Genomic DNA, 45,539 nt, shown 5'->3' with positions numbered 1-45,539 from the left:
GTCCGCCTCCACCAACGCCCACCAGGGCCCCCCGGCGAAGGACGTACTTCGCACCTGGTACTTCGTACTTCGTGGCGAAACCCTCACCGACACGACACCGATCGCCGGCCACTGCAACCGAGTCCACTACCGCTTCTCGACGCAGACCGCCTCAGGATCGAACCGGGGATCACGAATCCGCAACGCAGCGAACACGCCGAGCAGCATCAGCACGCCGCCCGACCAGAAGAGGGCCGCGTATGTCCACGCATCGGCGACCGCTCCCACGATCAACGGCAACAGCATCACCGGCGTCAGCAGCGTGTTCTGGAGCGCCACACAGGTCGGTCGCAACGACACCGACGCCATCTCGAGAATCATGTTGTTGAACCCAAGCCGTACCCCACTGATGGTGCTCCCCATCAGAGCGAACACGATGACGAACAGCCCGGGCGCCGAACCTGCCACGAGTGCCGAAATCGGGGTCAGCCCCCCGACGAGAACCACCCCGATGATCACGGCCCGGTTTCCAAACCGGTCGCCCATCCAACCCCAGAGAAGATTCGAAAGCGCCGCCCCGGCCATCTGAATGGCAAGAAACACACCGACCTGCCCCCTGGATACGTCACCACTGCCGAGAGCAAAGACCACGTAGAACGGTCCCAGCGACAGCACCGCCATCGTGAGCGCCTGTGTCGTGAGGAACCAGCGGAAATTGGCGTTGTCACCTGCAAGGCGCCAGGCGCGTCGAAGAAGATCCCCCAGCGAACTCGACCGGCGCTCGACCGGGTACACCGGCTCCCGGATCATCGCGAACCCGGTGAAGGCCACCAGGAGCGCCAGCGCGGAGAACGCGAAGATCAACGCGTAATTCGACGGGAATGCGATCCGCTCGTTCCCCAGCACCGCCTTGACCAGGTACCCCGCCGCGATGGCGAGACCGTATCCGAGCAGCTGGCGCCATCCGATGAACCTTCCCCGCCGTCGAGTCGGGATCGCCTTGGCGAATACATCGGCGTAGACGACCGTTCCCACACCACCTGCCAGCGAGAACATCCCGAACAGGACGAGGAACACCCCGAGGACCACACCCGGCCTGGTCGCTCCGAGTTGCCAGGTCAAGAAGGCAAGCAACCCGAAGGACACCCATCGCAGAGTGATCACCCACAACAGGATCGGCTTACGACGCGGCCGATCTTCGATCAGATACGCGGTGAAGAGCTGTGGAATCACCTGTCCCGCGCCCTGCACCGCAGCCATCGATCCGACGGCGAGCGCCGACGGCGTCAGCAGTGCGACGAACGACGGAAGCACCGTCTGTACGTTCGCAAGGGCCGACGATGCCTGAAAGAAGATCCCGTGGACGAGCCCGGCAGCGAAATTGCGTCGGTAATCGTCCGGTTCGACGTTGGAGCCCTCGGCCATCGAGCCGTCAGGCTACCCGGCGGGTTCCTCGTCGCCCCAAACCGAGTAGGGGTGTGCAATCAGGTTCGCGTTGAAGAACCGGGGATCACCGGTGACTTCCTCCCCGATCCACGGCGGGGTGTCGAACGATTCGTCCGGATCGGACAGTTCGATTTCTGCAACGACGAGGCCTTCATTCTCCAAGTGGAAATCGTCCACCTCCCACACATGCCCGCGGAAGGGGATGGCATAGCGGGTCTTGGAGATCAGGGGGCGTTCACAGAGCTCGTCGAGCATCTGGTCTGCATCCTCGCGAGGGATCTCGTACTCGAACTCGGCACGCACCGCACCAACCGAAATGCCCTTGACCGTGAGGTAGCCGCGCCCGCCGACGGTGCGAACCCGCACGGTCCGCTCCTTGACCGTACACAGGTATCCCTGTCGATAGTCGACACCGTCGGCGAGATCACGCCACTCGTCGCCCGTGACCAAGAACTTGCGTTCGATCTCTACGCCCATCGCAACCTCCGAAGCAGAGCCGGATAACTTTCGTTCGGACGACCGGCGATCCCCAGCAAGGTGATGGTTTCTTCCACCGCCGAGGGATCTGCGGACTCCACCGCGACCGTCAGATGCTCGCTGCCGTCGACCGTCACAAGGCCGGCCTCCACTCGGCAGGCCCCGATCGATACCAGGGAGCGTACCTTTTCCACCGGAACGGCCATCACCCCTTCGAGACGATCCGCCATGGACACGAACTCCTCCTCACTCAGCAGACCGCCCGCCGGCAACGATGCCTCGACCCCGAGCAGTGGAAACACGGACGTCGACACCACCTGGCTCTCGACAGGGAACGCGACCTTGGACACGGGCTTCCACCGCTCCAGGCAGTTCCACCGATCCAGGAGTCGCTTGATGTCCAGGATTCCCCACCTGATCTTCACATTCGTCTGCTCGGCGCGTGAGACGATATAGGTTTCGCTGGTCCGTCTACGTTTCAGCCCGGTCCCCAGTTCGAGAAGCTGCGCCTGTGCGGAGCCGAGGTCGTCGCCCCAGACACGGTATTCGTAGCGCGGGATGATCTTCATCACCGCGAACGTAGCACCGTCGAGACCTCAAGCGCGAACCTGGAATCTCCCGAATGGTGCGATCTGGGCAACGATGACATCGGCATCACCGACCAGCACCGGGACCAGACATGACGGTGCCAAGAACTCCCTGGCGACTGCCAGAACGTCATCGACGGAAACCTTCTCGAGGCGGTCCTGATGACTGCGAATATACGAGGCATCGAGGCCCCTGGAGAGCAGCGCGTCCAGCGTGTCCGCGAACCCCGCCTGCGTGTGCGTCCCGATGGCAAGCGTACCGATCCGGTAGCGACGAGCCTCCTCCAGCTCCGTCGCTTCGGGAGGTAACGACACGATACGGCCCAGCTCGTAGACGATCTCCACGAGCGCCGCCCCCGTCACCTCGGAACGCACATCGGCCGAGACCGTGACTGTCGACGCGGCGACGGCATGGCGGATCTGGGAGGCGGGGTTGTAGGTAAACCCCTTGTCCTCACGGAGGTTGGCGACCAACCGGGACGAGAAGTACCCGCCGAAGATCAGATTCGCCAGTTCGAACGCAGGGAACATCTCCGATCCTGACGCCGGTACCAAGCCGGCGAGACGGATGTTCGTCTGCCGAGACCCAGGCCGATGCACGACCAGCATGGGCCGAGAACGAGGCACCGACGGCTTCGGTACGGGAGCGGGGCGCCGCCTCCGTTTCCACCGCCGCATCACGCCGGCGACGCTCTCGGCGGCCGCAGCAGGACGAAGATCTCCCACAAGCACCAAAACGGCACCGCCGGGCCGAACGAGCTCGTCATAGAGTGTCCGCAGCCTGCCGGGGGTGATCCGCCGCAACCCTGATGGCGAAGGCAGCCCGATCCCATACGGATGCCTCCCGAAGAAGCGCTTGCGAAGCTCCTCGTCCGCAACGACCTCTGGCTGCGAGCGATCCAGAACAACCTCCTGCGCCAACCGCTCACGCTCCGTCCACACGGACGAATCGGGGAATGTGGCGTCGGTGAGGATCTCGACGATCAGATCGAGAAGATCACCCATCCGCCCGGAGAGCGCCGATCCCGACAGGTGGAGTCCGTCTTCGTCCGTGCCGACACCGAGCGACCCGCCGATCTCCTGGAGTCTCGCTGCGATGTCGACCTCGGAACGCCGACTCGTCCCACTCTTCAATGTTCGGGCCAGGAGATCACGCCTGGCCTCCTCCCCGGCCGTCGTCGCCGGCATCGGGATTCGCAGACGCATTTCAACCAAGGGGGCCCCGGCCCGCCGCACGATCACCATCCGCAGCCCGTTCGGGAGCATTTCATCGAGCACGCGCGGGAGTCGCATCCGCTTCAGCCGTCCGACCTCGGGAATCACTGCCCACCCCCCGGAACGACCTCGAGTTCCGCCCGGCGATCGGGACGGAGCCACACTCGGGCAGCCTCCGAGACTGCTCGTGCCGTCACCTTCGCGTAGAGCGCGGGAATCGAATCCAGCAAACCCGGCTCATCGTGAAGAAGCTCCAACCGAGCCGCGCCCAGGGATCGGTTGAGCACGTGATCCATCTTGCGCGCGTACTCGGCGGTCACACGACTGATCACCCGATCCACCTCGCCGGGCTCGAGGCCCCCGGCGACACCTTCGATCTCCCCGTCGATCGCTTCGATGATGCGGCTTCTGTCGGAGGCACGCGGATAGAACGTACTGATCTGGAACCGGGTCGGATCACGCATCTCGAACGGGCCGCCCCAGCCCGGAGCCTCTCCGATCCAGGCATCGACAGAGGTGACCAGCCCTTCTTTGCGAACGAGTCGCTGCTCGAGACGGGAAGCAGGCCCGTCGGCCAGCACTCGTGCCAGGACGTCGAGCGCCAGAACCTGATCGAGGTGAATGATCGGATCGGGGACCCGGTACCCAAGTGCCAGGGCGGGAGCGGGAGCAAACGCATCCCGGTATCGAGACCGCCGGACGCCGTCCCGGATCGGCTCCGCGAACGACTGCAGGCGAGGGCGCGGTCGCCCCCCGATGCCGGCGAAATGATGCTCGATCAGTTCAACGACATCATCCGGATGCAGGTCGCCACAAACCGCCAGAACGGCATTGGCAGGTGTGTAGAAACGGGCGAAGAACTCTCGTACGTCCTCGAGTCGCGCAGCCTCCAGATCTTCGAAACTCCCGTAGCCGTCGTGGACGTTCGGATAGGTGTCGAACAGCAAGGCGGGAAGCAGAATCCAGGGGAACTTCCCGTAGGCACGGTTGAGAACGTTGAGTCGAATCTCTTCTTGCACGACCGCCGTCTGATTGTCGAGGTTCTCCTGATCAACCACGAGCGAGCGCATCCGATCGGCTTCCAGAAAGAGCGCCATCTCCAAGGCCGCGGACGGAAGGACTTCGAAATAGGCGGTGAAGTCGGGGGTCGTCGTACCGTTGAGCACACCCCCGTTCCCCATGAGCAACCGGTCGAACTCTCCCTTTGGAACCTGCTCGGAGCCCTGAAACATCATATGCTCGAAGAGATGGGCGAAACCACTCCGCCCCTCGGGCTCCGAACGAAAGCCGACGTCGTAGAGCACGGAAACGGCAACGACGGGACTCGACCGGTCTGGAACCAAGACGATCCTGAGCCCGTTGTCGAGCTTCGATCGTTCCACAGGGATGTTGAGGCGAAGGGGTGACGTCATTCCGGGGCAGGCTACAGGAGAGTGCCGGCCGGCGAACATTTCGGACTGGAGTCAAGTGCCGGCGTGTGCCACCATGGAGCCGTGAACAACGGTCCGATCTCCGGCGATGCCGACGGCTTCCGGGTACTTCCCGGATGGCGTGTCGGCCATCTCGTCCAAGAGTCCACCACCCGCTCCGGGTTGCTTGTGCCGGCCGCGACCGTCGCAGAGAAGTCGACCGAGGCCCTCGCACTCGTCGACGTCGAGACCGGTGACCGGTTCTGGGCAGTTCCCACGGAGGCGTGGCGGTTCATTTGGCCGATCACCGGCCAGGTCGTGATCGCCGTACGGGAAGCACAGATCATCGCCGAGGAACGGCACGAAGATCAGTCTCCCGGAGGCCGCTACTTGTGACTCCGTCGGAAGGTCGTGCCGGACGCAGACTGACGGCCACGGTTACCGACCTCGAGATCACCCGACAGCGTGCGTACCTGGTCGGTTCCCTGTTTGACAGCGCCGCTTCGCTCGATGAGCTGGCTCGCTTGACCGATACCGCCGGGTCCGACCCTGTCGACCGAACATCCCTGCGGCGTAGGAAACCGGATCCTGCAACGTTCATCGGTTCAGGCCAGGCATCTCGGCTGGCCGAGCAGACCCGGCGTCTCGACATCGATGTCGTCATCTTCGACGACGACCTCACGCCGACCCAACAGCGGAATCTCCAGAAGATCTTCGGCTGCGACGTCGTCGACCGATCCGGACTGATCCTCGACATCTTCGCTCAGCACGCCACGAGCAGAGCCGGCATGCTCCAAGTCGAACTGGCGCTACTTCGCTACCACCTTCCACGGCTACGCGGACACGGCACGGCTTTGAGCAGACAGGCTGGAGGCATCGGGACTCGCGGGCCCGGCGAGACGAAACTGGAGACCGATCGACGTCGGATCGAGCAGCGGATCACCCGCCTCGAACGGGACCTTGCGAAGCTTCGCGGCACTCGGACGACCCAACGCAAGGCTCGCCGAAAAGGCAACGTCCCTTTGATTGCTCTTGTCGGCTACACGAATGCAGGAAAGTCGACACTGCTGAACCGCCTCACCGGAACCGACGTACTCGTGGAAGATCGTCTGTTCTCGACACTGGATGCCACGATCAGAAGATTCCAGATTCCCGACGGTCGGCAAGTCGTCTTCTCCGACACGGTCGGGTTCGTACGACGCATCCCCCACGGACTCATCGAAGCATTCCGATCCACACTCGACGAGGTCGCCGACGCCACCCTGATGATCCATGTGGTCGACGCTTCGGATCCCGATGCCGAATCCCACATTGCCACGGTGAGGAATGTGCTCGCCGATCTCGACGCCGCAGCGATTCCGGAGTTGCTGGCGCTCAACAAACAGGACTCGGCGAATCCCGTCCACCTCCGCCGCCTGCTCACTCTGCACCCGGAGGCTCTCGCGTTCTCGGCGGCCACCGGCGAAGGCATCGATGAGCTGTTGGAGCGAATCGGAGACGCCCTCAGTCCAGCGACGGTTATTACGACCTTGACGATCCCCTACACGCGTGGAGAAGTCCTCGCCGCCCTGTATCGGGAGGGCGAAGTGGTGGATGAACGGCATGGGGAGACCGCGATCACGGTCACCGTGCGGCTCGCCTCAGACCGTGTCGAGAGATTCGAGGCGGCGATCGCCTGAACGGTCGGTCAGGCTCATGGTCCCGTCCGTCGGCGCAGGTCCGGGATCTCCGAGAGAAAAGGTTCGGGGCATGCTGCCCCGAACCTTGTAGCTCCGATGCGAGTCCTCAGCCCCTGGCCAACCCAAGCATCGTCAGGCCGATGACGGTACCGGCGATCAACATCAGAATGAAGAGAATCGCCGCCGGGATCAACACGATGGCAACGGATGCACCGGTCGAGACCTCCTCCGACTCACGCACGGCGATGACAGCGCAGACAATCGACCAAATCCCTCCGACGATGCCGCCGATGAACGGGATGATCCCGAGAGCGTAAGGCGCATACGCGTAGCCGAGCGGACGGAACATCTCGATGAACTCCGCCTTGCCGCTGAACAGCTTTCCGACGAGCCACAACACACCCGTGCCGATTGCCAGGAAGAGCGTCGGAGCAAGAATCGCCATCAGGATCCAGCCACCGATTCTGAAGTGGCCAGGACCGATGATCGGGCCGAGTCCCCCGATGAGGACGGCAATGGCGACGACGATCATCGCTTCGGTCGTCTTGGTTCCGTCTTTGGACACCTCTCTGTACAAAGTCGGATCAAGCTTCACGGCACGAACGACTCGATTTATCATCGTTTCGCTCACAGTTCCTTCTGCACCATCGCTGGTCATAGAAATCCCTCCTCCGAGACTCGCTGCATCATCCCACACGCAGGCTCCATCGTGTCGCCAATACAACGAAAAAACTCACGGCCAGTGTTTGCCCGACAGAATGGCGTGAAGGCCGGTAGTCGGGGATCAGGAAGCAGCCAGCGCAGCCCCGATGATGCCCGCCTCATTCTGGAGAAGGGCCGGAACGACCTTGGTTCTCACTGAGAGCGCTTCGGAGAAACGCTCGAACCGGCGACTCACCCCGCCGCCCACGATGATGAGGTCGGGAGAGAACAGCAAGTCGAGATAATCGAGAAGACGATCGACTCTCCTCCCCCACTCGTGCCAACTCAGCTTCTCCTCCTTGCGAATCCGGGCTGCGGCGTAGTGTTCGGCATCGTCGCCCCGGAACTCCAGGTGTCCGAGTTCGGTGTTCGGCATCAGCCGACCGTCGATGAACATGCCGCTCCCGATACCGGTCCCGAACGTCAGCAACACGACGACGCCGTCGCATCCTTTGCCGGCGCCGAACCGCATCTCGGCAACTCCGGCCGCATCCGCATCATTGAGGAGCTTCACCGACAGCCCCGTCGCCCCTTTGAACAGCGCTTCGCCGTCCACACCGACCCACGACTGATCCACATTCGCGGCCGTGTAGATGACGCCGCGGCGCACAACGGCGGGAAACGTACAGCCGATCGGGCCTTGCCATTCGAAATGGGCCACGAGTTCCGCGACGACCCCGGCGACCGCCTCGGGAGTGGCGGGTCGAGGCGTCAGGATCTTGTATCGCTCACGGGTCAGTGCTCCCCGCGCGATGTCGACGGGAGCACCCTTGATGCCCGACCCGCCGATGTCGATGCCCAGGATTTCCACAAACACAAGGATATCGAGTTTCTCGTCAATGCTGGCGTCGAATGGCGACGGCGGCATTGACGAGAAACACAACCCCTTGTTCCTGTCAATGGCAGCGTCGAATAGCGACGGCGCCATTGACGAGAAAGAGATAGGCTCGGATCCATGTGCGACACGGTCGTCATCGTCCAACCGGACCGGGTGCTCTTCGCGAAGAACTCGGATCGGGACCCCAACGAGGCCCAGCTCCTCGATTGGCAGCCACGGCGAACCTACCCGGCCGGCGCAACGGTGCGCTGCACGCACATCGAGATCCCACAGGTGCCGGAAACCAACGCCGTGCTGCTCTCTCGACCCTTCTGGATGTGGGGCGCGGAGATCGGAGCGAACGAACACGGCGTGACGATCGGCAACGAGGCGGTCTTCACCGATCAGCCCTACGCGAAAACCGGCCTCACCGGCATGGACATGATCCGTCTTGCCCTGGAGCGGGCCGACTCCGCGAGGACCGCCGTCGACACCATCACCGATCTCCTCGAACGCCACGGTCAGGGCGGCGGTTGCGGATTCGAGCACCCGCGTTTCACGTACCACAACAGCTTTCTCGTCGCCGACCCCCGCGAAGCCTTCGTGCTCGAGACGGCCGGCAAGCTGTGGGAGGTCGAACGCGTCACCGATGGGGCGCGGAGCATCTCGAACGGTTTGACGATTCCCGGCTTCGCCGAGCAGCACTCCGACCGGCTCAAGACAAAGGTCTCTGCCTGCAGGGTTCGACAGCCGCTCACCCAGGCCAGGGCGGCCGCAGCGACCGGACCCGCGGACCTGATGGCCCTGCTCCGCGATCACGGCGGGGACGAACCCCGGTACGGGATCCTCAACGGTGCGATGGCCGCACCATGCATGCACGCAGGGGGGCTTGCAGCCGGATCGGAGTCCGTCGCCTCCTGGGTCGCGGAACTCACCTCCGTCGGATCTCACCACTGGGTGACCGGCACCTCTGCCCCCTGCACCGGCCTCTTCAAACCCGTGAACGTCCTGCAGCCACTCGACCTCGGCCCCGAGCCCACTGCCGCCTACGATCCCCGAACCCTCTGGTGGGCGCACGAGCCCCTCCACCGCAGAGTGCTGCGCGACCCGAGCCGACTCCTCCCGCTGTTCGACTCCGAACGAGACGACATCGAGCGCCGATGGCTCGAGGATCCCCCGAGTCCGGAGAATGCGTTCGCCCAAGCCCACGACCTGCTCGCCGCGTGGACCGAGCGGATTCCGGACACGCCGGATCGGCGTCCCCCCTATGTGCGCCACTACTGGCGTGTGAGAAACCGTCAGGCAGGCATCGTGCTCTGAGGCGCAATCTTCAACCGGACGAACAGCCACGGTGCCCCGAACGCCCCCCACAGTCCGACGAGGGCGTACCGGACGAAACGCAGCACCAAGGCCGGTTCGATGCCGGCGAACAGCGCCCTAAGGCCCGCCCAAAGCCCGATGATGACGACCAACCCGATGAGGAGCCGCAGGACACGGTGCATGGCCGGTCCGGCAGTCTCGAACCGAACCCAGTGCCGCTCCAACACGAAGCCGACCCCCATACCGACCATCGTGCCCACGCCGGTCATAACCGATTCGGAGACGTGCAGAGCGAGCAGCGCCAGGGGACCAAACGCGGTGATCGCCAGTTGCCACACGAGCGCGAGATCACAGAACCAGCGCTCGACCGGCTTCCAGAAGCGCAAGAACAACCACAGGACGACGGCACCGATGACATACCCTCCGAGCACGTCGGTGGGAAAATGCACACCGAGGTAGATGCGGGAAAGCGGCACTCCCACCATCAGCAGGCCTGCCAGAGCCCAGAACCACCCTGCCCGGACTCTCGATCCGAGGTATCCCCACACCGCGACCGTGTTCTGCGTATGCCCCGAAGGGAAGCCATATGAGGCCTCGTGGGTGATCGCCTTCACCCGGGCGTCGTAGGTAAAGGGCCTCGGCTGGGCTGCGAGCAGCTTCACCGCCATGTTGACCAGGTTGGAGAACAGCAGGAGCACGATCAGCCGCATCCCGATGACGCGGTCCACACTCCAATAGACCAACGGGAGCAGCACCAGGTAGAACTCCTCGCTCCCAAGAAACGTCAGCGCCTTGAAGAGTCCGTCCAACGACGGGCTCGCCTGCTGGAGCCACAGAACGACATCGACGCCCCATCGCAAGATCGCTTCCATCGGTCTCCTTCCGTCCGCCGAACCCTACCGGCCGGCAGCCCGTGAGCCGTCGCTACCATCGCCGGGCACGAGCGAGGAGCCTCACATGGATCCCTACCGCCTTCCCAAGATCGCGTTCCCAAGCCGCTACGACATCGCGTTGCGTCCGGACCTCGACGCGGCAACGTTCTCCGGAACCGAGACGATTCGTGTCACGGTCAACGAGCCGACCGATGAGATCATCCTCAACGCCGTCGAGATCGAGATCGAAGAAGCCACGCTTGGCGACCGCAGCCTCTCGACCTCCTATGAGTCCGAAACGGAACGGATCCGCCTGTCCGACGGTGCGCAGATCCCGCCGGGAGAACACACCCTGTCTCTCCGCTTTTCTGGAATCCTCAACGACAAGCTCCACGGTTTCTACCGGAGCACGTTCACGGATGCAGACGGTCGCGACCACGTCATCGCCACAACCCAGTTCGAAGCGACCGATGCCCGACGCGCGTTTCCCTGCTGGGACGAACCGGAATACAAAGCCGTGTTCGGCATCACTCTCGTTGTGCCCGAGGGTCTCCTCGCCGTATCCAACGGAGCCGAGATCGGTCGAACAAAGCTCGACGACGGCACGATCAGGGTCCTCTTCTCCGACACACCCAGAATGTCGACCTATCTGGTGGCCTTCGTCGTCGGACCGTTCACCGCAACCGAACCGGTCGACGCCGGTGGCGTTCCCCTGCGAGTGATCCATCAGGCCGGGCAGGAGCAGCTCGCCGAGTTCGCAGTCGAAGCCGGTGCCCACTACCTGCAGTGGCTGGCCGACTACTACGACATCCCATACCAGGGACACAAGATGGACCTCATCGCGATCCCCGACTTCGCATTCGGAGCGATGGAGAACCTCGGTGCCGTCACGTTCCGGGAAAGCACCCTCCTCGTCGACCTCGAGACCGCATCCCACGCCGAGATACGGCGCGTCTCGGAGGTCATCGCCCACGAACTCGCCCACATGTGGTTCGGTGACTACGTGACCATGAAGTGGTGGAACGGCGTCTGGCTCAACGAGGCATTCGCGACGTTCATGGAGATGATCGCCCAGGATGCGTGGAAACCCGAATGGAAGACCTGGCTTTCGTTCGCGCCGTTGCGCTCCCGATCCATGATCACCGACGCCCTCCAGGCGACCAGACCCGTCGAGTTTCCCGTCGTCGCTCCGCACGAGGCCGACGAGATGTTCGATGTGCTCACCTACATGAAGGGCTCTTCACTCGTTCGCATGCTTCAGCAGTTCCTCGGCGAAGAGGTCTTCCGAAAGGGCATCAAGGCGTACCTGGACACTCACGCGTTCGCGAACACCGAGACGAGCGACCTGTGGGCGGCTCTCGAACAGGCCTCGGGCCAACCGGTCGGATCGGTCATGAAGTCCTGGATCTTTGCCGGCGGCTACCCGCAGGTGGACATCGGCCTGGACGACGGGAGCATCGTCGCGCGACAGCATCGCTTCCGGTACCGGCCGTCCGGTGATGACGACCTGTGGCAGATCCCCCTCACCCTCGCCTACGGAGCCGGTGATGTGGTCCATCGGACCGACGTGGTGTTCGACACACCAGAGATTCGCATCGACGTCGAGCACCCCGTGGACTGGGTGCTCGCAAACGCCGGCGGGCACGGCTACTACCGGAGCCGCTACTCGCCGGATCTCCTCGAACGCCTCCTCGATCGCCTCGACCGCCTCTCCGCACTCGACCGATACGGCCTCGTCGATGACGCGTGGGCCTGTGTCATCGCCGGCCAGACCGACATCGCCACGTATCTGGATCTCCTCACCCGCTTCGGCAACGAGACCGAGTACGCAGTGTGGACGGCGATCGTCGGAAGCATCGACCAGATCCATCACACGTTCGATTCGAGCCCTGCCTTCGAGCGGTACGTTCGCGATCTGCTCACACCGGCACTCGAACGCCTCGGTTGGGACCCTCGACCGAATGAGGACAGTCAGACCAGCCGCCTGCGCGGCCTGCTCATCTCGGCCCTCGGCCGCTATGGACACGACAGCCGGGTTCGGGCCCGTGCCGTCGAACTACTGCCGGCCGTTCTCGATCATGCTCTCGACCCTGAGGTGACCCGGGCGGTCATCACCGTCACTGCGGATGCCGGACTTGCCGACTACGAGACGTTCCTCTCCGAATATGAACATGCACAAACGCCTCAGGACGAGAACCGCTACCTGCACGCATTGCCGTTGTTCCCGGATACGGACCTCGCCGAGCGCACCTTCGCGATGGCACTCGATGGCCGGATCAGAACTCAGGACGCTCCGTTCGTCGTGGAACAGTTGCTCGCAAACCGCACGGCGGGTCGGGTCGCATGGGATCTCTACACCCGCCACTGGGAGGAACAGGTCCGAGCCTTCCCGCCGTCGCTGCTCAAACGCACGCTGGGAACACTCTGGACGTTGAGCAATAGGGCGGACGAGGTCCATGCGTTCTTCGACCGGAGAACCGTTCACCATGCCGAGAAGGCCGTCGCTCAGGAGCTCGAACGGCTCGATGCGATGGCGGCGTTCCGTGACCGGGCGGGTGGGCGGCTGGCCGCCTACCTGGCCGAATAGGCGCGTCTCCCACAAGGCTATGCTCTCGACGTATCACGCTTCCCTGTGAGGAACTCATGAGCAAGAAGGCCGTCAAGAAGCCGCCCCCGCGGAAACGTCGTTCACGCAAGACGCCCATTCTCATCGGCGTCGCCGTCCTTGCCGTCGTGGCACTCGTCGCTCTCCTCACCACCGTATCCGGCTCCGGGGACGCGAACATCAAACAGACCAGGTCGGTCAAGATCACCGGCCAGGCTCTGCCCTTGTATCAGAGCGGAACGGCCGATCCCGCCGTCGGCATGCCGGCCCCCGAGATCACCGGCGCGACCTTCGACGGGACCCCCTTGTCGATCACGAACGACGGCACACCGAAAGCCATCATCCTGCTCGCCCACTGGTGCCCGCACTGCCAGACCGAGGTGGAAGAGCTGACCCCGTACATCAAGGCGAACGGCATTCCGGAAGGTGTCGAAGTCTTCTCCATCTCGACGAGCGTGAACGCCGCCAAGCCGAACTATCCGCCGTCGAAGTGGCTGGCCGACTGGCCGGTTCCCACGATCGCGGACAACTCGAACAGCTCCTCGGCACGAGCGTTCGGTCTCTCCGGATTCCCCTTCGTTGTTTTCGTCGGCGCAGACGGCAAGGTCGTGGGCAGGAACGAAGGCGACATGCCTCCCGAAACGCTCTACAAGATTCTCGAGCAGTTGGCCGGCCGGTAGGCCGACCCGTCGCCACTAATCTCCGACCCCATGAACCCTGCATTCGTGAACCGATTCTTCGGGCTCATCACGCTGCTCATCATCGTCGTCGACATCGGACTGGTGGTGCTGCTCCTTGGAAGACGGCGCTCGGCGCTGCTCCAGTCCGCCTCCGACCGGCTCGACGATCTGTTTGGAGGCTCGACACTCTGGATAGCTTCCGCCATTGCCCTCGGTGCGACCGTAGGAAGCCTCTTCTACTCGGAGGTGATCGGCTTCAATCCATGCCATCTCTGCTGGTACCAGCGCATCGTCTGGTACCCGTTGGTCGTCGTGCTGCCCATCGCCGCACACCGAAAGGACACGCGGATCAGCACCTATACGTTGCCGGTCGTCGCGATCGGTTGGGGTATCGCCGCCTACCAGTACACCCTTCAGAACTTCCCGTCGCTCGACACAGGCGTGTGCAACCCCGACGCCCCATGCACGCTCCGTTGGGTCTGGGAACTGGGATTCATCTCGATCCCTATGATGTCCCTTGCAGGGCTGACACTCGTTGGACTGCTCCTGCTGTGGGCCCGCACGTCGACGAGGCAGGAACATGAGTAAGAACGTTGAACAAGAACGCGCCGACACCACCGGATCGCGACGCACGGTCATCGTCGTCGCAATCGTGGCGGTTCTCGCCATCGCGGGAATTGCCGCCCTTTCGACCGGAGGTGGAAACGGCTCCCCGGGTGGCGGCGGCACCATCAGCGAGACCCAACCGGTCACCGTCTCCGGTGTGGCCCTGCCACGCTATCCCGAGAAGGGCGCCGACCCGGCCGTCGGGCAGCAGGCTCCGACGTTGTCCGGCTTCTCATTCGATGGCACCCCGATCTCCATCACCAACGATGGGAAACCCAAGATCATCATCTTCCTCACCCACTGGTGCCCGCACTGTCAGAACGACGTGAAAGAACTGAAACCGTACATCAAGGCGAACGGCCTGCCCGACGGGGTCGACTTCTACGCGGTCTCGACGGCATCAGATCCTACGGCACCCAACTACCCACCGTCGAAGTGGCTGGCCGACTGGCCGATCCCGACCATGGCGGATGACGCACAGAACTCTGCGGCCCAGGCGTTCGGGCTCAACGCATTCCCGTTCTTCGTCTTCGTGACCGCCGAAGGCAACGTCGACTTCCGTTTCCCGGGGGAGGTCCCTCCCGAGGCACTCGTCGAAGCAGCCAAGCAGCTCGCAACAGGACGGTAGACCGCCGACCCACCTATCCGTTCTCGTGACGGTTGGCTGGGATTATCCCCTCGAAGTGTCACGAGAACGGATGAGTGGGGGGTCTGGCTACACGGAGGCGTCCTTCATGGCCCAAGCCGGGTACTCCTCGCCTTCGATGAAGTGCGCCGCATAGAGTTCCGCCAGCTTGGCGTACCGGTCACCACCCGTATCGGCCAGGTCGTAGAGAAGACCGACCTGTGCCGCATCGGCGAATCTCACCAGTGCGCGCTTCGAATGCCATTGGGCCTCGTCGGCGCCCATACGGGCCAGATCCGAGAGAGTCCCCTGGATCGTCTTGAGGGCCATCTCCGCAGCGGGCGTACCCACGCTCTCCAACAGCGTTGTGAACTCGTCGACGAACTGCTCGTGCGCTCCCTTCTTCTGCATCGCTTCGAGCATGTCGATCGCCTGCACGTTGCTGGGACCTTCCCAGATCGGCGTAATGAGAGCCTCCCGGTGCCAGCGTGCGACCGCATACTCCTCCAGGAACCCCAGCCCCCCGAAGATCTCCATACCGAGGCGAGTGATCTCTGCCGCGTGGTTGGCGGTGCGGTTCTTGGCGAGGTGCGACAGGAAGCGGGCGTAGTGATACTCGGCGGTGTAGGGAGGCCGGTCATGCCAGGCATGATCGAACGCTTCGACGGCCCGGAATGCAATCGCCATGCCACCGGCCTGTCGGACCGCGAGGTCCACCATATCCCGGCGAATCAACGGAAGCTCTGCGAGCGGGTGTCCGAAGGCGGTGCGCCGTTGGACCCGGGTCAGCGTCTCGAGATGCGCCTTCTTGGCGATCCCCATCGCGGCGACCGCATTTGCCAGTCGCGAGATCGTGAGGTTCTCCAACGTGTAGTAGATCCCCTCTTCGGGTCGCCCGATGAGGTATGCCTCTGCGCCATCGAACTCGACCTCTCCGGAGGGAACGGCGCGGGTCGCAGACTTGTTCTTGAGTCTGCGCACCGTGAAGTTGAGCGTGCCGTCCCGGCGAAGACGGGGCACGAGGAACAAGGCAAGGCCTTTCGGGCCTTCCGGTGCTCCTTCCGGACGGGCGGTGGTGATCGCGACGTCGGTCAGGCCCGCCCCGCTCGCGAAGTACTTGTCACCCGCGGAGAGGTGCCAACCCTCCTCGTCGCGATGAGCAACGGTCTTGTTCGCACCAAGGTCGCTCCCACCCTGGATCTCGGTCATCCACGTCGCACCCCAAGCCTCCCCCGCCAGGAGCCGATCCTTCCACTCGCCCAGCTCGGGCGCATACTTGTGGATCGCGTACGCCGTCTGCTGGGTGATCGTCAGAATGCAGTACAAGCCCGGGTCGCCGAGGAGATACCCGATCGCGTAGTGGTGATGCCAGCTCCCCCCGTCGTAGATGGGACGCATCATCGGTGCGAGCTTCGCCAGCAACGCCTTCTGCGCCGGAGAGATCCGCGCACGATCGACCCGGTTGCCGTCCAGGTCATGCATCACCAGCTCCGGTACCGCCCCCTGGTCGATGTGGTAGCCGACCTCGTAGGCCTCGGATCCCATCAGCCGGCCCCACCGTGTCATCTCCTCGCGGTGGGCGTCGAAATCCTGCCAGTACCGGCTCAGCACCACGGAGAGGTCTGCGTCGATCGTGAAAAAGTTCTGGCCGTAGGCATAGGACTGGAACTCCACATTCACTCCTCTGGTCGATCGTTTCCAGCCTACGCCCGCTACTGTGCGCGCATGCTCCGAATCGCTGTGCAACTGCAGCCCCAACATGCCGAGTACTCGGACATTCGCAGGGCAGTGCTCGAATGTGAGGCCCTTGGCGTCGACATCATCTACAACTGGGACCACTTCTTCGCGTTGTCCGGCGACCGTGACGGCAAACACTTCGAGGCGTGGACGATGCTGGCCTCGTGGGCGGAGATCACCGAGCAGGTCGAGATCGGATGCCTGGTGACCTGCAACTCGTATCGGAATCCGAATCTGCTCGCCGACATGGCCCGTACGGTCGACCACATCTCCGAGGGCCGCCTGATCCTGGGCATCGGGTCGGGATGGTTTCAGCGGGACTACGACGAATACGGGTATGAATTCGGAACGGCGCCAAGTCGCCTTCGCGACCTGGATCGCGATCTCCCGATCATCAAGGCTCGTCTGGCCGACCTGAACCCACCTCCGAAACGCTCCATCCCGATTCTGGTCGGAGGCGGTGGAGAGAAGGTGACCCTGAGGATCACTGCCCAGCACGCGAACATCTGGCATGGTTTCTTCAGCACGACAAACCCGGAGCTCTACGCGCACAAGAACCGGGTCTTGGATCGCTGGTGCGGCCGCATCGGCAGGGACCCTTCCACGATCGAACGGTCTGTCGGTGTGAGCGAACGGCGCATCGACCTGGCGGACGATCTCGTCGCCGCCGGGGCGGAACAGGTGGTGCTCAGCCTCGACGGGCCGTCCTACGACACCGGAGCCGTCAAAGAGTGGCTCGCATGGAGGGATGAGCGGTGATCGGTGCCGTCGTGCTCGTGGTACTCGGACTCGTGCTGCTGACCGTTGCCGCCGATCGGCTGGTGCTCTCCGCGGCGCGTCTTGCCCGAATCTGGGGGATGTCCGCGGTGCTCATCGGTGCGCTCGTGATCGGAATGGGCACTTCGGCTCCCGAGCTGCTGGTCAGCACGCTCGCCGCCGCCCGGGGCGAGATGGACATGGCGATCGGGAACATCGTCGGATCGAACGTGGCGAACCTGAGCCTTGTGCTGGGTGTCTCGGTCATGATCCTGCCCGTTGCCGGGCATCTGCACACGATCAAGAGGGAAGGCATCCTCATGCTCGCCGGCGTCGTTGCCTTCAGCGCCTTGGCGTGGGAGGGAACGATCAGCGCCGTCGAGGGGGTGGTGCTCATCGTCGGAATCGTCATCTCTGCGTTCCTGCTGGTCTCGTGGTCACGGCGGGACATCGCAGAGGGCATCGTGAAACTCGACGTCAACGAGCTCGCTCCCCCCGGCAAAGGGGCCGCAGTCGAGCTCACCGTCGGACTCATCGCGTTGGCCCTGACGCTCGTCGGCGCCGATCTGCTGGTCAGGGGTGCCCGCATCGTGGCCGTCGAACTGGGTCTCAGCCAGGGGTTCATCGGACTCTCGCTCGTCGCCGTCGGCACGAGCCTGCCGGAACTCGCCACCGGAATCGCCGCAGCGAGGCGACACGAAAACGCACTCGTGATCGGCAACGTTCTCGGCTCGAACCTGTTCAACTCTCTGGGTGTCGCCGGAGCAGCCGCTCTTGCGGGAACCGGCACCTTCACCGCCGATTTCCGAGTCCCGATCATCTTCATGCTCGTCATCTCGGCCCTCGCCGGCATCTTGACCGCGACGGGGAACCGTCTCGTGCGCTGGGAAGGTGCGGTGCTCGTCGTCGCCTATGTCGGGTTCCTGGCGCTGGCGCTCTGACGGGCGAGACGGGTTCGGCGGCGGACGAGCAGCTTCCGTCTCGAAGCTCGCCGACCGACTCATCGCCCACGACCTCGGCGGGCACGGCACGATGGCTCCCGCTCCTGCTACCGGGAATTCGGCGCTCTCAACGGTCGGGCAAGTTCGGCGAACTCGCCGGCACTCATCTCGGCAGCACCGGCCGCACCGCGTTTCGGCGCCAGGATCGACCAACCTCTCACAGCGCACAGGCAGGCGTGTTCGATCACCCGATGCTCACCGCCGAAGTTGGGGCCGCCGCCGAGATTCGCACTCCTGCCGGCGACCGGAACGCCCGACAATCCTCACACAGGCTCGCTACTCCTCGAGATCGATCGTGCCGTCGCGCCGGCCACCCTCGGCGAAGAGGCGGAACCCGACGAGGGCGATGAGGAACCAGCCGACACCGACCAGAAGCTCCAGGCCGAGTTGGCCGAACGCGCCTCTCGAGGGTCCGGTGGCGAGGAGCTCCCGCAACCCCAGGAGCCCGTGGTGCAAGGGCAGCAGGTCGGCGGTTCGTTGCACCCAGGTCGGGAAGACGCTCGTCGCCACGTTCACCCCGCCGATGGTGATCAGCGTGTAGAAGACCAGGTTGAACAGGATGTTGCCGATCCGCAGGCGCCGGATGGCGATCGCGGCGAGGAACAGGCCGAGCCCGTATGCCCCGAGGCTGATGGCCAGCAATCCGACGGGAAGCCACCACCAGTTGCCGGAGAACCCGACGAACGGTGCGAGGATCACGAAGATGAGGCTCGCCTCCACGAGGCCCTGCACGATGTAGAAGGCCGACCGTCCACCGAACACCGGCAGCATCGACCGGGGCGCCACAACGAGCAGCGGCAGCGTCCCGAGACCCCGTTCCCACGCCGTGTCGGGTCCCGTGCCGAGCGGCGCCTGTGCAGCCCTGGCGGCCACGTTGCCGACGAACGCGAACAGGACGAGGTCGCGTCCACCGACGAGCAGTCCCATCGCGGTGAAGAACAGCACTTGTGCGGTGGCACGGACGATCCAGCCGAACAGCCACGACTTCCACGTGTACTGGGCGCGCACGTCCAGGTAGCCGACGAGGGCGGCGTTGCGGGCGATGCGCAGAGCGGCGGTCATGGGGCCGCGATCTCCCCTGTCGCTCTCACTCGGTAGAGCACCACCCGAACGAGCCACTGGGCGACACCGAAGCCGACAGCCCCCAGGACCACGATCGCCGCGAGACGCCATGGCAGGGCAGTGACCACCGGTTGGGTGACGCTGTCACGAATCAGGTCGGAGCCCCACGAAAGGAATACCAGGCGTCCGAACGGCCGAGCCCAGACCGGCAGCAGCGCCAGGGGCACGAACACGCCGCCGAGCAGCAGAAACGGGTACGACGCCGACGATTGGAAGGTGGTCGCGGCGCGGCTCAGGATCGTCATGCTGGAGAAGATCATGCCGGTGCCGGTGATCGCCGCCGCGGTGAGCAGCAGCGCGACGACCAGCACGACCGGGTGGGCGATGCGGATGTCGATCCCGTAGGTCGCCCAGGCGGTGGCGAGCGTGAGTGGAACGACGAGGAGCGACAGCATCACGACGGCAGCCACACGGGCGGTCACCACCAGCCCGTAGCCGACGGGCGCGGCGGCATGCAGCTCGAGACGGCCCATCCACCGATCGTCACGCACCACACTTCCCCCCGTCCACAGCGCCGTGCTCCACATCGCCATCAGGATCGGTGCGAGGAGCGCATTGATGAGCAGATCGGGACGGTCGAACGCCTCGATCACCGAGAAGAAGATGATCACCTGCGGGATCGTGGAGATCTGCACCATCCAGTAGTTGGGAGTGCGTAACGCGAGACGTAGCTGCATCTTGAACGCGGCCGCTGCGGCGTTCACAACTCCATGCCCCGGTCGCCGATGAGCTTCATATACACGTCCTCGAGGGACGGCGATCCCGTGCGTACCGATGACACGCCGGCGTCGACAAGGCGGCGCAGGACACGCCGACCGACCCCGTCGGCGTCCGGCTGAAACCGAACCCAGCCGTCGGGGCGCCGCTCGACATCGGCGACGAGCACCTCGATCTCGGCAACGACCTCGTCGAGAACGTGCTGGGCTTCGACCCATTCATAGCGAGACATCCACAGCCCCAGCGTCGTCGGGGATTCGGTGGCGACGATCCGACCGCGGTCGATGAGCGATACCCGGTCGCACAGCGCCTCGGCCTCGGCCATGTTGTGAGTCGTCAGAAACACGGTCTTGCCGGCATCGCGCAGCTCGACGACGAGGCGTCGGAATTCGAGCGACGCCATCGGGTCCAGCCCGATGGTCGGCTCGTCGAGGAACAACACCGGCGGATCCGACACCAGTCCCCGGGCGAGATGGAGGCGCTGTTTCATCCCTCGAGAGAAGGTCTCCACCCGTTCGCCGGCCCGGTCTGCGAGACCCACACGATCGAGCAGCCGATCCACGACGGCGGGCGTCTCCGATGCCGACACTCCATACAGTGCAGCCCAGTAGATGAGGTTCTGACGTGCCGTCAGCCGGGTGTACAGCCCTCGGTCGCCACCGAACACGAGGCCGATCAGCGGCCGCACCTTGGCTGTCTCGGCGACGACGTCGAAGCCGAGCACCGACGCCGTTCCTTCCGTCGGGAGCAGCACCGTGGCGAGGATCTTCACGAGCGTCGTCTTGCCGGCGCCGTTCGGACCGAGCAGCCCATGGATCGTGCCCTCCTCCACGGCGAGGTCGATGCCGTCGAGTGCCACGACCGGCTCGGAGGCGCGACCATGCACCTTGAAGACCCTTCGGAGCCCCTGGACTTCTACCGCCGGCATGTACGCGACCCTACAGGATCTTGGATGGTCGGCGCTTTGGATTTCGAGATGGAACACCCCCGTCCCGCCCACCTCACCGACGTGGTCGGTGTCAACCCTGCCTTCACGTGTTCGACCGGCTCGACGGTTCTGTCGAAATGAACCCGGATGGAGGGCGAACCGGGGTGCACCTGGCGCCGTCGACCTCTGACCGCAGTCATGCGCGAACTGCAGGCACGTCCGGCGCGTGACAGGGAATCGCGCCCGTGATCGCGCTCAGCAATCGGGCTGGACGGTGACGATCCATCCGTTCGATTCATACATCAACGTCCGGGCCAGGCTTCGGTCTCCATCGGAGAACGTGGCGACGGCTACGTATGGAGAGATCTCATGATCTCGAAGGGACACGACAACAACGTTCCAGTCGAGGCAGCCACGTTCAACGGCGAAGGCCTCGGTGATGGAGGTTCCCAGCATCGGTTTGCTGATGCTTCGGTACGTATCGAGATCGCCCTCGGCGAGGGCGCGTTGGTACTCGGCGACAATGGGAATCGCGGCTTCTTGCTGCGGTTCACCACCGACGCCCTGGCGATCTCTGATGGCGACGAAGCCGACGATCAGGCCGACAGTCAGCACCGGGCCGACGATCGACAGAACGACATACCCGACCCTGGAAATGTCTCTCACTGGAAACGAGTCTACGAGTTTCACATCCCGGGCAACCGTCACGTCCGAGGGTCTCTCCATCGGTGCCGACCCCGGCGAGTCTTCACGCAGGCTCGACGTCGATCGGTCACAGACGGGCGACGTTGATCCAGAGTCGTTCTCCTGCATCGCAGAGCCGTGTGTCGCCGGCGACGAGCACCGTGTCCCGACTGTTGATGAGCTCGGCCCCGGCCAGGTGGACGGCGTCGTAGCCACGAAGGCTCTGATGCTCGGCCAGCTCGCCTGCCCGCCGAGCCAGTCTGGCGGTGATCTCGACGACATCGAGCTGATCGAGTAGACGGTCGAGCTGGACTACGGCTGATTGCAGCCGACGAGACGTGATCCGACCCAGACGATGGGCGCGGGCCAGTGCCGCCCTTGCCTCCGGATACACGAGCCGAACAGACACGACACGATCGGCCACATCCCACACTCGGGCGGCCACCTCCGACGCCGGTTCGTCAACGATGAGCGGAAGCAACGCCGACGTATCGAAGTAGGCGATCATCGTCGCTGCTCGGCCACCAGATCGCTCACCTGCCCCGCGCCCTCGATCCGCCTGTGCGGCCGGGAGCGCACACGCTCTCTGGCGGGCATCACGACTCCCTCGGCGACCAGCCGGTCGATGGGTCGTTCCTCGATCAGCGGGACCACACGCGCCACAGCCCGGCCACGATCGGTGACCACGACCTCCTCACCGGACCGCACCAGGGCAAGATACCGGCTCAGGTGATTCCGAAGCTCTCTGATACCGACTTCCACCGAGATCTCCATGACGCCACATCCCTATCATAGATTATGGCTACGTTCAAGAGTCGTCGAGGACCGGGAATCCGTCGAGTGACACGAGCGTGTGAATCGGGGGTCGGGTGGGCACTCACGTATTCCGTACTGGCGGGCCGCCAGGACATCGTTCCTTGTTTGTAGGGGGTCTATGGCCGCCAGGAGATCGTTCTCATGCGTGGTGGTAGAGGCTGTGGGGTTGGGGTGGGGAATGCTCTCCCTGTATTGCTCCGCGGGCACCCGAATGTCCGGACCTCGCGTCACCCGTGCTGCACGGGCTTCCACGGTGTGAAGCCGAGGGATTCGTACAATGCGAGGGCCGGGGTGTTGTCATCCATCACCCGCAACGCCACGGAAGACTCGCCCGCCTCGCGCACGATCCTCAGGCACCATCCGATACCGAACCGGGCGAGTCCGCGCCGGCGGTGGGCACGATCGGTGAACACCTCGATGATGAACGGACAGTCCGGCGTGTCGTGCCACGGAGCTCGGCGAACCGTCATCACGGCGGCAACGACCTGGCTGCCACGGCCGATGACCGGGGACGCCTCGGCCCAAAACGGGCCGTAGTCGCCGTCCAGCGACATGACGACATCCGCGACCGACTCCTCCAACGTGTCACATGCCTCACCAGGATCGTATGCGGCGAAATACAGGGAGCCGACGGCGTCCGCATCCGACACCGCCATCGGCCTGGCCTCGTATCCGCGCGCCAGAACGGCCGCCGAAGCTCCCAACTGCTCGGTGGTACCGATCAGCGTGATCAGATCACCCACTGCGCGCTCCCCATTCCTCGCCGCCTCGCTTGATACGACCCATCGACGATGGGTCCTCATCGGCGGTACAGGCTACCGGCCCGCCATGAGATCCACCCCCGGATTCCTGCGACGGAACCCACCCCCGATGGAGTAGGTTCGATGCAGGGAGTAGATCGATGGCGCCGTGGGCGAAGACCGAACGGGAGTTGCTGTCTCCGGTGGTCGAAACGATTCTCGCCGACCTGGAACCGCTGGAGGGAAAACGGATTCTCGTGCTGTGCTCGGCGTCCGGCGAGGTGGCGTTCCGAATCGCCGATCGGGTCGGCGGCGGTGAGGTGCTCGGGCTCGAACTCTCCGAAGAGCTGCTGAGCGCGGCCCGGAGCGCCAAGACCGAAGGTGTCCCGGTCAGGTTCGACAAGGCGCTGCCCGACCGGATTCCGTCTCCCGATGCAGCCTTCGATGGTGTGGTGAGTGAGTTCATCGTGTACCCGACCTCGGAGGTGACCGACATCGGTCAGTCCGAGATGGCCAGAGTGCTCCGTCCCGGCGGTGTGATGACCATCACCGATGTGATCGCTCCGGAGGATCCGCCCGCCGACATCCGCGCGGCGTTCACCGAAGCTCACCTCGACTACCTGTGCGTCGCCACGCCGGATGACTTCGCGGGATGGATGGAAGAGGCCGGCATGGTCGACGTCGAAGTCCGCGAACTGACCGACCTGGTGCGACCGGTGTGGGAGCGCCGCCTCGCCACCGGGGCTGCTGCAGCGACACACCTCCTGGGTTCCGGCCCCTGGAGCCTCGGGCGCGGGATCCGCTACATCCGGGTCCGGGGCACGAAGCCGACCTGACCGAACGGCGACAGTCGCCCGGGTAGAGACTCTCTTCTTTCGTCATCTATCGTTGCCAGTCGTTTTCTGTCACACCCGGATGATATGTTGCCGGTATGGACAGTCGAACCACAGACGACCTGGAACAGACCCTGTTGGCGACCGAAACAGTCATCGCTCGGAGTCGAGCGGTGCAGATCGCCGTGTTGGCCGAGCTGGATCGCCGCCAGGTATCCACCGCAGATGGGTGCCGTTCCATGGTCGAATGGACCGCAAGCCGCCTGGATGTGGCGCCGGAGACCGCATCGGCACTCATGCGGACCTCCCGTGCGGCCCTGGACACGCCCGAGGTGGCCGAAGCGCTCGGCGCAGGGGGAATCACCTTCGACCGTGCCGTCGAGTTGTGCAGATACGCCGCGACCGGTGTCGACAACACCGTAGAGACCGGATGGCGATTCGACATCGGCGGTCTGCGCCGCGAGATCTTCAGAAGGCATCGCCTCTCGCGTGATCGGGAACGCCAGAGTGTCTGCGACCGGTACCTCGCCATGCAGCCCAACCTGGACCAGACCTCATGGCGCCTGTGGGGGCTCCTGCCCGGCGTCGACGGCCAGATCGTCGAACAAGCCCTCATCCGACGTGCCGACGCATTCCCCGCCCTGCCTGATGGAACGAGGCCGGCCTTGGGGCAGCGACAGGCGGACGCCCTCACCTCGATTGCCCAGGATTCCCTCACGGCAACGGCCGGTGAAGGAACCTGCACGCCCCTGATCACCGTCTTCGTCGATGCCGGCCGGGCAACCCAGACCCAGAACAAGACCGGCGTCATCCTCGATTCGGGCGTACGGATCGGACCCGATGCTCTCGACGGACTCCTGTGTGACAGCCAGATCGAAACGATCCTCACCAGAGACGGAACCCCGTTGGCCGTCGGAAGACACACCCGAACGGTCAACCCCGCGTTACGGAGAGCGATCCTGCAGAGAGACGCCTGCGTGTGCACGGTAGACGCCTGCACGAGCCGCTACCGCCTTCGGTGCCTTGGCAGGCAACGTTCGTGGTGTCGATGCCGAGTCAGGAACGCCGATGGCAAGGCCGCACAACGAAGGCGCACCGGCAGGTGCGTCGAGGCGGAGAACGCAGCGAGCGGCGTTCCTGGCCGGCAGAACGCCGCAAAGGTTGCCTGTCGAGGCACTCAGCCCACCACATCACCCCGTACTCCCAAGGTGGGCCGACCGATCCGGAGAACCTCACGACGCTGTGTTGGTATCACCACCATGTCGTCATCCACGGGATGGGCTATCGGATCGACCCCGACACGCCACCCCAACGACGCCGATTCCTCAAACCCGGCGGCAACGACCCGCCCTGACAACCGTCCACGCCACGACACACCACCAAGACGACACGACGGAGCCGCCGAGTGGTACCGGCGCCCCGGTCGGCGGCAAGGCGCGCCCTCCCCGAACCTTCCAGTGCCATCTGTTCGGGCAGCACGTCCGGAAAGCCGGATGGACCTGGCGGGTCGTCGGCGAGGCTGCCGCCGTGAACGAACCCTCCTCCCGAATCCCGCCCCTGCAATGCCGGTTACCATGCTCGTCCGTGACTCCAGCGATCGTCATCGAGAACCTCACCAAGCGGTACGGCCGGCACACCGCGGTCGACCACCTCACCCTGTCCGTCGAAGAAGGTGAATCGTACGCTCTGCTGGGACCGAACGGGGCCGGCAAAACGACCACCGTCGAGATCCTCGAAGGCCTACGCGACCCGAGTGGAGGAGGTGTCTCCGTGCTCGGCATCGATCCGTCGAAGCGCCCCCGGGAACTCCACAAGCGCATCGGTGTCATGCTGCAGGAAGGTGGCATCTCTCCGGCCACCCGGCCGATCGAGGCGCTTCGCCTGTTCGCCGCATTCCACGATCACCCACGCGATCTGGACGAGCTCGTCGAGCTGACCGGACTGACCGGTCGCCTCAAGACCCCGTACCGCCAACTTTCTGGTGGCGAGAAACAGCGCCTGTCCCTCGCGTTGGCCCTCGTGGGAAACCCCCAGGTGCTCTTCCTGGACGAGCCCACGTCCGGCATGGATCCCATGGCACGCAGAAACACGTGGGCGATCATCGAAACACTCCACGACGAAGGTGTGACAACCCTGCTGACCACGCACTACATGGACGAAGCCGAACGGCTGTCGGATCGGATCGGGATCATCGCCAACGGACGCCTGATCACCGAGGGATCTCCTTCGGAGCTCATCCAAAAGAGTGGTGGCGTGACGCTGCTCGCCGAGCCTGGCCTCGACACCAGGCGCTTCCCGATCCCCACGACGGAACTGGCTCCCGGACGGTACGTCGTCGATGTCGACCCGGTCACCCCCGAAGCCCTGGCGACGCTTACGACCTGGCTGGCCGAGCGAGGCATCTTGCTACGCGAACTCCGCGTCGGAGCCACCGGCCTCGAAGACGTGTTCCTCGAACTCACGGCGGAGGACTGACCGATGCTGCGTGCGATCAGAGCACAGACCAGGTTTGAGCTCACCAACGCCGCCCGGCGTGGCGAGGCGATCCTCCTGCTCGTTCTCGTCCCGCTGACGATCCTGCTCTTCTTCGGCTTCACGGGCTTGTTCGGGCTCAGCGTGGAGATGCTCATCCCCGGGCTGCTCGCACTGGCGATCCTCTCGGCATCGCTCACGAGCCTGGCCATCACGACGGGCTTCGAACGCAAATATCACGTTCTGAAACGACTCGGCGCGACCCCCATGCCACGCACCGCGCTGATCATCGCCAAGACGACCTCGGTGTTCATCATCGAGATCATCCAGGTGGCGATCCTCCTCGGGGTGGCGATGACCGTGTTCCACTGGAGCGCCGACCCGAACATCGGCCTGTTCATCGTGACGATGCTGCTGGGATCGGCGGCGATGTCGGGGATCGGTCTGTTCATCGCGGGGACCTTCCGGGCCGAAGCGACGCTCGCCGTCGCCAACGGCCTCTATCTCACGCTGCTGGTGCTCGGTGACATCATCTTCCCGATCTGGGTGCTTCCGCCGGCCATGATCGTGATCGCCAAGATCCTGCCGGCGGCGCCACTCACCGCACTGTTCCGTGCCGCACTCCACCAGGCAAGCTTCTTCCCCACCGACCTCGCCGCGATGATCTTCTGGGCCATCCTCGGCCCGGCGCTGGCAGGCTGGTTCTTCACATGGGAAGAGAAGTGAACCGTCGGCCCGGAACGATATCGATCACCATCGCCCTTCCACCGGCTGAGAGAACCGGCCGGGCAAGGGAACAGGAACGGCCGGCTGTTCCGGGACCGCAACAGCCGAACGGCTTTGAGAGTGCCCACCGGCTCACGAGCGTCAAGGCGCTTCACGCCTCGCGATCACCGGCGATCGGACCACATACCCCTTGACAGACCGTCCTTCCCCCTTGCCTGCCAGGAACGTTGCCTACCGAGCCACTAGCCTCGACTCATGCGCAGATTCTTCAAGATCCTCCTCATCCTCGTCCTCGTTCTCGTAGTCCTGGTCGCCGCCGGCGGGTTCCTCACCGTGCGCGCCTCGTTCCCCACCACGGATGGGGAACTGACTGTTCGTGGTCTCCAGAATCCTGTCGACATCTATCGCGACGGAGACGGCGTGCCCCATATCTATGCGACGAGCAGTCACGACCTGTTCTTCGCGCAGGGATACGTCCAGGCGCAGGATCGTTTCTGGCAGATGGACTTCCAGCGTCACGTCGGTCGCGGACGTCTTGCAGAGATCTTCGGCGAATCCCAGGTCGAAACCGACCAGTTCCTCCGTACGCTTGGATGGGAACGGATCGCCGAGCAGGAATGGGCGGCTGCCTCACCGGACAGCGCACTCGCCCTTGCTTCGTTCGCCGATGGCGTCAACGCGTACCTCTCCGATCATCAGGGAGCATCCCTGAGCCTGGAGTACGCGATCCTGAAGCTGAACAATCGTTCCTACGTCCCCGCGCCATGGAGTCCGATCGACAGCCTTGTCTGGGCCAAGGTGATGGCGTGGGACCTGCGCTCCAACATGGATCTGGAGATCTTTCGTGCAAAAGCGTCCAAGCTGATCGGGGATCGTGTCGATGACCTGTACCCGCCGTATCCGCAAGACCGGCCCGTCATCGTCCCCGACTACGCGAGTTCGGCGACGAGCGCAGCCGCTCCGGTCCTGCCGGAGGAGACAGACGACCTCCTCGCCCGCACTGCAGATACGATCGAGCTCATCAATCAGCTCACGGGACCGGTCGGTTCGGACATCGGCTCGAACAACTGGGTGATCTCCGGATCCCTGACCTCCACCGGCGAGCCGATCCTGGCAAACGATCCACATCTCGGCATCCAGATGCCCGCCATCTGGTATGAGACAGGTCTGCATTGCACGAACGTATCGGATGCCTGCCCCTATGAGGTCGCCGGCTTCTCCCTCCTCGGCGCTCCAGGAATCGTCATCGGCCACAACGCCAACATCGCCTGGGGTGTGACCAATCTCGCCGCGGACGTGCAGGACCTGTATGTGGAGAAGATCAACCCGGACAACCAGAATCAGTACGAGGTCAACGGTGAATGGGTTGATGCGGAGACCCGCACCGAGACCATCGCTGTCGCCGGCGGCGAGCCCGTGCAGATGAACGTCCGGGTGACTCGCCACGGTCCGATCATCTCCGATGTCTATGGACGCCTCAAAGACTTCGACGAGAAGACCGACACGCCACTCCCCGAGCCATATGCGATCGCTCTTCGCTGGACGGCACTCGAACCATCTCGAACACTCGAATCGATCGTGGCAATCGATCGTGCCGCCAACTGGGACGAGTTCCAAGATGCTCTCCGCATGTGGGACGTCCCCTCCCAGAACTTCGTCTACGCGGACGTCGACGGCCACATCGGATATCACGCTCCCGGAAAGATCCCGATTCGAGCCGCCGGCGACGGGCGCATGCCCGTCCCCGGATGGACGGACACGTACGAGTGGACGGGATTCATCCCCTTCGACCGGCTCCCTTCGAGCTTCGACCCGCCCGAAGGCTTCATCGTCACCGCGAACAACGCCGTGACCCGCCCCGGAGTCGGCCCTTTCCTGGCCCGCGAGTGGGCGTACGGAACGCGGGCGCAGCGAATCGTCGACATGATCCAGGAAGCAGGAACGTCCATCAGCCCCGATGACGTGCGCGCCATGCAGTTCGACGCCGCCAGTATCCACGCCGACGTGCTCCTGCCCCGCCTGGTCGGACTTGCTTCCGGCGTCCCGGACGTTCGAAAAGCCCAGGCAATCCTGGAGTCCTGGGCGGGTGACGATGGCGAGTACCGCTTCGATGTCGACAGCCAGGGGGCCGCGCTCTTCGGAGCCGTATGGAAGAACCTGCTGATCCTGGTCTACAACGACGACCTGCCGGAAGGCCTACGCCCGTCGGGAAGGGACTCTTCGCTCGAGGCGATCCGACGGATCCTCGACGACCCGACGAACATCTGGTGGGATGACCAGACCACTTCGGCGGTGGAGACACGCGACGACATCCTGGAAGCGGCACTGCTGGCCTCGTGGAACGAGTTGAACGACACGCTCGGAGACCCCGCCTCGTGGCACTGGGGCGACCTGCACACGGCGACGTTCGTGAACCAGACATTCGGTAAGTCCGGAATCGCACCAATCGAGATGCTGTTCAACCGAGGACCGTTCAAGGTACCCGGCGGTACCGACATGGTGAATGCGACGAGCTGGCTCGTCGAGAAAGGGTATGAAGTCGTCGCGCTCCCCTCGATGCGCATGGTGATCGACTTCTCCGACCTCGATGCATCGACCGCGATCTACACGACCGGCCAGTCGGGGCACGCGTATCACCCCCACTACGACGACATGATCCAGCGGTGGGCCACAGGTGAGACGGCTCCGCTCTACTGGGACCGCGACAGCATCGTGGCGGCATCGGAGGAGCACCTGAAGCTGCTGCCGGAGGCGACCGACTGACGGTTGGACACGAGTCCCGAACCCTGGCACCCGGCATCTGGACACGGCTCTCGGAAGCCTCGGCCAAAGAAGCCGGAGCGTGCCGGTCGACCGGGCTGGAGCAGGCTCTATGATGCATTCCGAGAGAAAGGCGTTCTCCATGAAGAAGCTGCTGTTCTTCCTCGTTCTGATCGGCATTGGCGTCTGGCTCGCCAAACAGGCCGGAATCCTGACATGCCCCGAGGAGACATCGTGAACGACCCCTATCAGCTGTCCGAGATCCACGACGACTTCCGAGCGATGGTCCGGCAATTCTCCGAGGACAAGATCGCTCCTCGTGCCGAGGAGATCGACGCGACGGACGAGTATCCGGCCGATCTCCACGAGGAGATGGTCAAGGCCGACCTCCTCTCCGTGATGTTCCCCGAAGACACCGGCGGCGCCGGAGCAGACTCGATCACGCAGGCGATCCTCGTGGAAGAGATGTCCAGAGTCAGCGCATCCGCCGTGATGATCCCGCTGCTGAACAAGCTGGGCATGATCCCGGTCCTGCTCAGAGGCACGTCCGACCAGAAGCTCGCATGGATACCCAAGATCATCGCGGGCGAAGAGCAGGCCGCGTACGGGCTCACCGAACCCGGGGCGGGATCGGACGTCGCAGCGATGCGGACCAAGGCCGTCCGCGATGGCGACGAGTGGGTGCTCAACGGCGGCAAGCGCTTCATTTCGAACGCCGGCATCGCCACCGTCTACACCATTTTCGCCAAGACCAACCCCGATGCCGGCCACCGTGGCATATCGTGTTTCATCGTCCCCGCCGCCACACCCGGATTCCAGGTCACGAGGTATGAGCACAAGATGGGGTTGCACGGCTCCCCGACCGGGGAGCTGACCCTCGACGACGTGCGCATCTCTGCGGACAACCTGGTTGGCGAAGAAGGTGAGGGCTTCAAGATCGCCATGATGACGCTGGACCGTTCACGTCCCGGCATCGCCGCCCAGGCGCTCGGCATCGCCCAAGGAGCATTCGAGCTTGCCCGCGACTACGCGAAGGAGCGCAAGCAGTTCGGCCGTCGCATCATCGACAACCAGGCGATCGGCTTCATGCTCGCCGACATGGATATGAAGACGAGAGCGGCACGGCATCTCGTGTACGAGGCACATGCGATGATCGACCGCAAGGATGCGCAACTCACCTACGTGGCCGCGGCCGCGAAGGCGTTCGCATCGGACACTGCGATGTACGTCACGACCGACGCGGTACAGATACTTGGTGGCTACGGGTATGTGAGGGACTATCCGGCAGAGCGCATGATGCGCGACGCCAAGATCACCCAGATCTACGAGGGGACCAACCAGATCCAGCGGGTCGTGATGGCCAAGCTCCTCGGTCGTTGACGCAGTCTCGTCTCTGCCGGCCACAAACAGTGCTGCCGGCAGAGACGAGACTGAGGATTTCAGGGGAGCCGGCGAGAAAACCTTCGATCACCGGAACTCCTCGACCGCCTCGGCGACCTGATCGGGATGCGTCATCGGCAGCTCATGACGAGCGCCGGCCACCTCAACCACCGTCGAATCCCGCAGGAGTGCCGCCATCTCCCGCTGCCATGCCGGAAGTACCAGCTGGTCCGACTGCGGGATGATCACCAGCGCGGGAACGTTCAGCCCTGCCAGCCACCGCCGGCTGTCGAAGCGCAACAGCGCGAACATCGAACGGTACTGCACCTCCGGATCACGGTTCATCCGTGTCTCCCACAGCCAACGTTCACCGATCCGGTCGACGGCACCGACCCACAGCAGATACCGGTACCAGACCCACGACACCTCGACCCTGCTGACCCGCTCGAGCGCCCGACCGACCAGCCCTATGACCGTGCGTCCCCAACGCCACGCCGGCGGGTGATAGGAGAGCGTGGCGATGAGCACCAACCGTTCGACGAGGTGTGGATGCCGGTGAGCGAGTTCCTGAGCGACGGCACCACCCATCGAGTAGCCGGCCACCGTTGCCTGGTCGATGCCGAGCGCGCCCAACGCGCCCGCGACCTGATCCGCCATGTCGGCAATCTCGAAGGGGTCGCGCCCCTTGTCGGTCTTGCCGGCGCCATGCAGGTCGATGGACACAATACGAAATCGCTCGGCGAGTAACGGGATGAGCCGGTACCACGCCAGCATCGAATCGAGCCCGAGCCCGTGCAGCAACACCAGCACCTGGGCATCGGCCGGTCCCGCCTCCCGAACGAACACCTCCCGATCGCCCACGAACACCGTCCGGCCCGGCAGGAGCAGGGGGTGCCGCTGTGGCACGGTGTAGCGCGGGGGCATTTCGGGACCGAGCAGGCGCCACGCCAGCCATCCAAGACCAAGGCTTCTCAACAGCTTCACGTCACGCTCCCAGTCGATCGGTCGCAAACACGAACTCCTCCACAGGAACTCCCCCGATCAGATGCTCGGTGACGATGCGGTCCATCACCTCGACCGTCACGGACCGATACCACGTCCCCTCCGGGTAGACGACGGCGATCGGCCCTTGCTCGCAGATGCGAAAACAGTCGACTTTCGAGCGCAGCACCGTGCCGGTGCCTCGGGGAGTATCGGGTTCGACGCCCAAGTCACCACGCCATGGAGCGGGGGCGCTCGCGAGGTCGAGATCCTTGAGCCGCTTCTTCAGAAAGCGCCATACTTCGACGCTCTCTTCGTAGGTCGAGCAGCGAGGCGTGGCCTGCTGCGCACAGAGGAAGATGTGCCGCTGCAATCTTCCGATCGACAGCGCCCCGGCGATCTTGTCGAGTCTCGTCACGACGAAGCCTTTCCGAGCTTTCTTCCCGTCTCTCCGATGGTGAGCATCGCACCGGCGGCAACGAGAAGTATCGCGCCACTGACCACGAAACCGGTGGTGAACGCTCCCGCGTCGGCGATCGCCCCAACCATGAGAGGACCGACGACAAACCCAAGGTCGCCTGCCATCTTGTACAAGCCGACCGCGGATCCTTCGAGCCCTTCGGGAGCGAGGTCACCGACCATCGTCGGCGGCGGAATCGAAGCTACACCCGAGGCGACCCCGAACACCGCGGAAACGATCATCAGAGAAGTGAACGTGCCGAACGCGCCATATGCCGCCGTCGCGAACGCGGACGCCACCAAACCCCAGACTGCAACCGGTTTCCTCCCGACCCTGTCGACCATTCGCCCCACGAAGTTGACGACGAACAGGTTGGCGACGGCCGACACACTGAGGATGGTTCCGATCGAAGCCGGGTCCAGTCCGATGACCTTGTTGCCGTAGAGAGGGAACAGGGTGATCCGCGCTCCCGACCGCATGACGAACAGCGCGAAGGCGACCAACGCCAGGACACGAATCTCACGCTTGCGCAGGAGGCTTCCCGCGGCGCGAAACACCTCGCCGATCGTCCGGCCAGAAGAGGGGACATCGGTGATCAAGAGCCTGGAGATGACGGCGACCAGCACTCCGAACGCCGCGTATGCCCAGAACGGCGTCCTGAAGTCGCCGAGTTGAGCAAGGTAACCGCCGGCGAACGGACCGATCGCAAAGCCAACCAGCATTCCCGTCTGGAAGAGCGCGGTTGCCCGACCGAGCCGGGATCGCTCGGTGATTTGGACGAGGAACTGGAACGCCGCCGTGGTGAACAACGCCGATCCGACGCCTTCGATGAAGCGTGAAAGGAGCAACACCCAATACGAGGGTGCCAGCGCCGCAGTGACACCGGCGACTGCGATGAGCAGCGCACCGCTCATCGTGACACGGCGGGCGCCGAACCGGTCGCCGGCCACACCTCCGATCATGTCGAAGGAGAGCCTTGCCAAGGCGAATCCGGTGATGAGAGCCCCGGCCGCCGTGTAGCTGACACCGAACTCGAGAGCGTAGAGGGGCAGGATCGGCGCGACGAGACTCGCACCCGTCATCACCAGCCCCACGGCGGTCGCCAGCACCCACTCCTGATGCCCCTGCAACGATTCTCGATTCAAGACCCGATCACCACGATCGACGCGCAGTCGTCCTCGATGATCTCCCCGATGACGGCCGCCGCCGGTGTGCGCTCCTCGACGAGTGCATCGAGCATCGCATCGAGACGCTCGGGTGCAACCGCCATGAGCAGACCGCCGCTCGTCTGGGCATCCGCGAGGATCCGGATGCTCGTATCCTCGACCCCTTCGGCCACGAGGGTCGGGCGCACCGCCTCGAGGTTTCTGGCACTCCCGCCGGGGAACAAGCCCGCCTCGACCAACGAACGCAGCCCGTCCATCAGCGGGATATCGGCGACGCGGATCCTTGCCCCCACCTCCGACGCCGTGAGCATCTCGGAAAGGTGTCCCAGCAGCCCGAAGCCGGTCACGTCGGTGCCCGCATGGACGCCAACACGGTTCATCGCCTTCGCAGCGCCTTCGTTGAGTGTCACCATCGTGGTGACGGCTCTGGAGACGACCTCCTCTGGAGCGCGGCCGGCCTTGAGTGCGGTGGCGATCACGCCGGTCCCCAACGGCTTGGTCAGCACGAGCACATCACCGGGTTGGGCGCCCCGATTCATGACGAGGTTCTTCTCTTCGACGGTGCCGCTCACCGCGAACCCGTACTTGGGCTCGCGATCGTCGACCGAATGCCCACCGATGAGGACACACCCTGCCTGCTGGAGGATCTCGACCCCACCGGCGATCACGTCGTCGAGGACATCGAAGGAGATCGCTCCACGAGGCCAGCCGATGAGCTGCATGGCGGTGAGCGGAGTACCGCCCATCGCGTAGATGTCGGACAGCGCGTTGGACGCGGCGATGCGCCCCCAGTCGAAGGCGTCATCGACGACGGGGGTGAAGTAGTCGACCGTCTGCAGCAGCAGCGTGCCACCGGGCATGCGGAACACGCCGGCGTCGTCGGCCAGGTGCAACCCGACGACCAGGTCCGGATGGAAGGTCACCGGGTGATTGTGCAGTCGGCGCAGGACCTGCGCCAGCTCGTCAGGACCGAGCTTGCATGCTCAGCCGCTGCCGTGCGAGAACGCAGTCAGCTTCTTCGCCACGTGTCACCTCCTTCGACCGCCAGTCTGGCAGACCGCCGTCGGTCAACAGCCGGTCATCAGATACGAACTACGCGTGGCCGCGTGTCTTGCCGACAACTGAAGACTGATGACCGAACACTGGTCGCCGGCATTCATCGTCCCGGTTGCATCGGAGCCTCGATCTCTGCAACTCCCCGGCGCTGAACCAGGAGGACCGCACCGAGCACGGCGACTCCGCCGACGATCTGCACGAGCGTCAAGGCCTGGCTCAGGAATATCCACGCCGTCATGGCGGCGATGACCGGCTCGACCGTCGCAACCAGGCCCACCAAGGCTGCGGCAGCTCTTCGAAGCGCCGCCATCTCCAACAGAAACGGCACCATCGTGCCTCCGAGGCCAACCCAGACGAGCTCGGAGATGTCCTTCGCGTCCAGCGCCCGCGGGAATGTCCATAGCGGCTGGACCACGAGCCAGAATACGGCCGCGACGACGAATCCGTACGTGAGGATCGTGACCGCGCCGATGCGGCGCCCGAGCCGTTCCCCCATCACCAGGTAGGTCGCGAACGTGAGTGCGGATGCAAGCCCGGCTCCAAGTGCCCACGCGTCGACCGAGATGGCCTCCCAGGCACGCGTCACCATCACCAGGCCGGCAACGGCCCCAACGGCCGCGATCCAGACGCCGACGGCAACGTGACGACGTTCCGCGAACCGCATCCAGAAAAGCACGAGGATCGGGGCCAGGAACTGCACGGTCACACCGGGGCCGACACCCAAGCCCTCGATGGCCCAGTAGTAGGTGACATGCACCGTTGCCAGAGTGAGTCCGAACAGGACCAGCCACAATCCGTTGCCACGGGTTCGGAGCTGCCCTCGCAAGCCGGCGTACGGAACGAGGAACAGTGCCGCCACGAGAGCCCGCACCTCCGCGACACGAGGAGGAGGGACTTTGTTGAACACATCCGCCGCAACGGTTCCACTCACGCCCCACAACAGCGCGGCGGAGAGCGCAAACCAAAGCGCAGAGCGCTTCATCGGTACCGATTGCATCTCGCTATGCTGCCCGGCCATGACGGGCGAAACAATCTGGCTCACGCCGGCGGCTCACCGCAAGCTCCTCGACGAACTGAACTACCTCGAAGGCGAAGGCCGCCTCAGCGCTTCAGAGCGCATCGCCGAGGCGCGCTCTCACGGGGATATCAGAGAGAACGCAGACTATGACGCCGCCAAAAACGAGCAGGGGCTGATGGAAGCCCGGATCCGCAAGGTCCGCCAGATCATCGAACACGCCGAGGTTCGTGAAGTCGGAGCCACCGACAAGGTGGAGATCGGCTCACTCGTCACGGTCGTCGATGAAGACGGCGACGAAACCGAGTACCTCATCGCAACACCGGAGAACAAGATTCCTGGAGTATTCCTCGCTTCTCCCGGTGGTCCTCTCGGTACGGCACTCATCGGCGCCGCCGTCGGTGACGAGGTCTCCTATGCTGCACCCGGCGGCGTCTTCACGGTCGTCGTCGCAGGAATCCGTCCGTTCGAGGCCGACTGAGCGGCACCACCAAGTAGCCTGAGCGGCAGCCCGGAGGACCCATGGACAAGAAGCGACTGCCGCGCCCACGTGAACTCGCACAACGGCTCGCTTCGCGCGCCCGAAAGAAGCCCGAGGAGGTCGAGGCCTATCTCGACTCGCACACCGACGAGTGGACCGAACTCGCGCAGGCCGACCCGCACGACGCAGCGGACATCCTCGAGGAGTTGGGCGATGAGGCTGCCGCCGATCTGATCCGCAATCTCCTTCCTCCGGAAGCTGCAGACATTCTCGAAGAGATGCAGGATGATCTGGCCGCCGACGTTCTCGAAGAGGTCACCGCGATACGAGCGGCGTCGCTCATCGAGGCCATGCCTCCCGCTCAGGCAGCCGACCTGATCGGTGCACTCGAGCCCGAGCACAAAGAGCGCATCCTGTCGGCTGTCTCCGAGCAGACCGCGGAAGCGATCCGTCACATCCTCTCCTACCCGTCCGATTCTGCCGGCGGTCTGATGACGCTGCGCGTTGCGACGCTGCCCATCGGCCTCACCGCGGGAGAAGCGATCGAACGCATCCGTCAGCTGCATGAGGAGATCGAGGATCTTTCGTATGTCTACGTGGTCGACGACTCCGGTCGCCTCGTCGGCGTCCTGTCGTTTCGCGAGCTCGTGTTCGCCCGGCCCGGCGATGGCCTCGACGAGGTGATGGTCCACAACCCCGTCAAAGTGACCCCGCTGACGGACCGTGAGGAAGTGGCCGAGCTCGCCCGGCGATACAACCTCTTCAGCGTCCCGGTCGTCGACTTCGACGACCGGCTCCTCGGGATAGTCACGGTCGACGAGGTCATCGACGCCGTAGAGCGGGAAGCCGGCGAGGACTTTGCGGTTGCGATGGGTGCCGGTGGAGAAGAGACCGTATTCACACCCGTCCGGCGATCGATCCGAATGCGCATGCCCTGGCTGTTCTTCGATCTGGCGCTCTCGGGCACCGTGTCGCTGGTCGTCGCCACCTTCCAGACTCAGATCGCCGCTGCTCCACTGCTGGCCTCGTTGATGCCGCTCGTCGCCCGGATCGGCGGCGACAGCGGTGCGATGAGCCTCGCGGTCGTGATCCGCGGTCTCGCGACACGCGATATCTCCCCCAACAGAAGCTTTCGCGTCATCACCAGAGAACTCGCCCTCGGGTTTTCCAACGGCATCTTGACGGCGACACTCGCGGGGCTGATTGCCGCAGCCCTCCTGAAGGATCCGCACATCGGTCTCGTCATCTTCATCAGTGTCCTGGCCAACCTCATCGTCGCGGGCCTTGCAGGATCGGCCCTCCCCCTCGCCCTTCGCAGACTCGGATTCGATCCTGCGCTGGGATCCAACCTCTTCGTGACGACGATCACCGACCTGACCGGCTTCGGGGGCTTCCTCCTGGTCGCGAGCCTGTTGCTGTAGGGGTCTGCCGAGTGATGCCGGTGCGTGGACCGGCGGCTGTGCGCGTCACTCGCCGTGCTCTGTACTTGGCACCTCGTGCTTTGTATTCGGTATTCGGTACCGGCGGTGCTGCAAGACCGCAGGGCGAGTCTGGAGGCTCTAGCCGACAACGAGGCGCAACGGCGTGACACCGGATCCGACAACGGCCCTCTCGAGGGCTTCGACGGCATCCGGGTCGAAGTCGGTACCTGCCTGGGCGCGCATCGCCGCAATGGCCTCTTGGGGAGACATGGCCGGTCTCCGAGGACGGGATGAGATCATCGCCACGAACGCGTCGGCGGTGTGCAAGACACGACCGAGCAGCGGGATCGAGGCACCGGGCACGCCGTTCGGGTATCCCGTTCCGTCCATCCGCTCGTGGTGGGTCAGCACGGCCTGAGTCACCTCGGGATGGACCGATCCGGCGACCAATTCGATGCCGCTGTGCGGATGCCGCCGAACGACTTCCCACTCCGAAGGCTCGAGCGGGCCCGGTTTCAGCAAGATGGAGTCCGGGACGCCGACCATCCCGACATCGTGCAGCATTGCCGCCAAGTGCACACGTCCGGTCCTGGCGACGCTCAACCCGAGTTCGCCACCGATCGATGTGGCGACGTCGGCGACCTTCATCGACTGTTCGAACATCTTGGGTGAGCGGAGACGGAGAACTCCGATCAGGGCGTCGACGACCGGTGCCATCACAGGGCGCGCTCGCGTCACCTCCGTGGTGAGCAAGCTGTGCCCGGCGACCCGCACACAGTTCTTGCCTTCGTGTTTCGCCTGATAGAGCGCCATGTCGGCGGATTCGACGAGTTCCTCCTGGTTGTCGGCATGGGCCGGAAACACGGAGATGCCGATGCTGAGTGTGACGAGGCCCGCCTCTGGAAGATCGAGATGCTCGACGGATGTGAGCAGTCGTTCGGCAACCTGTACCGCTCCCGTCTCGTCGGTTTCCGGCAACGCGAACCCGAACTCTTCGCCTCCGATTCGACAGGCGATGTCGACCTCGCGAAGCCGACTGCCAAAGGCCTCGCCGAGCGAACGGAGCACCCGATCTCCGACGGCATGGCCGTACGTGTCGTTGATCGCCTTGAAATCGTCGATGTCGGCGATGATCACGGAGAGTGGGCGTTCGTAGCGGCGGGCCCGTTCGAGTTCCTCTCCGAGGCGATCGAAGAAGAACCCATGGTTCTTGAGTCCCGTGAGTGGGTCGGTGACCGAAAGTGTCTGCAGCCTGTGGACCGCCTTCTCGAGACGCTCGTTGCGAGTCCGTTCGCGCTCGTACAGTTTCCGAACCTCGCGAAGCACCGGTGCGCTCGCCTCGGCCGAGAGCAGACCGGATCCGACAGAGACGGACCTGACGGCAGCGACGAGATCGGAAGGCTTGCCCTTGACCACGAAGGCGGAAGCACCTGAAAGGACCATCTTCCCGATTCCGTCCACACTTCCGAAGCCACTCGCCGCTATGACTTCCAGCCGGGTCTCCATGGATGATCGCAGCTTGCCGACGAGTTCCTGCGAACCCGGTAGGCCGGCATCCACCACCACCACGGTGGGCTGAGTCATGCGCGCCACTTGGAGTGCCTCTTCGGCACTCCCGGCATGACTAACGACTTCGATACCCGCCTCGGCAAGTATGCGTGATGAAGCAGTTCTGCTGACCAGGTCGTCGTCAACGAGCAGGACTCTCGGTTTCAGCACTACCTCCTGGGGCCTCTATCGTCACACCGGGCGCGAAAGTTGAGGGGGCCCCTCCAGAACTCCCGCCACGGACACTCTTCGGCATCGAAGGGAGATCCGAGGCCGAGACACCCACGTTCCGGTGTGGTCGGTCCCGGAAGGGCGAGGATCGAGCCGCAGAGAACTGGTGACAGTGGCGGTGCGGTGGGCGGAAAGCGACTGCGCGCGCGTCGATAGGTGACACAATGGAGTCCATGAGGCTTGCCAGGGTTTCTGCCGTCCTCACGATTGCCGTGTTGTTGGCGTCGTGTGTCCTCGTCGACCGGTCGTTCACGCTCGGGGACGGTGAGGGCTTCAAGATCGATCGGTCGTCTGGCCGTGGGAACTGCTCGTTCGACCTGCAAGCACAGCTGAGTGCCGTGTCGGTCGAGACCGGCAAGGTCCTTTGGCAGGTGGACGTGCCGCACTCGTCGTCAGGCCGATTGCAGGCAAGTGATGGACTCGCGATGATCGAGACGGATACGGGGGCCGTTGTGGTCGACGCGCTCACCGGCGCCCCGTTGTGGCAGGCATTGCGACGCGGGAACGACCGATGGATCCTGGCCGACGACTCCGTTGTGGTGGCAGATTGGGATTCCGGCCTGCTGGTACGGTTCGACCCGGCGTCAGGGAGAGAGGCCTGGAAGTACAAAACTGGCGGGGAGTTCAATGCCGATCCGGCCTTCGATGGTGATCGGCTCTTCGTCAACGTCGGTGGCACCGTCCGGGCCATCGATGTGAACACGGGCGAAGAACTCTGGAACCACGCCACGCTCGGCGACTTCGGCAGTAACCCGGTCGTACTCGATGGACTGCTCTTCCATCCGGCGTTCGAGGGTCGTGTCTCTCGGCTCGATCCGGAGACCGGAGATGCCCTCTGGAAGTGGGATGCCCGATCCGGAGTGACGGTCCGCGGGATCGATCTGTGGAAAGACGTGGTGGTGGTCCATACCGATCGCTTGACCACCCTCCTTGGAGGCAAGGAGTACCCGGCACCCCAGGACGGAGATCGGCTGGTCGGTCTGCATGCGGAGACCGGCGCGCAGCTCTGGGCCGTGCAACTGGTGAATCCTGCGGTCGGTGAAGATGCTCCACGCATGCCGGCCGAAACCATCTCCACGGGCGGCCCGCTCGTATTGCTGCATTGGCCGCAGATCGGAGTCGTCAACGCCATCTCGATTGCCACCGGGAAGGTCGCCTGGGACCTCGAAGTCGAACCCGATCGGAACATGCGATTGGCCGCGACATCCGGCGAGGGGCGCATCTTCATCGCAACCAGCGGCACTCGTACAGCAACACTCTCCGCCATACTCGCTTCCGACGGCACAGTCCTCTGGGAAAAGACGCTGACCATCGCCGATCGCTACTCGACCGTGGCGGACATTCCCGTGGTTCTCGGCGGCGACTTGTACGTCGCCGAGAACAGGTCTGGTGGCGGGAGCGAGGCAGATCCGGATCAGGGTGTCCTCCGTCGCGTCGACCCATCGACCGGGGAAACGCTCTGGACCACCATCACCCGGGATCCCGTCTGGACTTCACCGGTCGGTTTCGGGGATACGCTCCTCGTTCTCTCGACGGACCCGCCGCGAGGCTGCGCCTGAATTCGTCTTCGGCGGGTGGTTGTGCGGGCTCTGGTGGAAAGTACCGTGCCACGTTCCGTGACACCCCACCTCGAGAGTCTCCACCCACAGGCATCCTCGATGGTGGGTTTCCCTTCGCACGCAGACGACTCGCTCGCGCACTTCCGATTCGAAGCCGATCCGGCCACACGAACACCCTTCGACCCCCGACACGGCTGCCGTCGGGTGATATCTTCCCCAACGGCCTGGCGACCTCCTGAAGATCAGGACCCGATGCTCACCGATCCTGAGGATGCGTACGGGCCGAGGAACTCGAGCTGATCGTCGGTGACCCGGGCGAACTGATGGGCATCAAGGATCTTCTGCTGATCCGCGGTCGGATTCTCGACGAGGACGAGATCGGCTGCCTCTCGAGAGTCGACCACGTGGAGTTCGACCGGCGAGAACCGCTCGATCGCGTCATCCACGACGTTGCGTATGTCGATGTCGCTGTAGTTGCCAGGATCCAGAAGGATCACGAGGGTGCCTCCTGCACTTCCGGCGACGACCGTATAGCCGGGAAGGCTGCCGGACGTTGTGCTGGTCGTGTCGGACGATTGCGTCGTGGGCGTAGTGGAGGCAAGAGTCGTGGCAGTCGTCGTCGAGGAAACCGCCCTCGTCGTCGTTGTCAGGTCCGGTTCCGTCCCCTTGCTGCATGCCGCAAGGATCATCACGAGCGCGAGAAGAGGGATGAGGCGTCGCACTGGCTCACTCCTTCGTTCGATTCAACCCCACGGTACTGCAAGTCAGCCGTTTGTCAGCACAGTTTCCACACGTTGCCGATAACGCCGTGCGAGAAGTTCGGTGACCGGACCCGGCACGAATCGCCGTTCTCCCACTCGTACGACCGGTTTGACCTCTTTCACCGTCGACAGAGCCATCACCTCGTCTGCATCATCGAGACGATCCAGACCAAAGTGTCCCTCACGAACCCCGATGCCGGCACGCTCGGCCTCTTGAAGGGTCGCACCTCGAGTGATCGAGGCGAGGATCCCGAGATCCAGAGACGGGGTCTCCAACACACCGTCGACCACCCAGGCGACACAGAATGTCGGGCCTTCCAGAATCCGACCCGAACGCCCGTACAGCAGAGCGTCGTCGAATCCTGCGAGCCTGGCAACACGGTTCGCCGCCATGTTGGGCGCATAGGAGAGCGTCTTCGCGCCCGTGAGCTCCGACGTCGCCCCGTCCGAATGCCACGGCGCCTCCAGTGGGAGCACACGGAGATGCTCCGGAAGCTCCGGGATGGGTTCCCAGAGAACGACGACGCGTGGGCCCGCGTCCACATCGGGATCGAAGCCTCCTCTTGTCGCGACGACCCGAACCGTGCAATCGCCTCCGTCGCGAGCGACCGCTCGGATCCAGGTCTCCATTTCCTCGCGCGACGGCAGATCCAGGTGCAGCAGGGCGGCGCTTGCCGCCAGCCGGTCCAGGTGAGGACCGAGGGCGTACGGTGATCCGTTGTAGGAGCGCAGAGCCTCGAAGCATCCGTCGCCCCGCAGCAGGCCATGATCGAACACCGAGATCGCCGCGTCGGCTGCGTCGACCGCTCGTCCGTCGATGAGTACGCGCATGTCGACAAGGATAGGTACCGCGGCTTGTGATCAGGTCGGATCCTGGCACCAGGTGAGAAACACCGGGTGCAACGCAGATCGACTCAGGTGCGTCGGTAACGGTTCGTGATCGGGAGCCTTCGATCCTTGCCGAACGCCTTGCGTGTAATCCGGACACCGGGCGCTGCCTGGCGGCGCTTGTACTCGTTCCGGTCGACCATGCGGGCGATCCGAACGACAACGTCTCGATCGAATCCGTCATCCGCGATCTCATCGATCGACAGGTCCTGTTCGATGTAGCGCTCCAGGATCGGATCGAGGATCTCATAGGGCGGCAGCGAGTCGGTGTCCTTTTGGTCGGGCCGCAGCTCGGCCGACGGCGCCTTCGTGATGATCGAACGCGGAATCGTTTCTCGATCTCGATTGCGCCATTCGGCCAGGCGGTACACGAGCGTCTTGAAGACATCTTTGAGAACGGCGAACCCGCCCGCCATGTCGCCATAGAGGGTGGCGTAGCCGACGGCCATCTCGGATTTGTTGCCGGTCGCCACGACCATCTCCCCGAACTTGTTCGAGATCCCCATCACGATGGCCCCGCGAATCCGAGCCTGCAGGTTCTCCTCGGCAACGCCGAACTCGGTTCCTTCGAAGACGGGACCGAGGGCGTCGAGGTATGCAGAGAAGATGTCGTCGATCGCGATCAGGTCGAGGCGGATGCCGAGGCGCTCCGCCAGGTCGCGTGCGTCGGTGACCGACCCTTCGGAACTGAACCGTGTGGGCATCGCAACCCCACGCACATGTTCGGAACCGAGAGCGTCCACAGCGATGGCCGCGACGAGTGCCGAGTCGATGCCACCCGACAACCCGAATACGACATCCTCGAACCCGTTCTTGTGTACGTAGTCCCGCAGCCCCGTCGTGAGCGCCGTGTAGATCTCCGCCTCTTCGGGTTCGATACGTGCAGGGCTCACCGGCAGCCGCTGCGGTGCTCGCGTGGGCAGCGCCCCGCCGCGGACTTCCACGACGCGACCGTTGACGGTCTTCGGCGTCGGCAGGGGCACGTCGACGACAAACCTCTCTTCCTCGAACTCCACGGCGCGATAGAGCAGATCACCGTCGGCGGTAAAGATCATGCTGTCGCCTTCGAACACCAACTCGTCCTGGCCTCCGACCATGTTCAGATACGCCACCGGGACGCCCGAGCGGACCGCCTGCGCCGACAGCAGCGAGGAACGTTCTTCCGCCTTGTCCTTGTGATAGGGCGATGCGTTGATGTTCAACAGGATCTGCGCCCCCGCCTCCGCCTGATGCGTGGGCGGTCCTTCCGGCACCCAGATGTCCTCACAGATCGACACCCCGACGGCGACGCCGGATACCGCCCAAACCAGGTCGGGTTCGAGCCCTCTCAGGAAGTAGCGGTCTTCGTCGAAGACCGCATAGTTGGGCAGCAGCACCTTGTGATAAACGCCCTTGACCTTCCCTTCGCACAGCACTGCCGCCGCGTTGGCCACAACGCGCACGACGGCATCGTCGAGGACGTCGGAGGGCGGATCGACGGGGTCTGCGAAACCGACGATCGTGACCGTCCGGCCTGCTTCATGCGCCAGGGAGCGAACGGTGCGCAGGTTCTCATCGACGAAGTCGGGTCGGAGCAGCAGATCCTCGGGCGGGTAGCCCGTAACAGCCAGTTCAGGGAGAAGCAGGATGTCTGCATCCTGGCCTTCCGCCCACCGCATGGCGTCGACGATCCGGCTGCTGTTGCCTTCGAGATCCCCCACGACGAGGTCGAGTTGAGCCCCTGCAACACGGAGGGTGTCGGTCATGGTCGCAAGCCTAGGAGATTCCCCGTTCTCATCAATGCCGGCCGCACCTGGTCGGGCTGCCAGAGACGAGACTGGGGCCGCCGGCGGGACCGAGCGCCGAATACCCGATGCGCCTCGTCAAGGGAGCCGACGCTCTATCGTCGGGTACATGATCACCGGGCATGCATTGGAGCGCCTCGACGCCGTCGGCTGGACGGATGCACAGACGCTGCTCCTGACGTTACAGAGCGCCCATGACCCGGATGCCGAGCTCGAGCATCTCCTGAACTTCCTCGAGGCAAACACCGACCTGGCCGAGCTCGCCGGCAGTGACCCCGACCTCGGCAAGGCCTTCGTCACCGTCTTCGCGGCGAGCAGGGCGATCCCGACCTTGCTGAGCGCTCACCCCGCCTGGCTGGCATCGTTTCGCGACGATCCCGTCGAAGCACCCGAGGCGCCCGACAAACGTGCGTTGCGTCGGTTTGTGCAGGGTCGGTTGGTGCGGACCGCGGTGCGGGACCTGCTCGGTCTGGCGGATATGCCTACGGTCGGTCGCG

Annotated in this window: 45 protein-coding genes and 1 pseudogene; 20 read left to right on the top strand and 26 right to left on the bottom strand. The window is 64.2% G+C overall.

What is annotated here, in order from left to right; genetic code table 11:
- Positions 1–126 precede the first annotated feature (126 nt).
- The 5 genes from GXP34_07295 to GXP34_07275 are packed head-to-tail and all read right to left on the bottom strand — an operon-like array spanning position 127 to position 5,116.
- Complete coding sequence (locus GXP34_07295; GenBank protein ID NOY55778.1) at positions 127–1,404, bottom strand: MFS transporter; 1,278 nt, start codon at positions 1,402–1,404, stop codon at positions 127–129.
- Positions 1,405–1,416: 12 nt separating this feature from the next.
- Positions 1,417–1,902: a CYTH domain-containing protein gene (locus GXP34_07290; protein ID NOY55777.1), complete on the bottom strand. Its 486-nt coding sequence runs from the start codon at positions 1,900–1,902 to the stop codon at positions 1,417–1,419.
- Positions 1,893–2,471 (bottom strand): hypothetical protein, encoded by a 579-nt coding sequence (locus tag GXP34_07285; protein ID NOY55776.1) that lies wholly within the window; start codon positions 2,469–2,471, stop codon positions 1,893–1,895. The genes GXP34_07290 and GXP34_07285 overlap by 10 nt, the downstream gene beginning before the upstream one ends.
- 27 nt (positions 2,472–2,498) lie before the next feature.
- A complete protein-coding gene (locus GXP34_07280) occupies positions 2,499–3,812 on the bottom strand; it encodes an insulinase family protein (GenBank protein ID NOY55775.1) in 1,314 nt (437 codons plus the stop codon).
- Positions 3,809–5,116 carry an insulinase family protein gene (locus GXP34_07275; protein NOY55774.1) on the bottom strand — a complete coding sequence of 436 codons (1,308 nt, stop codon included), beginning with the start codon at positions 5,114–5,116 and terminating at the stop codon, positions 3,809–3,811. The genes GXP34_07280 and GXP34_07275 overlap by 4 nt, the downstream gene beginning before the upstream one ends.
- Before the next feature lie 81 nt (positions 5,117–5,197).
- Between GXP34_07275 and GXP34_07270 the strand changes: the two genes are divergently transcribed.
- A complete protein-coding gene (locus tag GXP34_07270; GenBank protein ID NOY55773.1) occupies positions 5,198–5,509 on the top strand; it encodes a hypothetical protein in 312 nt (103 codons plus the stop codon).
- Positions 5,506–6,792 carry a GTPase HflX gene (hflX, locus tag GXP34_07265; GenBank protein ID NOY55772.1) on the top strand — a complete coding sequence of 429 codons (1,287 nt, stop codon included), beginning with the start codon at positions 5,506–5,508 and terminating at the stop codon, positions 6,790–6,792. Before GXP34_07270 ends, hflX begins: the two co-directional genes overlap by 4 nt.
- A 106-nt stretch (positions 6,793–6,898) precedes the next feature.
- Here hflX and GXP34_07260 read toward each other — a convergent pair whose 3' ends face one another.
- Both GXP34_07260 and GXP34_07255 read right to left on the bottom strand, forming a co-directional pair.
- Complete coding sequence (locus GXP34_07260; protein NOY55771.1) at positions 6,899–7,411, bottom strand: hypothetical protein; 513 nt, start codon at positions 7,409–7,411, stop codon at positions 6,899–6,901.
- 165 nt (positions 7,412–7,576) lie between these two features.
- Positions 7,577–8,305 carry an ROK family protein gene (locus GXP34_07255; GenBank protein NOY55770.1) on the bottom strand — a complete coding sequence of 243 codons (729 nt, stop codon included), beginning with the start codon at positions 8,303–8,305 and terminating at the stop codon, positions 7,577–7,579.
- Positions 8,306–8,449: 144 nt separating this feature from the next.
- Between GXP34_07255 and GXP34_07250 the strand changes: the two genes are divergently transcribed.
- Complete coding sequence (locus tag GXP34_07250) at positions 8,450–9,631, top strand: peptidase U34 (GenBank protein ID NOY55769.1); 1,182 nt, start codon at positions 8,450–8,452, stop codon at positions 9,629–9,631.
- Here GXP34_07250 and GXP34_07245 read toward each other — a convergent pair.
- Complete coding sequence (locus tag GXP34_07245) at positions 9,610–10,503, bottom strand: phosphatase PAP2 family protein (protein NOY55768.1); 894 nt, start codon at positions 10,501–10,503, stop codon at positions 9,610–9,612. The two genes, GXP34_07250 and GXP34_07245, sit on opposite strands and share 22 nt — an antisense overlap.
- Positions 10,504–10,588: 85 nt before the next feature.
- On the opposite strand from GXP34_07245, the gene GXP34_07240 reads away from it, so the two are divergent.
- The 4 genes from GXP34_07240 to GXP34_07225 are packed head-to-tail and all read left to right on the top strand — an operon-like array spanning position 10,589 to position 15,022.
- On the top strand, positions 10,589–13,090 hold the full coding sequence (locus GXP34_07240) for a M1 family metallopeptidase (GenBank protein NOY55767.1): 2,502 nt from the start codon (positions 10,589–10,591) through the stop codon (positions 13,088–13,090).
- A 56-nt stretch (positions 13,091–13,146) separates the two neighbouring features.
- A complete protein-coding gene (locus tag GXP34_07235) occupies positions 13,147–13,788 on the top strand; it encodes a TlpA family protein disulfide reductase (protein NOY55766.1) in 642 nt (213 codons plus the stop codon).
- 30 nt (positions 13,789–13,818) lie between these two features.
- Positions 13,819–14,376, top strand: coding sequence for a disulfide bond formation protein B (locus GXP34_07230; protein ID NOY55765.1), 558 nt, complete (start codon positions 13,819–13,821; stop codon positions 14,374–14,376).
- Positions 14,369–15,022, top strand: coding sequence for a TlpA family protein disulfide reductase (locus GXP34_07225; protein NOY55764.1), 654 nt, complete (start codon positions 14,369–14,371; stop codon positions 15,020–15,022). Before GXP34_07230 ends, GXP34_07225 begins: the two co-directional genes overlap by 8 nt.
- A gap of 87 nt (positions 15,023–15,109) precedes the next feature.
- Here GXP34_07225 and GXP34_07220 read toward each other — a convergent pair whose 3' ends face one another.
- A complete protein-coding gene (locus tag GXP34_07220; GenBank protein ID NOY55763.1) occupies positions 15,110–16,693 on the bottom strand; it encodes an acyl-CoA dehydrogenase in 1,584 nt (527 codons plus the stop codon).
- A 51-nt stretch (positions 16,694–16,744) separates the two neighbouring features.
- On the opposite strand from GXP34_07220, the gene GXP34_07215 reads away from it, so the two are divergent.
- Together GXP34_07215 and GXP34_07210 are read left to right on the top strand one after the other, a co-directional pair.
- On the top strand, positions 16,745–17,515 hold the full coding sequence (locus GXP34_07215; GenBank protein ID NOY55762.1) for an LLM class F420-dependent oxidoreductase: 771 nt from the start codon (positions 16,745–16,747) through the stop codon (positions 17,513–17,515).
- Positions 17,512–18,453: a calcium/sodium antiporter gene (locus GXP34_07210; GenBank protein NOY55761.1), complete on the top strand. Its 942-nt coding sequence runs from the start codon at positions 17,512–17,514 to the stop codon at positions 18,451–18,453. The genes GXP34_07215 and GXP34_07210 overlap by 4 nt, the downstream gene beginning before the upstream one ends.
- 336 nt (positions 18,454–18,789) lie before the next feature.
- Here GXP34_07210 and GXP34_07205 read toward each other — a convergent pair whose 3' ends face one another.
- From GXP34_07205 to GXP34_07175, 7 genes are all read right to left on the bottom strand, one after another.
- On the bottom strand, positions 18,790–19,575 hold the full coding sequence (locus tag GXP34_07205; GenBank protein NOY55760.1) for an ABC transporter permease: 786 nt from the start codon (positions 19,573–19,575) through the stop codon (positions 18,790–18,792).
- Positions 19,572–20,339, bottom strand: a complete 768-nt coding sequence (locus tag GXP34_07200) for an ABC transporter permease (protein NOY55759.1) — start codon at positions 20,337–20,339, stop codon at positions 19,572–19,574. Before GXP34_07200 ends, GXP34_07205 begins: the two co-directional genes overlap by 4 nt.
- Complete coding sequence (locus GXP34_07195) at positions 20,336–21,280, bottom strand: ABC transporter ATP-binding protein (protein NOY55758.1); 945 nt, start codon at positions 21,278–21,280, stop codon at positions 20,336–20,338. Before GXP34_07195 ends, GXP34_07200 begins: the two co-directional genes overlap by 4 nt.
- Positions 21,281–21,535: 255 nt before the next feature.
- The gene (locus tag GXP34_07190) at positions 21,536–21,946 is read right to left on the bottom strand and encodes a hypothetical protein (protein NOY55757.1); all 411 of its coding nucleotides are present in this window, start codon (positions 21,944–21,946) and stop codon (positions 21,536–21,538) included.
- A 106-nt stretch (positions 21,947–22,052) separates the two neighbouring features.
- A complete protein-coding gene (locus GXP34_07185; protein ID NOY55756.1) occupies positions 22,053–22,472 on the bottom strand; it encodes a type II toxin-antitoxin system VapC family toxin in 420 nt (139 codons plus the stop codon).
- Positions 22,469–22,738: a type II toxin-antitoxin system prevent-host-death family antitoxin gene (locus tag GXP34_07180; protein ID NOY55755.1), complete on the bottom strand. Its 270-nt coding sequence runs from the start codon at positions 22,736–22,738 to the stop codon at positions 22,469–22,471. Before GXP34_07180 ends, GXP34_07185 begins: the two co-directional genes overlap by 4 nt.
- Positions 22,739–23,007: 269 nt before the next feature.
- A complete protein-coding gene (locus tag GXP34_07175) occupies positions 23,008–23,523 on the bottom strand; it encodes a GNAT family N-acetyltransferase (GenBank protein NOY55754.1) in 516 nt (171 codons plus the stop codon).
- A gap of 158 nt (positions 23,524–23,681) precedes the next feature.
- Between GXP34_07175 and GXP34_07170 the strand changes: the two genes are divergently transcribed.
- Together GXP34_07170 and GXP34_07165 are read left to right on the top strand one after the other, a co-directional pair.
- A complete protein-coding gene (locus GXP34_07170; protein ID NOY55753.1) occupies positions 23,682–24,356 on the top strand; it encodes a methyltransferase domain-containing protein in 675 nt (224 codons plus the stop codon).
- 95 nt (positions 24,357–24,451) lie between these two features.
- Positions 24,452–24,751: pseudogene (locus GXP34_07165) on the top strand (DUF222 domain-containing protein).
- A 156-nt stretch (positions 24,752–24,907) separates the two neighbouring features.
- On the opposite strand, the gene GXP34_07160 reads toward GXP34_07165, so the two are convergent.
- Positions 24,908–25,276 carry a hypothetical protein gene (locus tag GXP34_07160; GenBank protein ID NOY55752.1) on the bottom strand — a complete coding sequence of 123 codons (369 nt, stop codon included), beginning with the start codon at positions 25,274–25,276 and terminating at the stop codon, positions 24,908–24,910.
- Between the two features lie 125 nt (positions 25,277–25,401).
- Here GXP34_07160 and GXP34_07155 point away from each other — a divergent pair, with 125 nt between their 5' ends.
- The 5 genes from GXP34_07155 to GXP34_07135 all read left to right on the top strand — a co-directional run bounded on the left by GXP34_07155 (position 25,402) and on the right by GXP34_07135 (position 31,691).
- Positions 25,402–25,707, top strand: a complete 306-nt coding sequence (locus tag GXP34_07155) for an HNH endonuclease (GenBank protein NOY55751.1) — start codon at positions 25,402–25,404, stop codon at positions 25,705–25,707.
- A 242-nt stretch (positions 25,708–25,949) separates the two neighbouring features.
- Positions 25,950–26,828, top strand: a complete 879-nt coding sequence (locus GXP34_07150; protein NOY55750.1) for an ABC transporter ATP-binding protein — start codon at positions 25,950–25,952, stop codon at positions 26,826–26,828.
- Between the two features lie 3 nt (positions 26,829–26,831).
- Entirely contained in the window at positions 26,832–27,551 is a 720-nt protein-coding gene (locus GXP34_07145) for an ABC transporter permease (GenBank protein ID NOY55749.1), read from the top strand.
- A 255-nt stretch (positions 27,552–27,806) separates the two neighbouring features.
- Positions 27,807–30,314: a penicillin acylase family protein gene (locus GXP34_07140; protein NOY55748.1), complete on the top strand. Its 2,508-nt coding sequence runs from the start codon at positions 27,807–27,809 to the stop codon at positions 30,312–30,314.
- Between the two features lie 213 nt (positions 30,315–30,527).
- Positions 30,528–31,691, top strand: coding sequence for an acyl-CoA dehydrogenase (locus GXP34_07135; GenBank protein NOY55747.1), 1,164 nt, complete (start codon positions 30,528–30,530; stop codon positions 31,689–31,691).
- Positions 31,692–31,778: 87 nt separating this feature from the next.
- On the opposite strand, the gene GXP34_07130 is transcribed toward GXP34_07135, so the two are convergent.
- From GXP34_07130 to GXP34_07110, 5 genes are all read right to left on the bottom strand, one after another.
- A complete protein-coding gene (locus tag GXP34_07130) occupies positions 31,779–32,702 on the bottom strand; it encodes an alpha/beta hydrolase (protein ID NOY55746.1) in 924 nt (307 codons plus the stop codon).
- Positions 32,677–33,090, bottom strand: coding sequence for a hypothetical protein (locus GXP34_07125; GenBank protein ID NOY55745.1), 414 nt, complete (start codon positions 33,088–33,090; stop codon positions 32,677–32,679). The genes GXP34_07130 and GXP34_07125 overlap by 26 nt, the downstream gene beginning before the upstream one ends.
- On the bottom strand, positions 33,087–34,277 hold the full coding sequence (locus GXP34_07120; GenBank protein NOY55744.1) for an MFS transporter: 1,191 nt from the start codon (positions 34,275–34,277) through the stop codon (positions 33,087–33,089). Before GXP34_07120 ends, GXP34_07125 begins: the two co-directional genes overlap by 4 nt.
- A complete protein-coding gene (gene selD / locus GXP34_07115) occupies positions 34,274–35,257 on the bottom strand; it encodes a selenide, water dikinase SelD (protein NOY55743.1) in 984 nt (327 codons plus the stop codon). The genes GXP34_07120 and selD overlap by 4 nt, the downstream gene beginning before the upstream one ends.
- 197 nt (positions 35,258–35,454) lie before the next feature.
- On the bottom strand, positions 35,455–36,336 hold the full coding sequence (locus GXP34_07110) for an EamA family transporter (protein NOY55742.1): 882 nt from the start codon (positions 36,334–36,336) through the stop codon (positions 35,455–35,457).
- A gap of 34 nt (positions 36,337–36,370) precedes the next feature.
- Here GXP34_07110 and GXP34_07105 point away from each other — a divergent pair, with 34 nt between their 5' ends.
- Both GXP34_07105 and mgtE read left to right on the top strand, forming a co-directional pair.
- Complete coding sequence (locus GXP34_07105; protein ID NOY55741.1) at positions 36,371–36,850, top strand: transcription elongation factor GreA; 480 nt, start codon at positions 36,371–36,373, stop codon at positions 36,848–36,850.
- Between the two features lie 41 nt (positions 36,851–36,891).
- A complete protein-coding gene (gene mgtE / locus GXP34_07100; protein ID NOY55740.1) occupies positions 36,892–38,271 on the top strand; it encodes a magnesium transporter in 1,380 nt (459 codons plus the stop codon).
- 138 nt (positions 38,272–38,409) lie between these two features.
- Here mgtE and GXP34_07095 read toward each other — a convergent pair whose 3' ends face one another.
- On the bottom strand, positions 38,410–39,990 hold the full coding sequence (locus GXP34_07095) for a diguanylate cyclase (protein NOY55739.1): 1,581 nt from the start codon (positions 39,988–39,990) through the stop codon (positions 38,410–38,412).
- 233 nt (positions 39,991–40,223) lie between these two features.
- On the opposite strand from GXP34_07095, the gene GXP34_07090 reads away from it, so the two are divergent.
- On the top strand, positions 40,224–41,609 hold the full coding sequence (locus GXP34_07090) for a PQQ-binding-like beta-propeller repeat protein (GenBank protein NOY55738.1): 1,386 nt from the start codon (positions 40,224–40,226) through the stop codon (positions 41,607–41,609).
- 242 nt (positions 41,610–41,851) lie between these two features.
- On the opposite strand, the gene GXP34_07085 is transcribed toward GXP34_07090, so the two are convergent.
- From GXP34_07085 to GXP34_07075, 3 genes are all read right to left on the bottom strand, one after another.
- The gene (locus tag GXP34_07085; GenBank protein ID NOY55737.1) at positions 41,852–42,331 is read right to left on the bottom strand and encodes a hypothetical protein; all 480 of its coding nucleotides are present in this window, start codon (positions 42,329–42,331) and stop codon (positions 41,852–41,854) included.
- A 42-nt stretch (positions 42,332–42,373) separates the two neighbouring features.
- A complete protein-coding gene (locus GXP34_07080) occupies positions 42,374–43,201 on the bottom strand; it encodes a hypothetical protein (protein NOY55736.1) in 828 nt (275 codons plus the stop codon).
- Between the two features lie 83 nt (positions 43,202–43,284).
- Entirely contained in the window at positions 43,285–45,003 is a 1,719-nt protein-coding gene (locus GXP34_07075; GenBank protein NOY55735.1) for an NAD+ synthase, read from the bottom strand.
- Positions 45,004–45,151: 148 nt separating this feature from the next.
- Here GXP34_07075 and GXP34_07070 point away from each other — a divergent pair.
- Positions 45,152–45,539, top strand: a 388-nt coding sequence (locus tag GXP34_07070) for a hypothetical protein (GenBank protein ID NOY55734.1), incomplete at its 3' end; no start/stop codon positions are given.

This window comes from Actinomycetota bacterium, from assembly GCA_013152275.1.
Classification (GTDB): Bacteria; Actinomycetota; Acidimicrobiia; order Spongiisociales; family UBA4744; genus BMS3Bbin01.
This window is presented reverse-complemented; position numbering and strand designations above follow the sequence as displayed.

Coding starts and splice junctions, on each gene's coding strand:
- GXP34_07295 (NOY55778.1), bottom strand. CDS start 1,404: ATGGCCGAGGGCTCCAACGTCGAACCGGACGATTACCGACGCAATTTC.
- GXP34_07290 (NOY55777.1), bottom strand. CDS start 1,902: ATGGGCGTAGAGATCGAACGCAAGTTCTTGGTCACGGGCGACGAGTGG.
- GXP34_07285 (NOY55776.1), bottom strand. CDS start 2,471: ATGAAGATCATCCCGCGCTACGAATACCGTGTCTGGGGCGACGACCTC.
- GXP34_07275 (NOY55774.1), bottom strand. CDS start 5,116: ATGACGTCACCCCTTCGCCTCAACATCCCTGTGGAACGATCGAAGCTC.
- GXP34_07260 (NOY55771.1), bottom strand. CDS start 7,411: ATGATAAATCGAGTCGTTCGTGCCGTGAAGCTTGATCCGACTTTGTAC.
- GXP34_07250 (NOY55769.1), top strand. CDS start 8,450: ATGTGCGACACGGTCGTCATCGTCCAACCGGACCGGGTGCTCTTCGCG.
- GXP34_07245 (NOY55768.1), bottom strand. CDS start 10,503: ATGGAAGCGATCTTGCGATGGGGCGTCGATGTCGTTCTGTGGCTCCAG.
- GXP34_07240 (NOY55767.1), top strand. CDS start 10,589: ATGGATCCCTACCGCCTTCCCAAGATCGCGTTCCCAAGCCGCTACGAC.
- GXP34_07235 (NOY55766.1), top strand. CDS start 13,147: ATGAGCAAGAAGGCCGTCAAGAAGCCGCCCCCGCGGAAACGTCGTTCA.
- GXP34_07230 (NOY55765.1), top strand. CDS start 13,819: ATGAACCCTGCATTCGTGAACCGATTCTTCGGGCTCATCACGCTGCTC.
- GXP34_07225 (NOY55764.1), top strand. CDS start 14,369: ATGAGTAAGAACGTTGAACAAGAACGCGCCGACACCACCGGATCGCGA.
- GXP34_07215 (NOY55762.1), top strand. CDS start 16,745: ATGCTCCGAATCGCTGTGCAACTGCAGCCCCAACATGCCGAGTACTCG.
- GXP34_07205 (NOY55760.1), bottom strand. CDS start 19,575: ATGACCGCCGCTCTGCGCATCGCCCGCAACGCCGCCCTCGTCGGCTAC.
- GXP34_07195 (NOY55758.1), bottom strand. CDS start 21,280: ATGCCGGCGGTAGAAGTCCAGGGGCTCCGAAGGGTCTTCAAGGTGCAT.
- GXP34_07185 (NOY55756.1), bottom strand. CDS start 22,472: ATGATCGCCTACTTCGATACGTCGGCGTTGCTTCCGCTCATCGTTGAC.
- GXP34_07180 (NOY55755.1), bottom strand. CDS start 22,738: ATGGAGATCTCGGTGGAAGTCGGTATCAGAGAGCTTCGGAATCACCTG.
- GXP34_07170 (NOY55753.1), top strand. CDS start 23,682: ATGGCGCCGTGGGCGAAGACCGAACGGGAGTTGCTGTCTCCGGTGGTC.
- GXP34_07155 (NOY55751.1), top strand. CDS start 25,402: ATGCCGAGTCAGGAACGCCGATGGCAAGGCCGCACAACGAAGGCGCAC.
- GXP34_07145 (NOY55749.1), top strand. CDS start 26,832: ATGCTGCGTGCGATCAGAGCACAGACCAGGTTTGAGCTCACCAACGCC.
- GXP34_07140 (NOY55748.1), top strand. CDS start 27,807: ATGCGCAGATTCTTCAAGATCCTCCTCATCCTCGTCCTCGTTCTCGTA.
- GXP34_07135 (NOY55747.1), top strand. CDS start 30,528: ATGCCCCGAGGAGACATCGTGAACGACCCCTATCAGCTGTCCGAGATC.
- GXP34_07110 (NOY55742.1), bottom strand. CDS start 36,336: ATGAAGCGCTCTGCGCTTTGGTTTGCGCTCTCCGCCGCGCTGTTGTGG.
- GXP34_07105 (NOY55741.1), top strand. CDS start 36,371: ATGACGGGCGAAACAATCTGGCTCACGCCGGCGGCTCACCGCAAGCTC.
- mgtE (NOY55740.1), top strand. CDS start 36,892: ATGGACAAGAAGCGACTGCCGCGCCCACGTGAACTCGCACAACGGCTC.
- GXP34_07090 (NOY55738.1), top strand. CDS start 40,224: ATGAGGCTTGCCAGGGTTTCTGCCGTCCTCACGATTGCCGTGTTGTTG.
- GXP34_07080 (NOY55736.1), bottom strand. CDS start 43,201: ATGCGCGTACTCATCGACGGACGAGCGGTCGACGCAGCCGACGCGGCG.
- GXP34_07075 (NOY55735.1), bottom strand. CDS start 45,003: ATGACCGACACCCTCCGTGTTGCAGGGGCTCAACTCGACCTCGTCGTG.